This window comes from Rhizobium sp. 3T7, assembly GCF_020166565.1.
In the GTDB taxonomy this organism is placed as follows: domain Bacteria; phylum Pseudomonadota; class Alphaproteobacteria; order Rhizobiales; family Rhizobiaceae; genus Rhizobium.
Window position 1 is genome coordinate 1 of the sequence record NZ_JAIQXS010000020.1, and the last position, 57671, is coordinate 57671.

Genomic DNA, 57671 nt, shown 5'->3' on the forward strand with positions numbered 1-57671 from the left:
GGCCTATAATATCGGCCTCTCGACCAAGCGAAAATGCCTTCGCCGGACGCTCACCGTCATCCGGCAAAAACCGATGGCTTTACACGCCCGCCGTTCGCTCATCCGATGTTGGTCCATCAGATGCGCGACAGCTTTCCGCTTTGCTGCGGGCGTCACCACTTCTTTCCCAAAAGGTCTTTCAAAGCAGCATTGTCGAGCATGGCATCCGCCAGAAGCCGCTTCAGCTTCGTGTTCTCGTCCTCCAGCGTCTTCAGCCGCTTGGCTTCCGACACCTCCATGCCGCCGAACTTGGCTTTCCATTTATAGATGCTGGCATCGCTGACGCCGTGCTTGCGGCAAAGCTCCGAGACCGGCATGCCCGCCTCGTGCTCCTTCAGAATGCCGATAATCTGTTCGTCTGTGAAACGGCTGCGCTTCATTCCCTGGTCCTCTCAATGGGCCAGAGCTTACTTCAAAATGGATTATTTCAACGGGGCAAGGTCACATCGCCATAGCGAACTGCCGATCACATTAAATTAGTTTTCCTCACCGGAGCCCGTCTTCCAAAACTTGAAAGTCGGTGACTCCGGCAACGTCCGAAAACTGCGATGCCTTCATCGTCTTCCGTTCCTTTCCTAGCCAGGAAAATGCGCCGAAAGGCTCCAACCAAAAATGGTCCAGTTTGAAGGGTTCAGATCAGATCAACAGCTGTATTTGAAACTTTCATTGTCGCCTGGCAAGAATGCCTGCGGACAAGCTAATCGCAGACGAATCTTGAATGGCGGATCGGCCTCGACTCACTCGTCATGTTGATTCTGCAACCAATCTGCAAACTTTCTGAGCCCGTCATCAAATGGCACCCGTGGTGACCAGCCTAAAAGCTGTTGCGCTCTCTCTATGCTCAGGACATTTTTGGGGACATCGAATGGCCGCCCCGGCAAGTAGCGACGATCTGCTGAGCGTCCTGTTAGAGTTTCTATTGAATCCAGCACCTCATTCAAGCTATGCCCGCGCCCTGAACCGATGTTAAAGACATGCTCGTTCGTTGCATGTTCAAGCGCGGACAATAGTGCATCCACTACATCAGCTATATATATGTAGTCACGCACAACGGATCCGTCGCCCCAAATCTCTACAGGCTCTCCTCGCATAACTTTGCTTAAGAAGACTGCGACAGCGCCCTGACTCGCATGCACGCGCTGCCCTTCGCCGAAAGGGTTTGCGAGACGCAAGACCGTATAATCTAGACCGTGCAGGCTATGGAACAGATGTAGGTATTTCTCGATCGAGAGTTTGGTTATTCCGTAGGAGCTTAATGGATCGGTTGAGTGTGTCTCAGGAATCGGTATCTGACTTGGAACGCCGTATACAGTACCTCCTGAAGAGACAAAAACGACCTTCTTCAGCCCGAGTTGGACTGCGTGATTAAGCAATCGAATGGTGCCGAGAACATTGCTCTCGATGTCAAACACCGGGTCTGCGTTCGACGACTTCGGCAAGGTGGTCGAAACTAAATGAAAACAGATGTCGCAACCTTCTAAGGCGCTGGCGACTTCGGTTTCACTAATAAAATCCCCCTCGTAACTTTCAAAATTAACGTGGCTCAGAGGAGAACCGCTGAGCGATGGCACATGCGGACGATCGAAGCAGCGTACGTGGTATCCATGGTTGAGCAGGGCATCAATCAGATGAGACCCTATGAATCCCCTCCCTCCCAAAACAAGGCATCGCTTTGGCATAGTTTGACTTGCATCTAGCGAAAACTGCAACTTGGCTCTCCGGTCACTTATCATTGTAATGTCCGAGGCATCGTTTCTGATGCGGTCAGGACATCGCGGTATACTTCCTCATATTTTTCAAGCATCGTGGATACTTCAAATTTTGCAGCAGCCAACGGAACCCGTTTTAGTAATTCCTCATAGAGCATTGGATCATTGGCGATAGCCACTATTAGATCGCCCAAAGCGGGAACATCTACTTCCCATTCGCTAAGGTCAAACAAGGCGCCGGCAACTCCCTCTGGGGTATCCAACATATCCCGGATCTCCCCAACGTTACTGGCTAGCACCGGTTTGCCGGAAAGCAAGCAGTCAATCAGCACTAGGGGTGCGCTTTCACCCTTGAACCGAGAAGGAAGGAAGCCGATATCCGATGCAGCGAAATAATCCCGGATGTTCGGTTGAAACCCAAGAAAGTGTACAAACTCGTGTTTGCATTCGGACTTTAAACGATCGAATTCCGGCCCCTCACCGATCAGGAGCAGACGAATCCTGCAGTCCGATCGCTCATTGGCCCAGACCACGGCCCCGATGGCTTCCTCCCATCCCTTATCCGGAATGGCACGAGCCACAAGACATAGCACGAAGTCCTCAGCGGCAATTCTCAAATCAGCGCGCGACGCAGGATTTATGTCATTCGCTGGCAAGGCATTGTCAATTTTCCTAAAGCCCTTTTGCCGAATGATCTCTGGTGGAAAAGCCTTCAAGTTCTTGTCAGCGGTGTAAACAAAGCGGTCAACGCGCCGCCAAAGGAGAGGCAGTAACCCATCCAATTGCCCCGGCTCCATCATTTCATACATCCCGTGCATACTGATAATCTGCTTGATCCCAGGACGGCTCAGCAGCAGCATCGCGAGCGATACATCCACCCAAGCGTGATGGGAGTGTACCAATTCAATTCCCATATCAGCGAACACAGCCGGTGCAAGCTCAAGTCGTTCCAATTCCAACAAAGGGATCGATTGCGACAACATTGTCCGAACACCCGGTTCAGTGGCCTCTTCCTGGCAATTTAGGAGCGTGACGGCATATCCCCGGCGCTCAAGAAGGTTGGCCAGTAATATGGGGAATGTTTCGCCACCACCGGCCGCGAGAGCATAGACGGCCATAACCACATTGGGACGCCTGTCTGCCGCCCGCGGCCAAACCCTATCCAGATCGTAAAGCTGCTTAAATTCGCTACGTCGACTAGCGCCACGCTGGCTACACCAGTGAACGTAAAGATGCCGCTGCTGTTTGTCGAGATCCGAGCGATCAACGCGATACATTGTCGCGACATATCGGGCCACTACCTCGTGCTCCCGATAGTAGATATCCTCTTTCTGGGCACCAACAGAGGTATTGGAAGCGTGCTGGCGATAGTAATTGATAGCACGAGGGTTGTAAGCGACCAGACCGCCACGTACAATCGAAAGATAGAAAATCCAATCTCCGCAGAGACGCAAGCTTAACCACTGTGGATCTTCGAATAGCGGCAATTTTCCAGGATGCCGAAACACCGCTCCGCTCACGTTCGGCACAATGTTCTTGACCGCCCAGCCAAACTTGACCAGCGAATGCGCCGACCTGATGAATGGACGACTCCAAGCGCCCTCGCCAAGGTCCTGCAAGTACTCCTGTGAGGTCCAGACCTTCTCAGGAGGATTGCCACGTACAAACTCCGTTTGGGCAAATGCCAGCTTCACCGCCTTATTCTGAAAGCACCGCACCAGTTCCTCGAGAAAATTATCAGAACAATAATCATCACTTTCGGCGATCCAAACTAGCTCCCCCGTCGCCAGCTCCAGGCCCTTCTTCCACTGATTAAAAACTCCCCCAGAATTAATCTCGTTAAAATGGCAAATGGTTTTGTCGGGATAGCGAGTCGCGTAGTCTTTCAAAATTGCCACGCTCTCATCATTGGAGCAGTCGTCGAGTAGAATCACCTCCACATTGGAGTAGGTCTGGCTGTAGATCGACTCAAGGCGCTTCCGCAGATATCCGGCATGATTGAAATTAGGCACGATAATCGAAACGCGGGGAGTGAACTCCGACGAGAGGGACCGCACCTCCCCATATAACGTCCCGGGGGAAGAAACGCCTTCATCTCCCGCGATCGACCTCCCAGTCAGAATATGGGCTCGGCGGATTACGCCGCCTATACCCTCCCGCCGGAATACTCCTGCGACACGACGTCCAGCTAGACGCCATGATCCTCGATAAAATTCGACTGCAGGCCTTACGGCATGAAACATAGACACGACATGCGTAAATCTTCGGCGCAATTGCCTGAGCGGCAGCACGAGGCGCGATGACTGGCTACGATGCACTACACGCGCGATTCCGCGCAGGGGCTTGGTGATGCGCCAAGATCTCGAACGCAACATCTGATCTCGCTCCTGGCGGAGAGCACCAAGTACCCGATCCTTCTCGTCCGCGACAGCTGCTAGCGCTCGATCTTTCTCGTCCGCGACAGCTGCCAGCGCTCGATCTTTCTCTTTTACGATCTCCGCAACTCGAGCTTCCTGTCGGCTCACATCCCGGTTGAGGTTCGCGACCTGAACTGCTCGCTCACCCAGCCGTTGATGACGAGCACGAATGAGTTTGACGGCTTTCAGAGCCACATCCAACTGCTCATCCGAGAAACCTTCAGGAGTTGAGGGCGGATGCCTTTCATACCCAAAAGCATCAAAGTCTTCGGCGTACAATGCCCGGATAATTTCAACGCTTCGCTCCGTCACAAGAGCTGGCGAATATGGAATCAAGCTTTCGTTTGCTCGCCGAACGGAAAAAGGATCGGGCGCCTTCTCGCCAAGCCACTCCATCAACGCCTTACGCAGTTCCCCAGTTTCTTCGATCTTAGTCAGTTTGGTGTAGTCAATCAGATCCGGGCGAAGCAGAGTTGCCTGAGGTGCCCAGTGATGATCTAAATAGGAAGGGGCCTCGCTGTTCGCCAAGTGTTCCAGAAAGCCCTCGAACCCAGCGGCGATGTCCCGCGCAGACTCTATCGGCAGCTGGTAAAACGCGTATTTGGTATAGGGACCGATTTGAAGAGGCTCACGCAACAATAACTTCGATTGCCATGCCGAAAAAATCCGTTTGTAGGGATTGCGAACTACGGCAAATCGAAAATATCCGTCCGATGTCAGAGCTTCCGCCAATTGCCCAAACGCCAGGTTTGTGACCTGCGGCGCTACCTTGTGTGCTTCGTGGGCAACAAGATCGGGGTCAGTCTCTTCACTGTCGGTGATTGAGTACAGCGCTTCGGAATAGCCTTCAAGAGACGCAAACCACCATTTGAGTGAGGTACACGCGACCTTAGGAGTGCTAATATATAGCAGCTTATGGCGGCGCGAGAGGTAGCTATTCCAACGAAGGTGGTCCGACAATTTTTGTTTGTCGATAAGCGGCCAGTCTTGGATATTCAAGTCGAGTTCCTACTGTCAATTTTCAGTTCAGGGCAGCTTATTTAGCGAGATGTCGGCATAATCCCCGGTAACATCGAGAAACGAGAAGTTCGCCCCTCTTTCCTTTTTGATGAGGAACTGATTATGAGGCAATGCAATAATCGGCAGATCCATCGCTTCGGAAAAATAGACGCTATATGGGCATACGAGAGTAGGCTCGTAGCGAGTATCATGTTGCCAAGGCGTCGTGGTAAAATCATCTCCCCCAATAATCCCACCCTCCCTTATTTTTGGTAGAATTTTTATGAGATCAATCGTTATACCTCTAAGTGTATGATCTCCGTCTATGTACGCAAAATCAAGACTTCCGTCGGGGATGTCATTGACAACATCTTTAGTCCTCCCTCGTAGGATCGTCCTTCTTTCAGAAGCAAAATCGGTCTTAGCAAGCATCTCCTGATAGATTTCATCAAACATTGCGGGCGCCACATTGAAGGGCTTATTCCAATCTGGCAAACTCGCCCAAGGATCTATCATATAGTATTGCTCTACTTGAGAGCATCCCATGAGTATACGCTCAGCGAAATCGCCTTTCCAAACTCCGATCTCGGCCATATTTCTAGCCTTATGAAGATCCAGCAATCGGATCCATAAATCGAAGCGAGAATCACATTCAGACAGCAGTTTTGCTATCTTTTGGCTATCGAGATCCAAATTGCTATCCCTCAACAAGTTTGATAGTAGGCTCGTTCGACATCAAATCCACATAGCCAAACGATTTTGGCCTTTCGATGTTAGAGACACGAAACATGATTGCATCAAGAACGCGATGCGGGCAGTCGACACCGTCTACGGACCAGATGCCACCGCCAACAAAGTAAACTCCGGCCAACAGGCTCATACGAAACGAGAAACTTATCCGAAAATCAGAGTCTGCCCTTATCTTTTCGAGATAGAGTCCTTCCTCCGGGTACCTTTGGCCGGTGATGACAGTTCCGGAGATATTCCTGATGTGGAGACCAAAGAAGATCCCGGAAAATTCCCTGAGGAAGTGGCCCGCCATCACGAATTGATAGGTTTTGTCCGCTTGTAAGACATTCACTGGCTGATCATTCTCATCCAGTATGGATATTGATGTAATTTCCGCCCCTTGTATTGGGTAGACCGTGGTTGTTTCTGGCACCAGCCCCGGATCAAATAAGACCGATGGAGCCGCCGGCGGTTGCTGAACTAGATTTGCTGTGTCAGTCAGCCCGATTGTTTCAGCAGATTGATCGGCAGCACGATACTCCCGAACAAGCTTTTGATATTCAGCTGAAGGAGCGTAGATCATCTTCTGATAGGCGCGTATTGCCTCCTGCGGCCGACTATACATGACCCGAATGCCGCCATCGAGCACGAGAGCCCTGTCGCATAATTCGATTATGCTGGCGGCTGAGTGAGAAACAAAGAGGATCGACGTTCCACTTTGCTTTAACTCATCCAACCGCGCGAAACACTTGCGCTGAAATTTCTCATCCCCCACGGCAAGAGCTTCGTCCACGACGAAAATATCCGGATCAATCATCGCTTGCACAGCAAACGCCAGTCGCACGCCCATACCGCTTGAGTAATTTTTCACAGGCTGATCGAGGAAGTGACCGATATCGGCGAACGCAGCAATTTGGTCGAAACGACTGTCGATTTCATCCTGGCTCAAGCCCAATACGGCAGCGTTCATATAAACGTTCTCGCGGCCCGTAAATTCCGGATTGAATCCAGAGCCAAGTTCCAACAGTGCCGAAATCCTTCCGCTCGCTTGAACGCTGCCACTCGTCGGGTTGAGTGTACCGCAAATCAATTGCAGTAAGGTCGACTTGCCGCTTCCGTTCCGGCCAATAATGCCTACCGTTTCGCCTCTTTTAACTTCCAGCGAGACATCCTTAAGAGCCCAGAATTCATTGAAGTACTGCCTTGCCTCGCGTCCAACCAACCGCTGCAAGCGCGGTGATATGAACTGCCTGAGCCGATCACGAGGATGATCGTAAATCTGATAGCACTTGCTAAGATTCTCCACCTTGATGGCGATATCAGAGGACATCAGCAAAACCTTTGCGCGTCTTCTGGAACCAGACAAAGCCCAGCCACGTGACCAATGAGGCAGCCAACAGGTAGATTCCTAACAACTTGAAATCCGGCTGCTTACCCCAGTAGAGCACGTCGCGTGAGAGCTCTATTACGGGCGTCAAGGGATTTAAGTAGAGTAAAGGCCGATAGCCTTCCGGCAGGGCACTCGCTGGATAGAATATCGGCGAGAGGAACATTAGCGCCGTGATGACGATTCCGATAAATTGTGAAACATCGCGCAAAAAGACGCCAAGGGACGCGAGAATCCAGCTCGCTCCCAAGATAAAAATCGAGAACGGCAACAACACTAGAGGAAAATAGAGTACGGTCGCATGTGGCACGCCATAAAATACGACATAAGCCAAGAGCCAGACGCAGAGGCTAACACAGAAATGAAAAAGCGCGGACCCAAGTACTACCCAAGGTAAAATCTCTAATGGAAAGACGACCTTCTTAACATAATTAGGGTTATTAGTAATCAGAGCAGGAGCTCGATTAATACATTCTGCGAATAAATTAAACGACATCAGGCCCGCGAACAGAACAAGCGCAAATTCCACTTTCGAACTACTTCCAACGCTCCAGCGCGCCTTAAGCACCTCACTGAATACAAAGGTGTAAACACCCAGCGTGAACAGCGGATTGAAAAATGACCATAGTATACCTAGGAAAGATCCCCGATAACGCCCAAAGACTTCGCGTTTTACGGATGCTCTAATAAGGGTGAAATTCCGGGAGAAGCTAGCAACCATTTCAATCGGATGGACGGAATAGTCTTGCATCAGACAAACACCTCGGCCTCGCTCAAGGGAACGGCTGCGGCATCCTTTGGCGCAAGGTTGGGAACTCCTGAAAGCGGCCAATCGATACCTATTGCCGGATCGTTCCATAAGAGGCTGCGCTCAAACTCCGGCGCATAATAGTCGGTCGTTTTGTAGAGGAATTCAGCGGTTTGACTGAGGACGAGGAATCCGTGGGCGAACCCTTCTGGCACCCACAATTGTTTCTTGTTTTCGGCACTCAGATGGACCCCGACCCATTTCCCGAAAGTGGACGAGGCCTGACGCAGGTCGACAGCTACGTCGAACACTTCGCCCTCTACGACGCGCACCAATTTTCCCTGTGCGCGCTTGATCTGATAATGCAAACCACGCAGTACGTTCTTAAATGATCTAGAATGGTTATCCTGAACAAAATCGCGTTTGATCCCAACGGCGTGCTCGAAGGCTGCGGCGTTGAAGCTCTCGAAGAAAAACCCACGATCGTCACCAAAAACCTTCGGCTCAAGCACGACGACCTCGGGAATGGCAGTTGGCGTGGAGAACATCAAAAGACCTTTTCCTTAAGGAGGTTAAGCAGGTATTTTCCGTAGCCATTCTTCACTAGTGGATGTGCTAGCGACTCCAATTTGCCGTCGTCAATCCACCCCGATCTATAGGCGACCTCTTCTGGACAGGCTACCTTCAGGCCCTGTCGCTTTTCAATTGTCGCGATGTAGTGTCCAGCTTCCAACAGTGAATCATGCGTCCCGGTGTCCAGCCAGGCGTAACCCCGGCCCATAATCTCGACGTCAAGTTGCCCTTGGACGAGATAGCGACGGTTGACATCCGTAATTTCAAGTTCGCCACGGGGTGACGGTTTGATGTCGGCCGCGATATCGCAGACCTGCGCATCGTAGAAATACAGTCCGGTCACCGCGTAGTTAGACTTCGGCTGCCTCGGCTTCTCTTCTATCGAGAGCGCCTTCCTGGCCTTGTCGAATTCCACGACGCCGTAACGTTCCGGATCGGTTACATGGTACGCAAATACAGAAGCACCACTTGCCTGACCAGTCGCTCGATTCAGCAGGCTCTGGAAGTCGTGTCCGTAGAAGATGTTGTCACCAAGCACCAAAGCGCTCGGATTGTTTCCAACAAAGCTTCGGCCAAGAATAAAAGCTTGCGCCAGTCCGTCGGGACTCGGCTGGACACAATAACTGACATTGAGCCCCCACTGGTGGCCATCGCCCAGCAGCGCCTCAAAGCGAGGCGTGTCATCAGGCGTCGAAATGACGAGAATGTCACGAATTCCCGCCAGCATGAGAGTGGTCAGCGGGTAGTAAATCATTGGCTTGTCGTAGATCGGCAGCAGCTGCTTACTGACCGCTAGCGTCGCCGGGTATAGGCGCGTCCCAGATCCACCAGCAAGAATAATTCCTTTACGTGCCATAGCCATTTTTAAAACCCTATTTCGGAATTCTCGTTCCGGCTGCTTGCGCTTAGCATTACGATTTCAACGCGCCGACAAGTCGATCGCGCCTAGTTTGTCGCCGCAAGCAGGCCAATGACCTCTTCGACGCCGTCCTGCCACGGTGACAGTGGCAAGTCAAAGCAATCCATCAAGTTGGCACAATTTAGCCGTGAGTTGAGCGGACGCTTTGCAGGCGTAGGATAATCGTTCGTCGAAATAGGTTCGATTTTGTCCGTCGGCAGCAATCCCCCAAAACCGCGCGCGGTCGCTCTATCAATGATGTAGCAGGCATAGTCGTACCAGGAAGTGCTGCCTTGGGCGGTGAGGTGATAAACTCCGGAGCCAGCGCTTTCCGTCAGAATTTTGTCCGCGATGCGCGCGGTCGTCTTGGCGATCAGAGCCGCAGATGTCGGCGCCCCCACCTGATCAGCAACAATTCGAAGCGTTTCGCGCTCCGAAGCCAATCTGAGAATCGTCTTTAAAAAATTGTGACCATGATGGCCGTAAACCCAGCTGGTGCGAAGAATAAGATGCTGCCCCCCTGCCGCGCGCACCGCCTCCTCGCCCTGCAGCTTGCTTTTCCCGTAAACGGACTGTGGGTTGGTGCTATCGGTTTCGACATAGGGAGAATCTTTTTCCCCATCAAAAACGTAGTCGGTCGAGTAATGGATCATCACGCAGTCATTATCCGCTGCCCAGCGCGCCATCACGCCCGGCGCAGTTCCGTTGACGGCGCCCGCGCGCGCGGCCTCGCTTTCGGCGCGGTCAACCGCCGTATAGGCCGCCGCATTGAATATGATCGCTGGTCTCGTCGCTCCCAGCGCGACGAGGATATTCGCCTCGTTCTCAAGGTCAAATTCGGCTCGGCCGTAAGCAACAACATCGCCACGTGATGCAAGAGCACGCCGCAGTTCGAAGCCGACCTGCCCATCAGCACCTGTGATCAGCAAGGGACGCATTGTCAATTCTCGTACTGCTGAGTGAGCCAATCCCGATAGGCGCCGGATGTCACATTGGTCACCCAGTCCTGATTGTTGAGATACCAGGAAATAGTCTTTTGTATGCCGCTTTCGAAGGTCTCTTCAGGTTTCCAGCCCAGATCCCGCTCGATCTTGCGTGCGTCGATCGCATATCGCCGATCATGTCCCGGGCGATCCTTCACGAAGGTAATTTGATCGCGATATGATCCGGCGCCTTGCCGCGGCTTCAGCGCGTCGAGCGTGTCGCAGATCGTGTGCACCACCGCCAAATTGGGCTTCTCGTTCCAGCCGCCGACATTATAGACCTCGCCAACTCGGCCATTGGCCAACACTGTTCGGATCGCGCTGCAATGATCCTTCACATAGAGCCAGTCTCGTACCTGCTGGCCATCGCCGTAGATCGGGAGAGGCTTGCCGGCGAGCGCGTTCAATATCACCAGCGGAATCAGCTTCTCTGGGAAGTGATACGGCCCGTAATTGTTGCTGCAATTAGTGGTGAGCACCGGGAGGCCATAAGTATGATGCCATGCTCTCACCAAATGGTCCGACGCCGCCTTGCTTGCAGAATAAGGGCTGTTGGGCTCGTAACGATTGTTTTCACTAAAGGGAGCGTCGGTAGTGCCGAGACTACCATAGACTTCGTCCGTGGAGACATGAAGAAAGCGGAAGGCGGATTTTTCGTCGTCGTTCAACTCCTGCCAGAATGCGCGAGCCGCTTCGAGCAGGTTAAACGTGCCGACAACATTCGTCTCGATGAACGCGGCAGGGCCGTGAATCGACCGGTCAACATGACTCTCAGCGGCAAAATTTATGATCGCGCGCGGCTGGTGAGTCCGCAGCAAGCTTTCAATGAACTCTCTATCGCCGATGTCACCATGCGCTAAGACATGCCTATCGTCTCCCCGCAGCGATTTCAGCGTATCGAGGTTGCCGGCATAGGTCAGCTTGTCAACGTTTATGATCCGTTCGCCCGACTGAGCAATCCAATCGAGAACGAAATTGCCGCCAATGAACCCTGCCCCACCCGACACAAGTACCGTCATTGCCTACACCTATTGTCTAAATCTGTTTCAGGATTACAGCTACAAGCAAACCAAAGTTGCCTGCCAATGTCTGCCGATGCAGCCCCGACCTGTAGAGTATCCGGAGTCGCATAGGAAGTGCTTCTGTCCTCATCCTACGAAAGTCTGCAAGGAGAGCTTGATTTCCCGGCGTCAGAAGATGCTCGACCCTTCTCAGCGCTCCGACGTGCTGGCCATTCCATTTCAAAAATCGGCTTTGCGTCAGCATATGCGCGCGTTTAAGCCGAGCTCGCCAACCGGAATTGGACCCGACAATATTGCTCGCATGCTGCCGATAGTCGATGCGCGGCTCAGCATCATATCGAACGCGCCCTCCGGCTCCCGATACCAGAATATAGGCCCACCAGTCGTGGCTTGGAATATCTGCTTCGGCACCGCCCTCAATCAGAAGCGCGCGCGCCGCGCGGTTCATGACCATCGTATTGCCGCCGCCGATGCTTTGTACCAGCGCGTTCGAGAAGGACGGGGCGCGCGTGAAAAGCGGAGAATTGCCGGTCGACACACCCTTTTCATCCACCGTGTGCGTTCGCGAACAATAAAGAGCCGGAAGACTGGATGGCTGCTCCTTCAACCAGGCGACTGCGCGTTCCAGCTTATCGGCATGCCAGATGTCATCCTGATCAGAAAAAGCGTAATAGGCTGCATCAATGGCCGGATTGCAGATTAACGTCAGAAAATTGCGGATGAAACCCCGACGAGGCCCGTTCACAACGTGAACGGGCGACCGAACACTTTTTTCAAACGACCGCACGAGATCGAGCGTTGTATCGGTGGACCCGTCATCCGAAACCCATAGCGACCAGCTGCTGTAGGTTTGGCCGCGAATGGATTCCAACTGCTCGGGAAGAAATCGCGCTCCCTGAAAAGTGCCCATCAAGATGGCAACGTCGTCTCTCATGCCCATTCGAAGCCGAATTTGTTAATCAACTCGTCGCCTTTACTGGATGGCGTTTTGAAACACAACATCATCAACATCTCGGGAGCGCATCCGCTCTGCTTCAGTTGCGGTCGGGGGAGTCGAGGATTGCGAGGAGATACTTGACGGTATCGTCGATATCACGCGTGGAACCATCCACCTTCACCTCCGCCTGCTCGGGCGGCTCATACGGACTGTTTACGCCCGTCATGTTCGGAATCTGTCCGCTCCGGGCCTTTCGGTACAAGCCCTTGGGGTCTCGGTCTTCGCAAACCTGCAGCGGCGTATCAACATAAACCTCGATGAAATTCTCTTCGCCTATCAATTCCTTCGCCATTTGGCGTTCACGTTTGAAAGGCGAGATAAACGCCGTCAGGACTAGAATTCCGGCGTCCATCATCAGCTTCGCCACTTCCGCGATCCGGCGTATGTTCTCGACGCGGTCGGCGTCGGTGAAGCCGAGATCCTTGTTCAATCCTTGTCTCACATTGTCGCCATCGAGAATATAGGTTCTCCGGCCGGATCTATGGAGTTCGCGCTCGAGGGCGTTGGCGATCGTCGACTTTCCCGATCCCGATAGGCCGGTAAACCAGATCACCTTGCCGGCGTGGCCGTTCAGCCGCTCGCGATCGGCCCTGGTGATGGACAAGGCCTGGCGATGCACGTTCTGAGCGCGCCTGAGATTGTGCCGAATCATCCCGGCGGCGACGGTCGCGTTGCTGAAACGATCAATTAGGATAAAACTTCCAAGCGCTTTCGACCGGGAATAGGTATCGAAAACGAGCGGGCGGCTGACGGAAACATTGCAGACCCCGATGTCGTTCAATGCTAGCTGCCGTGCAGCCTCATGCCCAAGCGTATTGATGTCGACACGATATTTGATGCCGGAAATCGAAGCGGTCGCGGACTGAGTGGACAGCTTGATATCATAACTCCGTCCGACAAGGCCCGGATCCAGATCCATCCAGACAATCGTCGCTTCGAAATGATCGGTCATCTCCAGCGGGTTGTCGGCCAACGAAAGCACATCTCCTCGGGACACGTCGATATCGCGTTCGAGGCAGAGCGTAATCGCGCTTCTTTCAGCAGCCTCCGCCTGGCGTCCATCCATGGTGACTATCTCGGCGATTTCCGAGACTTCGCCAGACGCGGTGTTTCTTATTGTGCTACCTACGCGCGCCATGCCCTCCAAGAGCGTTCCACAGATGCCTCTGAAGCCGGCGTCGGGCCGATTGATCCACTGAACGGGGAAGATCAAACGGTCTGAGGGTGCCTGCTGCACGTGGACCGTCTCCAGATACCCCAGCAACGTTGGGCCGTCATACCATGCCATTTTCGATGATCGGTGCGTTATGTTCTCACCCTTTAAGGCACTGATCGGAATGGGCATAAATGTTTCGAAATTCAGAGTCGCTGCAAAGTCAGCCATGGCCTCCGACAGCTGCGATGAAATTTGGCGGTCGTATTCGACAGTGTCCATCTTGTTGATCGCCAGCACCAGATGACGAACACCGAGCAAGGATGCAAGGTAAGCGTGCCGTTTGGTTTGCGTAAGCAATCCTTTTCGGACGTCCATCAGCAAAATCGCCAAATCCGCTGTCGAGGCGGCGGTCACCATGTTGCGCGTGTACTGCTCGTGACCAGGCGCATCCGCGACGATAAATTTCCGTCGTGATGTCGAGAAAAATCGGTACGCAACATCGATGGTGATGCCTTGTTCGCGCTCGGCCGACAGGCCGTCGACAAGCAGTGCGAAGTCGATGTTTTCGCCTTGAGTTCCGTATCGCTTCGAATCCGCCTTCAACGCGTCAAGCTGATCGTCCGCCAAGACCTGCGATTCCCAAAGCAGACGCCCGAGAAGCGTACTCTTGCCATCATCCACGCTACCACAGGTAATAAAGCGCAATAGATCCTGCGAACGCTGTTGAGAGTTGAAGGCTTCTAGTACTTCTTGGGTCGTTCTAGCCGGCGCGGCTGGATTTCGGATTGCGCGTCGCATCAAAAATATCCCTCGGCCTTCTTTTTTTCCATGCTCGAACTGGAGCTCGTATCAATCAGGCGTCCTTGTCTTTCGCTCGAGCGAGATTGCAACAACTCCGCTATTATCTCGGGAACAGTCGATGCGTCCGACTCGATCGCCCCGGTCAGCGGGTAGCAACCAAGCGTTCGAAAGCGCACTTTACGGGCGGAAATTTGTTCGTTGGGCAAGAGCTGCATGCGATCGTCGTCGACGACCAAAAGCATGCCGTTTCGGTCCACGACCGGTCGCTCTTTAGCGAAGTAGAGCGGCACGATGGGAATGGCCTGTTCATGGATGTATTGCCATATGTCGAGCTCGGTCCAGTTTGAAAGCGGGAACACGCGAATGCTTTCGTCCGGTCCCTTTCGGGTATTGTAGAGGTTCCAGACTTCCGGCCGCTGGTTCTTCGGATCCCAGGCGTGATTGCGAGCACGGAAGGAGAATACACGCTCCTTTGCCCTCGATTTCTCTTCGTCGCGGCGCGCGCCGCCGAAAACGATATCGAACCTATGAAGATCGAGGGCCTGCTTCAGCCCTTCGGTTTTCGTGATGGCTGTGTGGAGTTCCACCCCATGATCGAATGGATTAATATCTTTTTCGATCGCCTCGGGGTTGACATGGACGATAAGCTCTGCGCCGCCTTTCGCCCGGACACTGTCCCTGAATTGGTACATTTCACGAAACTTCCACCGCGTGTCCACGTGCAGGAGTGGAAATGGAAGCGGCGCTGGAAAGAAAGCCTTGCGCACCAGATGAAGGAGTACCGAGCTGTCTTTTCCCAATGAGTATAGTAAGACGGGATTGCGCGCCTCAGCATAGGCTTCTCGGATGATGAAGATGCTCTCGGACTCAAGCCGTTTTAGGTGATCGGACATTGATGACGCAGCGTGAATAGGCGCAGCGGCCGATAGGGGCGACGAATAGCTCAGCAGCTGGACACCTATATCTTCGTTGGAAGGGATTTCGCGGCAGAACCTTGTCACAGCTGCATGCGGAAAGACCGCAATCGGCTTGCCGACATGCTTCCGCAGTTTTCTCAATGCAGTCTCAACTTCGGTTGAGCTAACCGGCGTTGCCATGGGCACCCAGATACGCGATCCTCGGGCGTCGTTGGCATGCAGGCACGCGGACTGCGCTCGCTCGAAAATCTGCACGAATAGAACAAGTGTTCGCTTGGAGCGCTGCCGTTCTAAATCGGAATTCAAAACACTCTGTATGAGTTTCTCTCCGAATTCATCCCGCAAATCCTCGGCTATCAGAGCTGCCGGCAGAATGCCCAGCTCATGCAACCGTCGCTCGGCAGTGCGCTTTGTGTCGGCCATGCCGACAGCCTTGAGGTATTGGAAGGCCAGCTCGGTATTCCAGACTCGATCGCCAATCAAATTGAGAACAGCTTCCTCATCATTTATTTGTCGCATTTTGCGCGTTCCAAATTTGCTTACGTTCCAAATTAGAGGCGCTTGAATACCATGAGGCAATTCAATCCACCAGATACATATTGCGACAATCGAAATGAAGCCCTCAGATTGTAAAACACGCGTTCAACGTCTAGATTGAAGAACTGCCCCTCGTGTCACAACGAGGAGAAGGAGGACGAATGCGATAGCGGCGCATCCCGCATTGTCACGCACAATCTAGAGCATCCGTTTTAATCAAGCGGATTTTTCTGTCCATTTTCTGTTGTCGCGCAGGAGTGCGTTTGCAAGGACAACAAGCTTTCGCATGATGGCTGTGATGGCGACCTTGGGCGGTTTTCCGTTGGCGATGAGCGAGCGGTATTTGGCTTTGAGGTCCGGGTTGAAACGAGCGGCGACGAGGGCCGGCATGTAGAGGGCTTACCGGACGATGGCCCTTCCGCCGGCAATGAAAGCGCGTCCGGTCCATCGTCCGGACTGCCGGCTGATCGGTGCGAGGCCGCACAAGGCGGCGGCCGGCTTTTCCTCAAGCGCGCCCAGTTCCGGCATTTCGATGATGAGTGTGAAGGCGGCGATGGTCGAGAGGCCAGGAATGGAGACGAGGATGTCGAAGCGCGCCTTGAGAGCGTCGTCGGCCTGGATGAGGGCCATGAGCGCCTGATTGACCTGCCTGAGCTGCGTTTCGACCTGCTTGAGACGGGCGGCATTGTGCCGTTTGAGCAGTGGTTGCGTCAGATTTTTCGCCCGGTTCTTGATGGCGGTCCTGTCCTTCACCGGCGCCAGGCGGGCAGCGTATAGCTCCTTTAAATCGCCGAGACCTGCTGGGTTTGCCGTCAGCAGGCGCGGTTGCAGCAACTGGCCGTAGCGGGTCAGGATTTCGGCATCGATCCGGTCCGTCTTTGCCAACCTGCCGGTGGCCTCCGCAAACCTTCGGGCCAGCGGCGGATTGACCTTGGAAAGCGGCAGGCCCTGAGCCGTCATGACTCGTTCGAAGGCTTTGTGATAGGCGACGGTCGGCTCATAGACGATGCGTGCGACGGATGCGCCGCCGATCCATTTGAGGCTTGCGGCAAATCCTTGCGATCGTTGGAAACGCGCAGTCGCTTGCCATCCGGCAGACGATACAGGTCGATATGATCTTTCGAGATGTCGGCACCGATGGTAATCTGGGTCATCTTTTCCGCCTCCTCTGCTTGTCATCCAGGGCTTGTTCCCTGGGCATCCGTTCAGGACGATTGGAAAAGATGGGGGCGATCACACTCTAGCCCGGCCCCCTAAACGGCCCGCGGGATTTCGATCCGTCCCCCATCGCTGGACGAGGGTGGCCGCCCTCGCCGGCGCTTCTTTCTCTCACAAGAAGCAGGAAACTCATAAGACAAGCGAAGTTATGCTTTAGGCCGGCATGCAGGTCGCGGATGCGAACGTTGTCACCGTGATAGGAAAGGTTGACGTTGAATGGACCGTCGCTATCGAGCGCGCCGACGGCCTCACGGTGCTGAGATCCTCACATATCGTCTCGAAGGTTCCTCATTGCCAACTGCCTGTGCAAGGAAAACTGGCGTTCGCACTCTGCTTCTGCCAAGAAGCGGCGACTATACAGACATCTGTACCGTCAATTACCGCGTATCGCATTTGTTGCGCCAGCTAACCTAGCGAGAACTAGGCATCGGGCAAGCTGAAAAATCAACTTTCCAGCGAGTGACTACGCTATGCACACTACTGCCAAACGTAAAGATATTATTCTAGAGGCGGTCTCTTCGGGGTGATCTTAATCATCTGTTGAGCGAGAAAGTTCTGCCCGCACGATTGAATAATAAAGTCGGAGAGAAGGAATGGCTGTTTCCAATCTGTCGAAAATATTATCCAGAGCGCCCAAAGTTTTATTGTATTTGCCCCAGAGAAAATCCGTGTGCACGTCGAGGTCCTCGGGCCGAGCATCTTCAACGATCGTATAGACAGGCGACCGTACCGTTCTGCCCTTTACGACAATACGGTCAAGCTCGACGACGGTGTAACGCCCGCTGACAAGCCGCGCGGTCTCCTCCCCGAGCAGAATAGCCACCCCGTAGTTCTTCGATGCTCCTTCAAGCCGTGAGGCGAGATTGACCGAGTCGCCGAGGCAGGAGTAGTCGAAGCGCCGGTTCGACCCCATGTTGCCGACGACACATTCACCCGTGTTGATGCCGACGCCCATCTTCAGCACATGCAGAGGTGCGCCGCTTGCTTTGGCTTCTGCTTCAAGCTCCTTGTTAAGCTTTCCAATGGCGGTCTGCATTGCAAGCGATGCTTGAACAGCATGGAGCGCGTGCTTGGGGTCATCGAGCGGAGCGTTCCAAAATGCCATGATGCAGTCGCCCATGTATTTGTCGATCGTACCTCCGTGATCCATGACGATATCGGAGAGCGGCGTCAGCAGCCGGTTGATCAAGCCGGTCAGCCTTTCCGGATCGTCCTTCATCGTTTCGGCAATCGTCGTGAAGCCACGGACGTCGGAGAAGAGGACCGACAGCGTTCGTCTTTCTCCGCCGAGCTTCAGTTGCGACGGATCGTCAGAGAGCTTTTTGACGAGATCGGGCGAAATATACTGCGAGAACGCTCGGGTAATGCGTTGCTTGTTCCTGCGCTCCTCCGCAAAATCGAAAGCCGCTTGTCCGAAGGCGACGGACACAAAGGCGACGGTCGGCCCTAACGGTGATACGAAAAAATGGCCGAAGCGTAGACCGGCATAGGAGAGCAGCGCGAATGCGCAGATCGCGACGACGGTTGCTAATAGTGTTAGCCAACCGGTGGATTTCCAAACAGTTGCTGCAGCGAGCGCGGCCGCAAGCAGGACGAAGCCGACAAACGGCACGCTGCCCATGCGAGTGATAGACATCCGCTGGCGAAGATTATCGTAGATCGTTGCCTGGATTTCGACGCCAGCAGTAAGCTTACCCGTATGCATCGTGTACGGTGTGGCAAAGGCGTCAGCGCCTCCCTTATCGATCTCCGGTGCGTTCTGCAGGCTAAGGCCGACCAGGACTACGCGATCCTTGAAAGTGTCCTCAGGAAGGAAGTTCTTCGGGTCGAGGGCCTGATAATAGGAGACGGTTGGATAGCTACGCGCCGGGCCGAATGACTGGATCATTGAGTTCGACGGGATCGTGTCAACATCATTGCCGGCAGCCCGCAGAAGCGTGACGGCAAAGCCGTCTTCGTAAGGGGGGACCGTCCGGAAGACGCCGTCCCCACCAAGCTCGATCGAGGCTATGCCCGTGCGAGCACCGGCTGCCGTCAGTTGAGGCAGTGGGGTCGCTCTCACCAGCTGATCGGCTTGCGGGGTCTGGATGAGCGTCTCGTCGCCGGCAAGCACGATATCCGGGCCGACCGTGGCGACAATCGCCGCATCGTTTTCGACTGACGAGGGCTCCGCCATGATGATATCGAGGCCGATCGCCTTTGCGCCGGCTGCTCGTAGTTGTCGGATCAATTCGGCATGCAGGCTGCGCGGCCAAGGCCACTGCGCATTGATCGCCGCAAGGGAAGGCTCGTCGATTGCGACAATGACCGGCCCATCCTGCGGCGGCGGCAGGCCGTCCACCGTCGACAAGTAGTCGAAGGACTTAAGCTCCAGCAGCGGCCACGCCGGCAGGCGCGAAAGCAAGGAGATTCCGATGAGGGTCACCAGAATGAGGACAAGCAGTCGCAGGCTGCGGCTGCTGAACGGCCAGCCGAGAGATTCTGTAGATTGACCAGGAGTCGGGGCCTTGTTCATCAGAACCGAACTTTGAAAGTGCCCTTTACGGCACGACCCCAACCAGGAACGCCCGGGGTTATTTCAAAATCCTCGTCAAGCAGGTTGAATGCTGCCACCTCAAGAGCAAAGCGCTTGTCGAACGGCTCCCAAATCATGTTGGCATCAAGCGTCCAAAAGTCATCAAGCTGTGTCCCGATGTCGTCGCCGTCTCGTCTGCCGATATAATTGGCGGCGATCGTCGCTTTCACCTTTGCTTCATTGACCCAGGTGAGCGCCACTTGGCCTGAGTTGCGCGGGATGAACGGAAGTGCCCCGCCAAAGTTTGCGCTTGCTTCATCCTCGTTTTCCGATTCCATGCGGGCGTATGTCGCTGAGAGACCGAACCCATTCCCCAGCGCAAAATTTGCTGTGATGCTTGCCCGATCAATACTGCCTCTTTCCAGAGGCAGGCTATCAATCGCGGGCAGTGCCGTCAGCGGTAATCCAATCGTAAGATCATGCAATTCTTGGTGCTGATAGCTCATGGACGTGAAGAACTTATCGGTCCATTGCGAATCCCATTGCAAGGCCACAGTATCGATATAGCCATCGATCCCGACAGCAATCTGATTTGGCTGCAGTCCGACAATGCCGATTGGGGCGAGTGTCGGTACGCCTGTTTCGACGCTCTGGCGCATGAACGCGGCGCGCAGCCACTGATCCTCGACCGGAGTCCAAGCCACGCCCAATCGTGGCTCCAGGCGACTGACGTCAACACCATCTCCATCCAGTCTCGTTGCATGCAGGGCGTATTCTGCCGTCAGGTTTGGCGTAATCTCGTGCAGCAGGTCTACGTAAGCACGGGCCAGATTTGTTCGACTGGACGCTTCGTTCGGGCCGTCCGTGATATCGGGCACAAAGAGGGGGAACAGCTCAAAAAGCTTGGCGAAGCTACTGCGATGGGCATCAATCCATCCACCCTCGATACCGTATCGCCAAGTCAGGCCATCATCAGCGCCCAGGCTGTGGCTGATGGCCGCGACATAACTCTTGGACGATAGGCTCTCCCGGGTTTGCCCGAAGGGGACTAGGTCCGGCGGTGGCCCTCCAAGAAATGGCACGGCTGATTGGTCGAACACGAAGTCGTTCGTACTCTCCGACTTCACCTCTGAATAGAGAAGCGCGGCGTTCACGATATTTCGGTATCCGAAGGTGTGGCTCCAGCCTATGCCGCTGTTGAGATTATCCAGACTGTTGTGCTGAGTGCGATAGAGCGGCAATTCCGGCGGTGCGACTGGCACCAGAAAAAAAGGAATGAAGAGCTCAGCGTTAAGCCGGATCGACGGCGATGGATCGAGCGTCAGCGAATTCAGGTCAAAATCGCTCCGGCCCTGATTGACGAACGCGACCACGCGATCCTCTGGGGTGAGAGTGGCCGTTATATAGCCATTGGCGCTCAGCAATTTGTTCTCGGTGGAAAAATTGCCAAAGTCCGCATAGCTTCCTTCAGCTGGTATCTCCTCCCACTCGAAATTGCCGAAGAAGCTGATGGGTATCGTCTGGTTGGCAAAGCCTTGGATCTCGGCTTCACCGACCCGTCCAGTGTGACCGCCGACGCTATTTATGCCGCCGCCAACAGAGCCTTCAATAAACGGCGTGCGCAGCAACGTGGCCGATCTCGACCGGCCTGACAGCATGTGCGGGTCGAGCAGCAATCCTTGAAACAGAGACGAAAAGCTTGTTGCGTTACTCGTATTTTCAATCACGCTATCTCCGAAGGTGATCGCATTCTTGAAAGGGTTGATACTGCCTTTGAGTGCTTGATCCGCAAAGCCGCTGCCTTCGAACGGGTCAAAAACCGCATCGCCATAGTACCGCCCCCAGGCATCGAGCCCCTGCAGACGAAAGGCGTTGTTGAGCGTGGAGCCGGCATCCTGGTTGGCTCCCAGTGCGCTGAAATCTCCCCCGCGAGCGCGAGCGCGCCTTAAAAACTCTTGGGCGTTTGCGATCGCTCCATCAGCGTCGTAGTCATCAATGGCAACTGCGGTTCGAAACGCAGAGATGGCCGGGTCATTCTTATCCAGTCGATCGGCATTTTCGAGAGCCTGATTTGAAGGATCCCGCTCGCCTCTTTCATAGTGGCCTGCCGCGAGCATTAGCTGCGCCTGCGAATAGCTCGGATTGGCCGTCGATGCCGCGAGAAGGTCCTCGATCGCCTTTTCTCGTTCTCCTGACTGGAGATAGTAGCGTCCGCGCGCAAGAAGTGCCACGTCGAAGGCTGGATCGGCGGCCAATGCCAGGTCGATCTCCCGCTTGGCTTCCTTCATACGCGATTGATCGAGATAAAGGACAGCGAGATTGGCATGGCTGACCGGATCGTCCGGATCGAGTTCGATCGCCTTCTTGAACGCAGCCTCCGCTTCGCGGCTGGCGCCCCGGGCATCCTGCAAAAGACCGAGATCATTCCAAACCATCGACGAGCCTGGAGCGACTCTCAGCGCGTTGTTCAGGTCTTCGAGCGCGGCCTCAAGATTCCCCTCGAAGTCGGCGCGCATGCGAGCGCGGGCCTGTAAACCATCAGGGTCCATGGGATCGATCGAAAGCGAACGCTCGATCGCCTCGCGCATCTGGACCTGATCGTTGATCAAGATGGCAAGCTGTGCGCGCAGAGCCGGCAGCCGCGAATCCGTCGGGTAACGGGCTTCCGCCTCCTTCATCGTTTTGATGGCGGCGGGAATGTCTTCGAGGAAGCCGGCCGTATACGCCTTCATCACCGCAGCATAGGGACCGGTGATCGTCGCTGGCGGCTTCTCCACATGATCGGGGTCGCGTAGCGAGCGCGAATAGTAGCCTCCGTAGGCAGCGATGCTGCGACGCTGCGGATCAAGCGCCGACTCAGCCTGCGAAAACAGTTTTGCCGCATCGTCGTAGCGTTTCTCTGCACCCGCGATCAGGGCTTCGATCAAATCGGCGCGGGCGCGCTGGCTGACTGAAAGTTTGAGTGTCCGAGCTCTCGCCAACGACTTGAGCGCCGGCTGACGCCCATCGAACGACATCTGTACTTCGGCAAGTGTCAGCCAGTCCTCTGACGTTCTTGCTTCCGGCGCCTTGGCTTCGATGCGGCTGCGTTCGGATCGCATCTTTTGCATCGGCAGCGGCGAAGCGGGCATGAACGTAAAGCCGCTGCGCAGTGTCAGATAAAACAGCATCTGCTGGCGATCGTCAGGGGCAACGATGACCAGCTTGCGGGGTGCCTGCCCGATCGTCGCGACCGCCCCTTCCCCCTGTGCGACCTCGACACTGCCGTGCTCGTTCTTGAGCTCGACCCGCCCCTCGAGCACAATCAACGAGGTCTGGTCGCCCTTGACCGTCAACGTCCAGTCGGTCCCGCGAATGGCGGCGGCTGCTGCCGGTGTCTCCACTGTCAGTCCCTGACCACCGCGCTGCGCGCGTGCCCACATCGTGCCAGATTGCAGATTGAGAACCGTGTCGCCATCGGCAGCCATCTGTTTGACCTGCAGGGCGGAATTGCGGCCCAGACGAACCTGCGTGTGGTCTGCAAACAAGATCGCCAGCTGACCATTGGCATTGGTGCGAAGCACGTCGCCGCCGAGCAGGTCTTGATGAAGGGCGACGTTCTGCCAGCTGGAAAGATCGATGAAGCGGACTTCTTCGCCCGTCTTGCGGTCAATGACCGAGCCTGCAGCCCGCGCCGCGCGCCGAAGAGGCTCCGCCACGGCCGGCTGCGCCAGGCACAACGCGGCCACCATGATCGCCGTGCCCCCGCACGCGTATCTCGCAAATCTACCCCTCATATTGCAAGGATTTGTCTACCTATACTTGAAAAGTCAAGTGGACATCAGAAGGCAGACTTGCTTTGCATGGCAGGTGTAATATCAAGGAAACACTTTAGCGCGGGGGTGCGGTGTGAGTGATTTTGAGAATGCCTCGGATTATTTGATCAGCCCACCTTCGGCCGATGATGTGAGTTCGGAATATCTTGACCACATCAAGAAGATAAATGACATATTTTACGACCAAATCAAAATTTCTGATCAGAAGGCCGCCTATATCTTTACTTTTATGCTCGCCTTTTTAGTAACTTCCAGCGAGGGACGTGAGGTCTTTACCTGGGGTCGCTATGCCCAAGGCTCGCCACAGGGCATACTTCTCTCTGGCGCTTTGGCACTGGCATCAATCGTTTCCATCCTCTCAGCGATTCTGGTGGTTTTGCCGCGTCACGTGAACTCCTCGACTTCCCTGTTCTGGGGAGCTTGGTCCAAGCATCGTGGTCATTTTCGCGAGGCGGCAACGAAGCGCGATAAGGGCTATCTGTTCGAGCAATACGTCGAGAATGCGGATATCCTTTCGACCATAGCGCGTGGAAAATACCGCTGTGTGAGCTACGCGTTCCGGGCATTGATGGTCACTGTGATCGCCTACATCCTCCTACTGGTGAGCACTTAGTCGCCGAAAGCCGTCGCTTAGCCCCGCCGATAACGGCCTCTTATTGGGAAGCAACCGCGATCAGGGCGGCCTCTCCCTCGATCATCTTCAGGTCTGCTGCGAAGTAGGTCATGTCTGGGCCGACTTCGTTCATGAACAACAAGGTCATCAATTGCGACTTCCGCTATCTTCCTGTTGACGAAAACATCGTGGATATCACTGGCGTCACGAATCCGGCGAGCGGCGTGATCACTATGCCAGGGCACCAATTCGCGGTCGAAGATGAGGCTGTCTTCGCGAACGTCGGCGGAAATTGCTACAATCACTGCAACCGCCGTTACAATTAACGTGGACACGACTTCGTTGGGAACGTATACGAGTGGCATCCGCCGTCAGACGAAAAACCTCGTATATCTATCACGTACGCAGCAGTTCAACTTCGATTGCTCGTACATCGTGGGCTACGGTCAGCCGCAGTTGGAGATTGCATTCCCTGACAGCTCGCGTCTTGGCATGGAGCAGATCGAGCTGGATTTGCTTATGGAAGGGTCCGGCAATCATTCCAACGTCCTTTTCAGCCTCCTCTCTACGGCCTGCAACATTCAAGGTTTTCGCTTCAAAACCCACAATGGAAATGCTGTCTCTGCTTTGTTAGGTTGACGACTGGGACGCTTTCCCTGTTCCAAGCAGAACTGCAGTACCTCACGCCACTCTATGGTTCAGGCATCCCCATCACAGGGGGTGGCCAATAGGCGAGTCTTGCTGTCTACGGCGGCAACGTCGCGGCGACGGTTCCGGCCGCGCTCCCGTATGCAAGCATGGCGGCTTACCAAGGCTTCATCACTGAAATCGGGACGGGAACTGTTTACAGCCGCAACGTCACAGCGCTCTAGTCGGCGGCGGCGGAACAGGCTGCGCGAGCCGCCCATCACGCATCGGCGCTAAGGGGCTGGGCGTCGAAAGGTACGTCGCCTGTCGCCTAGGCGTATCGTTCTACAAAAAGAACTGACATCCAAATGAAACCGCGGCAATGGCCAATGGCATTGTCAGCACCATGGCGATGCTGTGCCAGTCGCATTGATGCACATAGTCGTGCGCTTCAGAGTTCATTTCGGCTACTCCCCACATGGACAGCAGCCTATATGACTTGATTGCGATGTCGTCTCAAAAAAAGTATCTGATTGTAACGCTCCGCAAGCCTGCCAAAAGATCTATTCGACGGAACGAGCGACCGAGTTTGAAGCCGTAGACCACTGCATCGTAAGCTTAGAGAAGTTGATACGGTCTGTTCCGGCGATTGGCGGTTTCAAATACACCTGTCACAGCTTCATTCGATCGTCTGACTTTCAGCATGTGCGCTGAGATGACCACGTCTTCTATGGTCCGTTTCAGCGCCATTTCCTCCATGAGGTCGATCGCCAAGTTGGCAAGGGAATGATGCTCCGCCCACGGGTGGTCTTGCCGTTGGTAGTCGTTCAAAAAGCTCCAGCTCCAATCTTCAACGATATAGAGTCCACCGGGCCGCAGTTTCGGGAATGCTACCTTGAAGCTTGCTTTGGTCTGGTCATAGAAATGTGACGCGTCATCAACTACGAGGTCCAGCTCGCCGCCGAAGTCCTGCGCTATAATTTCCCCAAGGCGTTGCACATTGTCTTGAGAGGTGCCGTAGTGGACTTTCGCCTTTCCATTCCGCGAAGCCACATATGTGTCCAGCGCGGGTATTGGGACATCTGAGAGTTCGACAGCAGAGATCCGCTCTGGGTTGAAGACTTGATCGAGAAAAACGAACGAGCCGCCTTGGTAGACGCCAAGTTCCAATATTCGCCTGAAATCCTCTCCCTTATGCTGCAAGTAGTTATCAAGAAAACCGCGAGACTTCATCATCGTGAAATCGGAACGAGCGGACTTTCGTTTGCTGCCACCATATTCGTAATCAAGGGTTATATTCTGGCCACCAATTTGGAAGGTGGCTTTATCTAGCCACACCAGATCTTGGTCATGCCGAGGCGCAGGCCTCCTGAACTTGTCCATCCATCCCATCGCTCCCTCCTATTCCATAAACGCTTCTTGATACAAGTATCGGCAGCAGAGACATTTAGCAACAATCGGCGGTTCGTAAAATTGACGCAAAAAGCGCGGACCAGCTGCGCTCCAACGCGCAGTTATCTTAATCGCCGAGTACGGCAATGGCAGCGTCGCAAGTACGGTGTACCGGCGCGCAATGGCGGCCAGGTCCCTTACGGCCGTGGTTTCGTGCAGACGACCTCGGATGCCAACTATGAGCGCACCGATCGTGAGCTCGGGCTCGGTGGACGGCTGATCGCCAACTACAACCTGCTACTGACGGATACTGGCTTTGCAGAGATGGGATTCACGGAAGAGCAGATCTGCTCTAGGAGATCGCGTGGCGGATCATTTCGACTGCTGGTACCGGAAGGATGACCATGGCGAGTAGGGCGACGATAGCGATCAGGCTAACTCGTGTCGTTGCTGATCCGACACCAAGAAGGCCGATGACGAACGCCAGGAAAAACGCGTGATCTACCCCATAGGTGTTCATGGAGATCAGAGTCAGGGCAACCAGGAAATACATAATGCCGCGGGCTACACCAAGGCCCCATAAGATTGCGGTGTTGACTAATTTTACTTCAGATTCGGTCAGTCCGTCGAACATGCGAATGCAACGCCCTTGAGTAATAAAAACCGAGGGCGTTAAAGAGCATTTTCTGCCGCAATGCAACTATCGCTTTTGGCTATTTGCTACACAAGGAAGTGAAATGTTCTGGAAAGTCATACGGGTAGTCCCGTTCTCGGTGGCGGGACGTCAAAATGGATGTTCGGTGGGGTCCGATACCGGTAAAGGATCTAGGCCGCATAGACATCTATGGTTGTCTCCGGTAGACACGGTGCCTGTGGGTTTTTGTGCCTTCCCAACCTTTCTGTGAACGCGACATGGCTGAACTAGACCCGAACGACGCGCAACAGCGACTGAAGTCCTTCGACTTGCTGAAGAGGATGCTATCGACCTACGATTTCTCGAAGGTTGACGCGACGATGTCTCCGACAGAGACGATGGTCGGCCACAATTACTTTTGGGTCGGCGCCTCCGCTATGGAAGCCATCATAGAGTCGGTACAGGCCAGCCAGCTTACAGAAGTCAAGACTATCCTCGATATGCCGTGTGGCCACGGCCGCGTGCTTCGTCACCTCGCGGCGATGTTCCCGGACGCGACGATCGATGCCTGCGACCTTGATAAGGAAGGCGTTGAGTTTTGCGCCAAGGCATTCGGAGCTCGGCCCATTGTCTCGCATGAAGATCTGACGGCTGTCGAATTTGATACCAAGTATGATCTGATCTGGATCGGCAGCCTGTTTACCCACACATCTCGCGAGATCACCGAGCAGTGGCTGACCTTCCTGTCACGGCAATTGACAGGCGAAGGCATTATCGTCGCGACATTCCACGGGCGGTTTGCCCCAAAGCTGCACTACCACACGCCCTACATCGACGATGGTAAGTGGGCGGTGATTATGGATGGGTACCTCAGGACGGGATACGGCTACGCCGACTATCAGAGCGGACAGTCGCATGATTTCATTGAGGGTAGCTATGGCCTGTCTGTAACCAGACCGAGCACGCTCCTCGAGATCGTCTTCAAAATCCCCGGCGTTCGCGTGCACCATTATAAGGAGCGTGGGTGGGGCAATAACCATGACATCATCGCGTTTGGTCCGCCAAACTGGGATGACTCTACCTGGCCATCGGAAGAGCCGAAGCTAATCCCGCCGCCACCGGAACCGCCCGGCACCTGAGAAAAAATTACCGGAACGGCTTCGTGGAGCTGCCAAGTTGTGCTGCTCCAGGACTTGGCGCACCGATCCCTCAGACTAATAGACGCAAGACTCGCTTCGGCGCGCCTTTCCCTTTTCCAACAATCTGGAGCCCTTCATGAAACTCAGGCTGAATGGCGACGGGTGCTTCTGTGCGCCTGGAGCATTCGTCTCCTCTTGCTGGCTGGCGCCTTGTCCGGTCTCGAGACAATGGCAAATAGGAGAGCAAAAGCTGCCCTGCATCGGGGCTTGGTCTCGTAGCTTTGACGGCGACCTATCTCACCGAACCGTGGGAGGATACCAAGAACCTTGCCTACTATGACCGCCTTGGGAAGGTCTGGACCGTCTGCACAGGCGAGACAAAGCGGCCCGACGCGACAAGCTCTTATTGGGATTGCGCTTTATGACTGACCGTCGCAATTGATTGTGTGATTTGATTCGGAATTTTGAGAGTGGAAATGCGCGGTCTTCTGAATATCCTTCTTTTTGTCCTTATGCTCTTTGCCCTCGCTATCCTAGCTGTCAGCTCGTTCGTCGCCGGCCTCCTCATTCCGCTCTACTTCATCTTGGTATTCGTCGGCGCCGCGAAGCGTGAAGCCAAGGTCAAGACGAAGATCGAAGCGATGTTGATGCCTGACGAGAGCGTCGTGGCGAGCATCATCGAATACCGTGCGATGGCACTCTTTCGGCGCCGTGTGTCCATCGTGATAACCACCAGCCGCATGATTTCTGTTCGCCGGAAAATTCTGGGTGGCTACCGCATGCTGGACAAGCAGTGGAAAGACCTCAGCAACGCTCAGATGGACGAGAACATCTTTCCCGCACTCTTCGGCACGTCGCTTTCCTTCTCGTTCCTGGAGCCTGAAGGTAGCAGCCTGGGGGTTGGCGGTGGAAGCCCAGAAGACGCGGCGAAGGTCTACAAATACGCTCAATCTCAAGAGCAGGCCTGGGCAGAGAAACGTCGTATCCGTGGCATTGAAGAGAATCGATCGTTCGCAGGCGCTATCAACCTCGGCGGCCTGTTCCAGGCGGCAGGCGGCTCCTCAGAGGTGTCGCCGACGGATGCCATCGCAAACGAGATCAACAGCGCGAAATCCCTGCTTGCCTCGGGCGTTATATCGGACTCCGAGTTCCAGGAGATCAAATCGAAGATTTTGAGCCGTCGGTTCTGAGAGGGGGCGTGGGTACATCTCGCCTTTAGTGGACGACATCCCGCCAGTCCGTCCTCGCTGACAATCATGGCCGTCCAAGTACCATCAGAATACCGGAAAGCGAGGAATGCGGGTTCAGTGCGGTTCATAACTGTCTCTCCTTGTCAGGAGCAGTCCGCCCGACGAACGTCCACTCGCAAAAGTGCGGGTTGGCAACACAGGGAAACCCTGCAGTCGTGGCTGCGGGGGTCGATAGTTGGCTCTGAGCGGCTTCAATTTCAAAGCGTGGTGGAAACTATCCGTATGGGCCTTTGGTTCCCGCGGGAAACCGTATAGCGTCGCCCACCAATTGGCTTTCTAGCCTCATCAGCCAGAGTTTTAATGAGAATGGTGGCGACAGCCTTTGCCGCAATTTGGCGCCGGGTAGCGGTGCGGTTCGCCGCGATCGGCATCATGCTTTGCGTGGCAGCATGGCTATTCGTGTTATGGATTTGTCTCTGCCTGATGCCGTTCTGGATCAGACGGCCAGCCAGTCGCGCCGAGCGTCCCAGCGTCCGCCCGCAATCCACGTGATACGACTCTGCCACAAAAAGAGCCCCGCATGGGCATCAGCGGGGCGAGGAAGAGTAACGTTGAAAGGGAACGGCAGGGATGTCAGAACCCCTACCGTCTATTCGCACAACGCGGCCCGCCGCATTTCGTTCCGACCGACGGGGCTAGCGCATGGCGAGCGCGATCGACAGGCTCTCACGCGTCCGGAAACCGGCCTCCATCAGGTCAAAAGCCGTCGCGATTGCCGCCCGAGTGCACTCGCTTTCCGGGTCTATTTGATTTGTTTGGCGCCATGCGTTGAGGACTTCAATCTCGTCGTCGTCCAGTGTGAATATAGGGAATTGTGTGGTGGCGTTCCCCATAATGGCAAGAGCGAACAGACTCTCTTAATCGGACCGTGCCGTGCTTGGTCTAACGCCACACTATGCGGCTTATTCGCACGACGGTCGCTGAAAAGAAAAAGGCCGGAACGGGGCCGGCCTTCCTCGATGCATCTCTGCAACAGCTGCCAGTACCTCCGTGGTCAGTGTTGGAAATGCCGTGGGTCCAATCTAACGCGCACCGGACTTGATTCAAGTTCAGCTTTTCGAGGAGCGATCCAGTCGCACGGGAACTCACCGCTTCGGCAGCAGTTCTACCTCAAGAAGGAGAACAGCTATGTCGTCTGAAACCCAGCGTATGCTTCATCTGCATTTCGAATACCTGGAGAGGACGCACGAGGTTATCTTCTAACCGACGAACACAGTCAGATGCTGGAAGCGATCCGGGACAGAACCGTTGATTTGGCCGACGAGCTGGCGCACGCTCATACGCGCCAGTTCCAGGATAACTTCATCAACCTTATGCGCGAGAACTACAAAACTGACGTGATGCTCGGGCCGCGGGGCGCAGTAATTGCGAGCAATGAACCCGCGCCCCAGCTACTGGGCGCGAAGCCGAAGTGGCCGATAGGGTGCTATCGGCCCAAAGCGGCCATGCAATGCTTGAGTGTTGAGCGCAGATCGAACGCGACGCCTCCCTAGTGGTGAAAACCCAACGCTTGATACCCAAGGCGGAATACCGCTTCCGGTGTCTACCTCTCGGCTTTTGGTATAGATTAGAAAGTAGACCTAAAATTGTGTCGCTATCAAACAAAGGAGAAGCCTGAATGGTCTCCGTCCGATATATCGTCGTCGACGTTGACGAGGCGGTCGCGTTCTATCGAGACAACCTCAATTTCAAGCCCGACAAGCACAATCCGGGCAAATTTGCTGCGCTCGTGCGCGACGAACTGACGCTTTATCTCAGCGCCCCAGGTGCAGGAAGCGGTGGTCAGGCGGGCGGCAATCCGAAGCCGGGCGGGTGGAACCGGTTTATGATCATCACGAGCGAACTCGATGCGCTGATTGAGCGGTTGCGCCGGGCGCGTGCAAGTTTCCGCGGCGATGTAAGTGCCAGCGGTGCTGGCCGTGCCATCCTGCTCGAAGATCCGTCGGGCAACATCGTCGAGCTGTTCGAGTTCAAGAAGGACTGAGTCCGGCCTCCGCAGCGGTTTCGTCCACACATAAGCTGCCGAGGGATCGGCAGCTATCGGCCCATTGCAGTCATCCTCTCGATCACCTAATTTCTCCTTGCACTACCATGAGTGGCGGACTTCTAAACGGAACTCCATCGACGATGCACAGCGGCAAAATTAGTCGAAAAAATACGTTAATAGCCAGCTTTAAAAGGAGAATTTCAATTTCAAAGATCGGCAGATATGGCTTTAGTGGAAGTCAGAGACTACCGAACGAAAGAAATTCCTAGGGGAGATTGCCCGGCATCGGTTTCGAACGGAAGATTTGGGCCTATGATCGCCAGCAGCTTTATCGGCATGGCCTTTTGGAGCCCGGGCCTCGGCGTATCCCACCGCTCAATCCTCTAGCCCATGCCACCGCGCATAAGACGCTCGGCCCTCTGCCTCAGCAAGATCGAGATTCGCATACAGGCCAGCGGCAGTAAGTGTATGCCAGCCTTCCGAGATTACTTCGCCATCATATTTGGAGACAAAATAGTATTGCTCCGCGTAACTATACCGCCCATCGTCACGTTGAATGACGACAATGCGACGCCGCGGATGGCGTGCTGCCACCACCTCGACAGTGCCCAACTCCTTCACTACCTGCACGTCAACGCTCCAACCGACACCGGATTAGAGGATGTCGAAACGCAGATCAACGCAAGAGGTTCCCGCTGTATGGCAGAAGACAAGGCGGTACACGGCATCACTGCCGTGGGCGTCGTTCTCGCATCTCGATGCTGGAGCTGGCCAATTGGGCCCCTTCGACGCCGAGCGCAGAAATATCGAGATGGATGCCATTCGGATAACCGTCCCGATGCCCAGTTCCCGATACCGCATAACCAGTAGACGTGGAGGTTTGCATCCGCGCCTATGTCGGCGCGGCCTTTCAACTGCTCCTCCTCGCCGACACGATCGTGGATGCTGTCAACAATGTAACGGCCTTTTTCTGTCGCGCACTTTGACTTATCGCATCGACATCAACTTCGCGGCCAGACGTGCATCGATCTCGAATCTGGGACGATCGGCGTCCGGGTGACCGATGTCTCGCAGTTGATCTATCGTCAGATCGGCCAATGCCTTCCGCCTCGCGACGCTACGCCGCCACCGCCTCAGGAAGGCGATGATCCCTACCGAGATATAGGGTTCGAGAAGGCGCTTTTCTGGACCGCCGATGACAGCGTATGTTTCCGAATGTGCCATTTTTGTCTCCCGTTCGTGATTTCATGATCGGGAGCCTGCCATGTCGCCGTTTCGCTGCCGTTCGTCCGGGCGTGAAAAAACCGAGAGCTTCGGTCAGACCGCCGCTAAATCCGTGTTAAATCACTCCGTGGAAATGCTATTCTCTTTGGAACGGTGGAAATCGGGAGGCGATCTGTGCGCATCAGGTTGTTAGGCGGACTCGAAGTTACTTCGCCCGATCACCGGCAAGTCCGCTTCGCCACTCGCAAGACCGCGCTTGTTTTCGCCGCATTGGTACTCGGCGGCCAGCGTGGCTATCGCCGCGAACGGTTGTGCGAAGCTTTTTGGCCGGGACGCGGCGTTGAGCAAGCCCGCAACAGCCTGCGGCAATCGCTAGTCGACATCAGGCGTTTGTTTCCGGCTGACGGAGGTGTTCCCCATATCGAGGGGGACCAGGAAACCGTCGCGTTGATTGTTGGTCCCGATGACGCTGATATCTCGGTCTTTGACCGAAAGATAGAGGCCGACCGGACAACTGACCTCGCATCGGCGGCTGAGATTTATCGCGGTGAATTGCTGGCAGGAGAGGCCATCTCAGACGGGCTGGACGAGTGGTTCGGGCCCTATCGAAGCAGATACCTGCGGAAAGCACTCCAGTTGGTGGAGCGTTTGAGCCTCACGCTCACGGGGTCGGAGTCCGCAGAGGCAATCGCCTGCGAAGCGCTAGCGGAGAGACTGCTTGCCTCCGAGCCAACGGAGGAGTCCGCCCATCGGGCATTGATGCGCATTCATGCTGGCAGAGGGCATCAGAACTCCGCGCTGCGCCAATTCGAGGTGTGTCGAGCGCTCTTGAAGAAGCATCTCGGCGCAGAACCCGAGGTGGCGACATCGTCGCTGGCAGCCACGCTGCAGTCGCAGGAGTGTTCCGATCGCAATGGGATAGCATCCGGGCTTGAAATCGTGTCGGAACCGCAACGAGTCGCAGTCTTATCGAGCCATGGCGATCGGCCATCGGTGGCCGTCCTGCCGTTTCAGAACTTCAGCGGAGACGCAGAGCAGGATTACTTTGCCGACGGCATCGTCGAGGAGATCACCATCGCTCTCACGCAATTCCGGCACCTCGACGTCATCGCCCGAAACTCGAGCTTCACCTACAAGGGTCAGGCCGTGGACATTAAGAAGGTCGGGCGCGAACTGAACGTGCGATATGTCGTTGAGGGCAGCGTGCGGCGAACTGGTGAGCAACTTCGGATAACCGGACAACTTATCGATACTGCGACCGGGGCTCATCTATGGGCAGATCGTTTCGATGGGACTTTGGCGAATGTCTTCGACCTTCAGGATCAGGTCGCCTCGAGTATCGTGGGTGCCGTGACACCGAAGGTAGAGGAGGCTGAGATCGAGCGGTCCAAGCGCAAGACAACGGAGAGCCTGGACGCTTACGACTACTACCTCCGCGGACTTGCAGCCTTCGACCGGACGATCACGAACAGAGCGGTGATTGATGAGGCCTTGCGGCTATTCAAAAGGGCGATCGAGTGCGACCACGGGTTTGCGATAGCATATGCGCGGGCTGCGCGGTGCTACGCCACCAAAAAAAGCCACGGCTGGATGGCCAATGCCGTCGACGAGACTGCTGAAGCGAGCAGTCTCGCCAGAAGAGCAGTCGAATTGGGCTGGGACGATGCGGTGGCGCTTACCTACGGCGGATACGTGCTCGGCTATGTCGGCGGCGACCTTGACCAGTGCTCGGCTTGCATTGATCGCGCACTCTTTCTCAATCCGAATCTGGCCGCTGCGTTGGGCGTCAGTAGCTGGGTGAAAGCTTGCCTTGGCGAACCGGACAAGGCGGTCGAGGACGCAGCGCTGGCCATGCGTCTGAGCCCTCTGGACCCCCGTCTGTTTGCCTGGCAGTTTAACACCGGACTGGCGCACTTTTGTGCCGGCCGCTATGGTGACGCCGCGGCCTGGGCGGGAAGATCGTTACGCCATCAACCGAACTACCCAAGCGCGATCCGGGTGTTGGCCGCAGGTCATGTCATGTCCGGGCGAAGGGCGGAAGCCCACGAGGCGATGGCAAGATTGCGCCGTTTAGACCCTGCGCTGCGCCTTTCGAATCTTGCCGCTGTACTGCCGCCCTTCCGGCGACCCGACGATCTCGAGCGATATGTCGAGGCTCTTCGGATGGCGGGGTTGCCAGAGTAAAAGCCGCAGACGGCAGCTCTGGAGCATGTTCAGGTTTCCAGCCGATACGCCGGACATGGGCGGACAAACCCGTCGCAGAAACGGACGAAGGCAGCCAGCGCTCTATTCGCATACAACTCCCATGGCTCTTTCAAGCCGCATATGACAAACAAATTCGCTATCGGCGAACCTCGAATACGCGAGGTTCCCCCTCTCCCTGGTGGCTTGGATCGGCGGACATGGCACGTCACCATAAGAACAGAAGACACAACAGTCTCCGGCCTTTGGCCGAAGCTTTGCGCCGCATCCCATGCAATCGTAGAAGACCTGGCAAGCGTCGGTGGGCATCGTTTCCGTTACCTGACAGCCACAGTGTGGACAGGTAAGTACTGATCATAGCTGTACCGTCGTTCTTTGATAATCCTGCCATATCGTTTGTCCACCGCCGCATGTTTTACGGCTTGTCTTAACAGGATAATGGCGTGGCCTGGTGGCAGCAAACACTAGGCATTGCGCCCAACAATGACAGGCCCCAACCCAAAAGCTGGCCGTCACCGAAAGCCTGCACAGCCCGCCGGACTAAGACGCCGCCAACCTGGAATAGCGGGTGCCGCTGCTATCGATCTGGGGGCACATTCCCGGCGTCCATAGCGGTCGCGCGGCCACTCACGGTCTGGATTGCGGCCGACATTCACCCTCGAAGTTTACAACGACAAATCGAACGCTGGTTAGACTTCTAATATGCCCCAAGATACAACTTGCGCTTCCAGAATTCAGGCGCAGACTCCGCCTTCACGATTGTACTGGGGGGAGAAGAGCCATGGACATGACAAAACGTGAGTTCACCAAAGGCTTGGTTCTTGCTGCGGGGTTTGCGGGGTTTGCCCCGGTGATGGCCAGGGCCGCGGAAGTCACTCCTGCAGATGCGCGCGCCATCGCGAAGGAGGCTTACGTCTACGGCTTCCCAATGGTGGACAGCTACCGCATTCAGCACGCGTATTTCGTCGACACTAAAAATCCCGAGTATAAGGGACCGTGGAATGAGATCATCAACACTCCACGGGTCTACACCCCGGCGGACACGGCGATCCAAACGCCAAACTCGGACACGCCCTACTCGTGGCTGGGCTTGGACCTGCGCACGGAACCCATGGTGCTCACCGTTCCACCGATTGAAAAGGATCGCTATTTCAGCGTCCAGTTGATTGACGCCTACACCTTCAACTTCGCTTATATTGGTAGCCGGGCGACCGGCAACGATGGTGGCAGCTTCATCGTCGCCGGGCCAAACTGGAAAGGCAAGACGCCCAAGGGCGTGAAGAAGGTTATGCGCTCCGAGACCGACTTTGTATGGGCCGCCTACCGCACGCAACTTTTCAATCCAGACGATCTCGATAACGTCAAGAAAGTCCAGGCCGGATACCAGGCAGAGCCGCTGTCCAAATTCCTCGGCAAGCCCGCGCCAAAAGCCGCACCAGCCGTTGATTTCGTCAAGCCGCTTTCGCCAGACGAGGAGAAGACGTCGCCCGAGTTTTTCGACATCCTCAACTTCATCTTGCAATACTGTCCGACCGATCCTTCGGAAACCAAACTGATGAAGCGCTTTGCCAAGATCGGGGTTGGCGCCGGGGAGACTTTCGACGCGAGCAAGCTCTCGCCCGACATGAAAGCCGCTATCGAGCAGGGAATGGCGGACGCCTGGACTGAACTCGAGAAGCTTGAGAAGCAGAAAATCGATACTGGGGAAGTCACCTCGGGCGACCTCTTCGGTACGCGGAAGTATCTAAAGAACAATTACCTCTACCGAATGGCTGGTGCAGTGCTCGGCATAGGGGGCAATTCGAAACAGGAGGCGATGTATCCAGTCTATGCGGTCGATGCTGATGGACACCAGTTGGAAGGTTCCAACCGCTACACCATCCACTTCGCGCCGGGGCAACTGCCACCTGTCAACGCGTTCTGGTCACTGACTATGTATGAGTTGCCACGGAGCCTGCTCGTCGCCAATCCCATCAACCGCTACTTAATCAATTCACCAATGCTGCCGCAGTTGGAAAAAGACGCGGATGGAGGCGTGAATCTTTATATCCAGAACGAGTCGCCGGGCAAGGACAACGAACCGAATTGGCTGCCTGCCCCGAAGGGTCCCTTCATTGCTTTCATGCGGCTTTATTGGCCAAAGGAAGCAGCGCTTGACGGGACATGGAAGCATCCGCCGATGAAGCTGGCAACATAGGAAAGCAGATCGCGGAACCCAACGCCTTCCCGACGACCGCTAGTGGCGGATCGTGTTGAAAAACTCAGCATTGCCGGTGCTTGAGACACGTGATTCAATCCTCTGAGTGATTTGCAGGGGATCAGGCGAATGATGGGATGTCAGGCGGCTCCGGCGCAGCTCTTCTACGACTTCTGCCTCGGGTGATCACGTCCCTACAGACCATCTGCTGCGCGGGATTGACCGCCATCTCGACCTCGACAGCGTCCGAGTACAGTTGAAGCCGTTCTACAGCAGCCTTGAAAGTGGAGTGGATGCCCGCTGCCGGTTCAGCGGACGTGATATCTCCTTACTGCGGTCTCAATTTTAATCGGCGATTTGGGAAGCTGCCGACAGCAATTCTTCGGGATTGAGCGCCTGACACACATTTCGCCCTTCGTCTTCGACCTCCGTGAAGCTCCAGCGCACCACACCTTCTCGATCGAGCAAGAAGTGACCGACAAGCTGCATATGTCCGGCCAGGCTTACTTGCCGATCGGCTTCTGTAATTTCGTACCCGTCCTTCTTGTTGAGAAGATCACCTGCTGTGGGCGGGGGCATCGGTTCAGGCAACTCTCCCGGTCGATCGACCCGCATTGCCATCACTACGTCCATTCCAACCTTGTATGGCCAGTCGGTCTCATTGTGGGTGAACTCGAGGACGGGCAAGCCGAAGGCGCGATGCAAAGCCCGTTCCGGGTCGGATGCGGCAAGAAGATTGGGTATCGGCTGGTAACGGAAATAGAGCCGTGCGCGTTCGACCGGGGTGCTTACAACGACGAGGGATTCGATGCCCTTCTCGCGCAGGGCCGGGTTGAGCTGTGCCATCGCCGCGACATGGCGGCGGCAGAACGGACAGTGCAGGCCCCGAAATAGACCGATCAATAACGGGCTGCGGCCGCGAAAGTCCTCAAGTGCGATCTTCCCTTGGCGCGAAATCGCATCCAGCACAAAATTCGGAGCTTGGTCGCCCGGTTGCAACAAATGTTCGACATGGCACGCAGACATGGAAAACCTCCTCACCGCGGCGATCCGTCAAGAAAAGGCACCACGACAAGTGCTTTTGAAGTCGAGCCCGCGTTGGGCGCTGCCGAGGCTAAGATCAAGCGTTACGGGCCTAGACCCCTCGCTTCGGCGTACCGCCAGGATCCCCCCTGAGAATGGCCCCACATTGGCCCGCGAGCAAGCGTTAAGCAGCAAAGCGTGATCCAGAGCCGCGGAGCGACCGTTTGGATGGCGGCAGCCAACCGCACCGGCCAAGATCGGGGCGAGAACCGACCTTACTGATCTGCGAAAATGACAACGATCATTGTCCACTGGTGATTGAAAGGAAACGAAGGCTTGCATCCCGCTGGTGGCGGCCCAAGGCGGCCACCCAGATTGCTAACCCTGCCGTCGCAAAGCGATAGATGACGTCATCCTCCAAATTGATGCGCTCAATCGCTATAACACCCGCTGTCGTGATCGTGCGTCGCCAGAATTCACTTGCAGCCGAATTCCTCGACATCCTCCACGATGTTTCCAGAGACGTTTTAGGAAAGCTTGCCGACCTCGACGCCGCATATTTCCTTTGAATCCCGATATCAGTGGCCCATAGTGGCTTTGCCGGTTGGACGCATCAGGGAGGAGGCGTGCATGTCAGCGAATCTCGACGATATCCGTGACCAGCAACGAGAGACCTGGGACAAGTTTTCGGCCGGCTGGAAAAAGTGGGACAGCTTGGTTCTGGGTTGGCTCGCGCCGTTTGGTGACACCATGCTTCGGAGCGCGAATCTCTCAAACAGCTTTAGCGTACTTGACGTAGCCGCTGGCACCGGCGAGCCCGGCCTGACGGCGGCGGCGGCAATCCCCGACGGTCATGTGACCGTAACCGATCTCTCGGAAAATATGCTGGCCGCAGCCGCCGAAAACGCAGCCAAACGTGGCCTCAAAAACTTCGAAACGCGGTTGTGCGATGCGGGAGCGTTGCCTTTTGCCAATGCCAGTTTCGACGCAGTCCTATGCCGGTTTGGGTTTATGTTCTTCCCGGATATCGCTACTGCCGCAAAGGAAATGGCACGCGTTGCAAAGCCCGGTGCGCGAGTCTGCGCCGCAGTATGGAGCACCCCTGCCAAAAATCCATGGGCGACCACGATCATGAACACTATAGCCCGTCACGTGGAAATGCCCCCGCCGCCACCCGGCTCTCCGGGTTTGTTCCGCTGCGCGGCGGAAGGCATGATGGTCGAGACCTTTAGAGAGGCGGGCCTTCTCGACGTCGCCGAGGAAGAGGTTTCGACGATGATGGTCCACGATACCCCGGAGCGCTACTGGGACTTCATGACTGAGATCGCCGCACCGGTCGTCGCTGGACTATCCAGGGCCGATACGGCAACACGGGAGAAGATTCGTCGCGAGGTCCTGGAGCTAGCGCTGCAATTCGTCAGCGATGGCAAGGTTCACCTTCGCTCAACTGCAACAGTAATCGTAGGCACACGATAGCCTAGGGTGCCTTTGCGACATCTTATTGCTGAAAGGAACGAGTTTCAGCATCCAACAGAAGGTGTAAAGAGGCTACATCACATTTTCCCAACCCGGCCTTGAACGCAAACAGTGAACCGTGGCGTTCCCGCTCCTGACGACGACTGGGACGCGGTCCGGGCTTCAGCTGGGCGGCCGTTCGGGCCGTGAGCCGCGACGGCACGATCGAGAAGGGCTCGAAGGGCGATGTCACGCTCGTGGAAGAAGACGGCACGCTTGAGCTTGTGGGCCGCTTCTTGTCCAACGCCGGCGCGATGCCGGGCTCGAATACCGTTCGATCATGAACAGAGTGCGCTCGAACCGGCCGAGTTCATCAGCCTCGACACCTGCTTCGCCATCATGAACGTGCTCCATGCAGGGCTCGCGGACCCCAAGTACCGCCCCCTGCTGCTGGTCAAATTTCTCGAAGCGAAGTGGCTGGGGCTGGAGGTCGGCAAGAGTTTTTACGACTACCATAGCGCCGAGCCCGTTCCTTCTTGCTTGAGATCGGTCGTGACCTGCGAAGTCGACGGCGGTCTGCGAAGATCGGCGAGGCACTCACATTGAAGTCAGTCGTAAGCCCAAGCGCCTTGGGCATGATGACGAAATCGGAAAATGAAGCGCTGAAATGTCTGCGCGAACCGTTTCTCCATGAGAGCTATCCTGACCCCGCGCATTAACTTTGGGTTAACCATAATCGTCGTTTACCATGGGTGGCGGCCTCAAGGGTCGTTGATTCGGAAGTCCACCGCGAAACCTGCGCATGGATGTGAGGAAAGACGATTGCGGCGACCCGAAACATTCAGCTCACTGAAGGTGTCATGCTTGGCATTGCTTTCCGGGCTCGTGGTCGCATGCCAATCGTCGGGAAACGTCAGGACCCCAAATATTCCCGAAACGGTGCCTGCCGAGCAGGCGCTGGCCTTGCCTCCGCCCGGCGGCCCTTCGATCGTCAGCGTCGTCCAGCACAAGCGCGGCAACGGCACCGAGCAGATGATTTCGCTCTACACGTCGTCTTCCGTATCCGGGCAGAATTTTCTCAAGGTGCAATTCCTTGGGGCATCAGGTGCCAATCCAGGTACCGGAAACGCTTCGTATCAAATGATCAGCGAAAACGGGATAATCCGCGAGGCTTTCGCGGCCGTTCCCGGCGTGCAAATGACGCGATCGGCGACCTATCTGCAAAACAGCTATGGACCGTTCGGCTATGCCTCTGGCCAGAGCGGTTTAGGCGATACCTGTCTTTATGGCTGGCAGCAGATCCGCTCGAGCAGATCCGCTCATACGCAAGCGCGCAACTTCGGAATGATCCAGGTACGGTTGCGCCTCTGCGATGCGCGGGCAACCGAAAGACAGTTGCTCGGAATAATGTACGGCTACACGATCGTCGGGATGCTGGACGGAGAAATCTGGAATCCATTTGGATCTGCGCAGGGTATTGATCCGACGCTCGGGCGCCCTGGCAATCCGATCTATCCGGACCAGGGCGGCTACAGGAGCATGCCGATGGCCTTTGGTTATGAACCTGCCCGCCCGGAAATCCAATCTCGTGTCGTTCGCGTACGCAGCGTTCAGCCGAAAGCTGAGGAGGCGCCTGCGCAGTTACCGCAGCCGACAGGTCCTCGCGTCCCGCTGCCGGACACGACAAGCGATTTGCCGCAACCAGGCATGTCAGCCGTGCCTTCGAACCAACAGCCGCAACCGAAAACCGCGACGGCGAGCGGCCGATCGGTGCCGTCGCCAGATTGCATAGGGGATTCGGCCATGACGGCCGCGTGCCGACGATAGACGTGAGAAGGCTGCAGTGTTCCCAAGCACGCGGGTCTGCATTGTCAAAGGGATGTTGATGCATAAAGCCCGAAGCATCGTTACGTGGGCCATCGTTTCTCTGTGTGTGATCGCGCTGATCACACTGCCAGTGAACCTTCAGACCCAGCTGATTGCGAGCATTGTCGTTGTCGCTGTCATGGCGATCATCAAGGGGCTGAAGGCCGAAGGCACCTGGAGGCTGATTGCGCTTGCCTTCGGCACCTCCATTGTTCTTCGCTATGTCTACTGGCGCACGACCAGCACGCTGCCGCCGATCAATCAGCCAGAAAACTTCATCCCCGGCCTGCTGCTCTATCTGGCGGAAATGTACAGCGTGGCGATGCTGGCGCTCAGCCTGTTCATTGTCGCCACGCCCTTACCTTCGCGCCCTTCGCGCGCGAGCAAGGAAGAACGCTTTCCCCATGTCGACGTGTTCGTTCCCACCTACAATGAGGACTCGCACCTCCTGGCCAACACGCTGGCCGCCGCAAAGGCGATGGATTATCCCGCTGAAAGGCTTCATGTCTGGCTCTTGGACGATGGCGGCACGTTGCAGAAGCGCAATTCCAACAAGCTTCTCGAAGCCCAGGCAGCAGTGGCGCGCCACAACGAGCTCAAGAAGCTCTGCGAGGATCTCGACGTACGCTACCTCACGCGCGACCGAAACGAGCATGCCAAGGCTGGCAACCTCAACAACGCAATGAAGCATTCGCGCGGCGAGCTGATCGCCGTATTCGATGCCGACCACGCACCGGCCCGCGACTTCCTGCTCGAAACCGTCGGCTACTTCGACGACGATCCGAAGCTGTTCCTTGTCCAGACACCGCATTTCTTCATCAACCCGGATCCCCTGGAACGAAATCTTCGAACCTTCGAGAGAATGCCGAGCGAGAACGAGATGTTTTACGGCATCATCCAGCGCGGTCTCGACAAATGGAACGCAGCATTCTTCTGCGGCTCGGCCGCCGTCCTCAGCCGAAGGGCGCTGGAATCCCAGGGGGGCTTCAGCGGCATCAGCATCACCGAGGACTGCGAAACTGCCCTTGCGCTTCACGGCAACGGATGGAACAGCATCTATGTGGACAAGCCCCTGATTGCCGGGCTGCAGCCAGCGACCTTTGCAAGCTTCATCGGCCAGCGCAGCCGATGGGCACAGGGAATGATGCAAATTCTGCGCTTCCGCTTCCCCTTGCTGAAGCGGGGTCTGACACTGCCGCAACGGCTCTGCTACATGTCGTCGACGCTCTTCTGGCTCTTCCCGTTTCCCCGCACGATCTTTCTGTTCGCGCCGCTTTTCTACCTCTTCTTCGATCTGGAGATCTTCACCGCATCGGGCGGCGAGTTCCTTGCCTATACGCTGGCATACATGCTCGTGAACCTGATGATGCAGAACTACCTCTACGGCTCTTTTCGCTGGCCGTGGATATCGGAACTCTACGAGTATGTTCAGACGGTTCACCTGCTCCCGGCAGTGGTCTCGGTCATGCTCAATCCGCAAAAGCCAACGTTCAAGGTTACGGCGAAGGACGAGTCGATCGCGCTCAGCCGTCTTTCGGAAATCAGCCGGCCGTTCTTCGTCATCTTTGCCGTACTGCTGATTGCTCTGGCAGTGACCATCTATCGTATCTATGCCGAGCCCTATAAGGCCGACGTGACCTTGGTTGTCGGCGGCTGGAACATCATCAACCTGATCATGGCCGGCTGCGCCCTAGGCGTCGTTTCCGAACGTGGCGAGCGGGCCGCGTCTCGCCGCGTGCGCGTGAACCGCCGCTGCGAATTCGGGGTCAACGGCAAGTGGCACACGGCATCCGTCGAGGATGTCTCAGTACACGGCGCACGGCTGCATGTGTTCAATAAGCAGCTGGATCCGATGGTGATTGGCGCCGTGGGCGAGATACGCTTCCAGCCTCACAGCGGCGCAAGCATCGAAACGCTGCCGCTTATCGTCCGCAATATCCAGCCTTCCGGCGAGATTTTGGCCGTTGGCTGCCAATATAGTCCGAAGAGCGCCCTCGATCACCGGCTGATCGCCGACCTGATGTTTGCGAATTCCGATCAGTGGACGCAGTTCCAGCAGGCGCGTCGCCACAACCCAGGCCTTATTCGCGGGACGATCTGGTTTCTCGGTCTATCGCTCTACCAGACAAGCCGTGGTCTCGTGTACCTTTTCCGCAGCATGCGGCCCGAACGCGAGCGGCAGCATCAGGTCGCGAAGGCAGGCAACTGATGAAGAAGATCACATCGATCTTTGCGTTTTTCCTCGCCGCTTGCGCGGTTGCCTATGCGCAAACGGCGCCTTTCGACATGTCGGGTGAGCGTGAGCAGGGCAGTACGCCGATGGTGCCGAGACTGACATTGCCGGCCACGCCAGCGCCGGCAGCGACACCGGTGGCCCCCGCGACGCCTGCCGCGCCCACGCCCCCTTTCTCCATGCCCCCCGCTTCACCGTCAGCCTCGCCAACACCACCATCGCAACCGCAGGCCCCGGCCGACGTCGCTCGACCGCAGCCTGCCCCACCAGTTGCCCCGGCACAGGCGCAACGCCCTGCGCAACCGGCCATCCAGCGAGCCAGTCAAAGCTCAGTCTTAAGGTATGTCATCCCTTTCGCGAAGTTTGGTCTCGATGGCGAGTATGATCGCAAGTCGTGGTCGATCTACATCACGCCAGAGCAGGCTGCCGCGCCAGCAAAGTTCAACTTCTCCTATCAAAATGCTGTCGTCGTTGCCCCGGAGGCGTCGCAACTAACGGTTCTTCTGAACAACCGGATCGTCGGCCAACAGCCGATCGCCTCATCGGACGCGCCATCGAACGTCTCCTTCGACGTGCCCGCAGGACTGCTGCAACCGGGCGCGAATCTCCTGACATTCGAAGCCAGCCAACGCCACCGCACCGACTGCACCGTGCAATCGACCTATGAACTTTGGACGGACATCGACCCGGCAAAGACCTATCTGAGCTTTAGTGGGCAAGAGGCCGCGAGGTTTTCCAGTACAGACGCCATTCGCGCGATCGGCGTGGATGAAACCGGCAAGACGCAGTTCAATTTCGTCGTGCCGGCGCTCGAGCAGCCGGGCACGACAAAGCCTCTCTTACGCCTTGCCCAGGGCCTTGCGGTCCTGAGCGGCATGCCGAACCAGACCTTCTCATTCACGCCTGACACTTTGCCGCAAGCGGGTGCGGGTCGTATGACTGTCGTCGTTGGAACGCCGGCCGAGCTTCAATCAGTCATTGCGACGCCGCCGGCCGCGCAAGCGGCGCCGCTGGCCTCGTTCGTGACGGATCCGAAGTCTGGGACACCCGTGCTATTGATCAGCGGCCCGTCCTGGCCAGCAATCTCGTCTGCTATCGACACAATCGTTTCGACAACCGATCGCCCAGCGACGGCCGGTCGCGACACGCTGGTAACCGAGCGTTGGAGCGCCCCGGATGCGCCGCTCATTCTGTCGGCCGCGAACCTGACGTTTGCGCAGCTGGGCGTGGCGACGGCGGAGTTTTCGGGACGACGCTTCCGTACCAGTTTCAATATCGCCGTGCCGTCCGATTTTTACGCGAACGCCTATGGCGAAGCCACCGTCCTGCTCGACGCAGCCTTTACGCAGAACGTCCTGCCCGGCAGCCATATCGACATCTATGTCAACGGCAATATCGCTTCAACGGTGCCGATTTCGTCAACGGGCGGAGGCATCTTCCGGCATTTGCCCATTCGCGTCACGATGCGGCATTTCAGGCCGGGTTTGAACACGCTGTCGCTCGAATCCATCCTGATGACGAAGGAGGACGAGGTCTGCGTGCCCGGCACGACGGCTGGCGCAGCACCGCGCTTTGCGCTGTTCGACACCAGCGAGCTTCACATTCCCGACTTTGCCAGGATCGGGCAGCGGCCGAACCTGGCCGGCCTATCTGGAACCGGCTATCCCTATAATCGCGCGACGCAGCCAACGCCCCTCTTCATCGACCGGATCGATAGCGATACGCTGTCGGCAACTGCTACGCTGCTCGGACAAATGGCGATCGTTGCCGGCCGCCCGATCGACGTTGAGCCGGCTGCGACACCGGGCGCCATCGGCGAGCGAGACGCCATTTTCATTGGATCGATCTCGCAGATGCCGCCGGCGGTGCTGACTCAGCTGAACATAGCGACGAGCAGTCAGGCCTCCTGGCGCCCCCCCGCCGCGGCCCAATCAGACCAGACCGAACGCTCCGTGACCTTTGACGATTGGCGCTCGAGAGTTGGCGGCGGAGTATGGCGCGGGCAGATCACGTCATTTCAGGAGTGGCTTCGCCGCAACTTCGACATTTCGCTAAGTTCGCTGCAGTTCGTGCCCGGATCGGAAGAAGCCTTCACGCCCTCGAACGACGACAGCTTCTTGGTCGCTCAGGGCAAAAGCGCCGCCGGGGGATCGTCCTGGACCATCGTCACGGCTCCTTCCGCCAAGGACTTGCGCGAGGGCGCCGAGGCAGTTACCGCACAAGTCAACTGGCCGCAGGTCGCGGGTCATATCGCCAGCTATTCCAGCAAGACCGGCAAGGTCGAAAGCATCCCGGTCGGTCGCTTCGATTTCGTTGCCTCTCAGCCGTGGTCAATCTCAAATTATCGCCTGATCGCTGCGAACTGGTTGTCTACGAACATCTTGTCCTACGCCTTCCTTCTGGTCGTCCTTTCGCTTCTGATCGGTGTTGCCACGGCAGCCATGCTTTCCAGGCTGGGCAGGCGCGAATGAAGAGACTGTTGAAACTGATCTGCGCCGCAAGCTTCGCGGTCGCCGCCGCCTGCCAGTCCGCACAGGCGCAAGGTCCGGGGATCAACCCGCAGGCATGGAGCGCCTATAAGGCGAAGTTCTTGGATGCCAGCGGCCGCATCGTCGATGATGCAAACGGCAATATCAGCCACAGCGAGGGCCAAGGGTATGGTCTGCTGCTTGCCTACCTTGCCAACAACCCCGCAGACTTCGAGCAGATATGGTACTTCACGCGCACTGAACTGTTGCTGCGCGACGATGGCCTGGCGGCCTGGAAATGGGATCCCGCCGTTACGCCGCATGTCACCGATATCAACAACGCGTCGGATGGCGATCTGTTGATTGCCTATGCGCTGGCCCTTGCTGGGTCTGCCTGGAACAGAAGTGACTATATCGAGTCCGCCGCGAAGATGGCCCAGGCGCTTCTTTCGCATGTCGTGGTCAGTTCAGGCGGACGCACGCTGCTGCTGCCTGGCGCCAGCGGTTTTGATTATCCCGATCGCAAGGACGGCCCGATCATCAATCCCTCCTATTGGGTCTACGAGGCGATCCCGATCATGGCGCTCCTGGCACCATCCAACGCCTGGCAGAAACTGTCGGATGACGGCCTGTCACTGTTGCGGTCGATGAAATTCGGACCACGAAAGCTGCCCGGCGATTGGGTGAGCCTCAATCGCATGCCGGAGCCCGCCAAGGGCTTCGATGCCGAATTCGGATACAACAGCCTGCGCATACCGCTCTACCTCGTTCGCGCGGGAATTTCGGACAAGGCTCTGCTGTCAAGATTGCGCCAGGGAATGACCGCCGAGGACGGCACTTTGGCGACGATCAGCCTCGCCTCCGGTAAGCCAAAGACGCGGCTGTCGGACCAGGGTTATCGAATTGTTAACGATGTCGTGGCCTGTGTGACAGACGGAACGAAGCTGCCTGAGTCGTCGCAGCAGTTCGAGCCATCGCTCTACTATCCATCGACCCTTCATCTTCTTGGGTTGGCATTTGTCGGGGAGAAGCATCCGGAGTGTCTGTGAGATCCTCATCCGTTGCAATTGTTGTCGCGGTGGCGGTGGCCGGTCTGGTGACCGCCCTGAAGGATCGTGTGGCACTTCAGGAGATGCTCGGCTTCGGCGGATCGGGTCATGCACCCGCGCCACAGTTCATGCTGATGGGTCGTGTCACGGGGCCAGAGATCAGCCCCAAGCCTCAGATCGACGTGCAGGCGATTGCCGATCGGCTGCAAGCCGCAGCGACAGTCCCGCCGGTGCCTCAGGAGAGCGAGACCGCAGGTGACGAGATCGAAGAATCCGTAACGGTCGCACAGGCACCGCAAGTGCCGCCTCCCGCTTCTCAGCCAGCCAAGCCGGCTCAGCCGAAAGTCGATGAGAGTGCATTGCGCTATTTCGCCAGCCGCGGCGACAAGGCACGACTGCAGGCCGAGATCGCGCGCCTCCAGGCGCTTTACCCGAACTGGGTGCCGCCCGCCGACCCTCTGGCGGTTCCGCAGAGCGGCGACAGGCAACTGGAACAGATGTGGCAATTGTATTCGGAGGGACGCTATGCGGAGCTTCGCAAGGCCATTGCCGATCGGCAGGCCTCCGAACCGGGATGGCAGCCGCCACCCGACTTGCTTGACCGACTGGATGTCGCGGAAGCCCGTGCACGCCTCGTCAATGCGTCCGACCTGAAGCAATACGCAACTGTCGTCCAGATCGGCGCCAACACGCCGAGCCTTTTGACATGCAGCGACATCGATGTGCTCTGGCGCGTTGCCGAAGCCTTCGCGAGGACGGATCGCGCGCCTCGCGCCCGGGATGCCTATGTCTATATCTTGAAGAATTGCACGAATCCGCAGGAGCGTCTGGCGACCATTCAAAAAGCGTCCGCTTTGCTGTCTTACGCAACGATGCAGGATCTCCTGGCGCTCGAACGCCCCGATGGCAACGGCGGTCGCGAGTTCGACAGCATCCGCAATGACCTTGCCCGTCGCTTTGTCGCAGCTGGCAACGACGACCCCGATCTTAACGTGGCGCCAGCTTACCTTTCGATTGTTCAACGACTTGCCGAAACCGAGGGCCTGGCATCCGACGCGCTTCTTCTCGGCTGGTACCAGCTTCGCCGGAAAAACTATGCGGATGCCGAAAAATGGTTCCGGGCAGCGCATAACAAGGAAGACACGGCAATTGCTTCCCAGGGGCTGGCCCTGGTGTTGATCGCCGGGAAGAAGCCCCAGGAGGCGGAGGACGTCATGTACAAGTGGCGCGGTACCTCCAAGGACGCGACCGCGACCTATCTTGCAGCGACGGCAAACCTGATGGCCCTACAGCCACCGGCGAACCTTAGTGAAGAGGTGCTTTCGCGTATCGCCGCCGAGGTCATTGCGCAAAAATATGTGCCGACGGCGCAGCAATTCGGCTGGTTCGCCCGGACTCTGAACCAACCACAGACGGCGGCTCGCTGGTTCGAGACGGCGTTGCGCTGGAAACCGGATGACGAACCATCCGCCTACGGATTGGCCATCACGCGCGAGCAGTTGCACGACCGCGCGGGCGTGGCCGAGATCCAACGGCTATGGGCGGGCAAGTCCGAGCGCATCGCGCAGTTGGGTGAAACTACCGACCGGCAAGCCACACAACCTCCCCTGCCCGCTCCTGGGCAGGCGGTGCCGCAAGGCGCAGTGGCCCCGCCCCCTGAAACCGTTAGGGCACCGGCGGAGCGTATTGAGAGCGTACGCCCACCGGCCCGCGTCGAGGCCTCGCGTCAGCCTGCGATGCAAACGGTGACGGTTCCCCGCAGTGCACGGCAGGTGCGCGGGTGCACGACCACGATCAATGCCCAATTGCTCGATCCGGAAACGGCATTATCACGCGGCTGGTGCCTGATGGACCTCAATCGCCCGATGGAGGCGGTAAAGGCGTTCGAGGCAGCGCTGGCCAGTCCAAAACGCAAGACGCGCGAAGATGCAGCCTATGGCCAGAGCCTCGCCTATCTGCGCGCCGGCCTATCCAACAATGCCGCCGTTGCAGCAACGAGGGCACCGCAGACACAACAACGCGCAGCCGAACTGCAGGTCGCGATCTTGGCCGACAGGGCCTTGGCCGCCTTCGGCGCCAAGCGTTATCGAGAGGCCTTGATATTCCTTGATCAGCGCGCGCAGCTCCAGCAGGAACCGATCGACTTGATGGTGCTTCGCGGATACGCCTACTTGAGCATGAAGATGTACGGAGACGCGGAGCGGATTTTCACGGCCGCCGCGGCGACCGGCAGCAAGGATGCAAACCGCGGCCTGGCCGATCTGAAGGCATCGACACATCCTGATAGTGTCTACTAACGATGGCGGGTAGACTCTGTAAGGCGCGGGCCGCCAGATAGATTGTCTGGCGTTGCGGGCGGTCGGCGACGTCGGGAGCGACTGGAGTGCCTGGATCAGCTCCTCCGGCCCGGCCAAGCGACGCGCTCGGTGCTCGTCCCCCGCCATTGCGCCTGTCATAAGCAGCGCCAGATCGATGAACTCTTACCCTGGAGATATCCGGTTTTATATCGCCATTCCCACCAATGGCCGCAGTCGGCCGAACGAGACATCGAACCTTCTCGCCAACGAATGTGGATGACGAGCCTCGATAAGTGATGCGCTTTTTCGCATCGCTTCGTTCAAGGTTCTCGTCATCCCCGCTCAGATCAGACTGCGTTGCTCGACACCGGCGTGTTGAGCAGCTGCTGCTCCCACAGATAGGCGATGCCGCTGCCGCCGGCGTGCTGCTTGAGAACTTCCGTCAACTCTCCGGAGTGCTGCGTCCTGGCCCAGTCACGTTGCCACTCCGAGGCCACCGCCAACCAAGTCATCATGTTCGCGCCCGCGCGGATCATGCGCTGGATCGCGACCTCGTGGGCCTCAACCGAAGTGCCGCCCGACGCATCCGTGACCACCGTCACATCCCAGCCCTCGCCCAGCGCCTGGATCGTCGGCATCGCGACACAGACCTCGGTCCACAGGCCGGCGATGATCAGTTGCTTGCGGCCCGTCGCCTTGACCGCATCGACGACCTTCCGGTCCTCCCAGGTGTTGATGAAGGTCCGGTCGATTACCTCCTGGCCGGGGAACACGTCAGTGATGTGCGGAAAGATCAGACCGCCTCGCGCCGCGATCACGCTGGTCAGGATGGTGGGGACGCCGAAGGCCTTGGCGGACTTCGCCAAGGCGGTCGTGTTGTTCACCACGGCCTGCGGGTCGTGGCTGTTCAGATTGGCGAGCTGGTAGGGCTGGTGGTCGATAAGAACGAGTACCGAATCTTCGGGACGAAGAAGCGAAGCAAGGCCATTACGAAAGGTCATTATTGCATCCTTTGCTGCCGTTGTGAGCGGCATTGGTTTTGCGGGAGACATGCGCCAGTGGCGACGTTGCCTGGAACCATTATTGTCGTTCCTATTCGAGATGCGGTAGCATCCTTTTATGGCAAGCTGTGTCGCGGAAAGGGGAACGCTAAATGGACATCGAAGAGCTGCAGACCTTCGTAGAAGTGGCTGATGCTGGGGGAGTTTCGCCTGCTGCGCTCCGGCTCGGCGTCTCCAAGTCAATCGTCAGTCGGCGGCTCTTCCGGCTTGAAGCGGAACTTGGTGTCCAGCTTCTTGCACGAACCACCCGGGGCGCCGCTCTCACGGAAGCAGGGGCCACGTTCCGAGATTATGCAGCCAGGGTCTGCGCCGAGATCGACGTGGCCAGGGAAACGATCCTACCCGCCGGTGACCTTCGCGGCCGCTTGCGAGTTGCCGTGCCGCTTTCTTTCGGCCCGACTCACTTCGCTCCCATCCTCGCGGAAATGGCGCGCCGCCACCCCCAGCTCCAAATCCACACGTGCTACAGTGATCGCTTCGTCGATCTCATCAACGAGGGTTATGATTGTGCGATACGGGTTGGCTATCTTCAGGACTCCAACTTGATCGCAAGACGCGTCGGACCAATCCATGGGAAGTTCGTCGCGAGCCCGGACTACATCAAGGCGCATGGGTCGCCCGAGACGCCGGAGGAACTCGTCGCTCATGAGGCTCTCATGCAAGGCACCGAAGCCTGGCAACTCATGGATGGCGACAAGATCATCACGGTTCGTCCGCAGGGGCGCTTCAAGGCCGACAACGGCACAGCTCTTGTCGCCGCCGCAACAGCAGGACTCGGGATCGCCTATCTCCCCGACGGCCTCACCGATGAATATGTAGCCTCCGGAGCGCTTGTGCCGGTCATGACACATTATCCCCCACCTCCGGCGGGTGCATATGTCATCCGTCCACCAGGCCAGCATCCCGCACGGAAGATACGGGTCCTCACCGAATTGCTGATTGAGTATTGCGAACCGGCTCCGCACCTCGCGGGTGTCGATCGCTAAAGTATCCTGATCAAGCCGGTTTTTGGCACCATTTTCGCTGATCTCTGATGAGAGCGTTGGCGAGAATAATGAGTTTTCGCATGATTGCGGTGATGGCGGCCTTTGGTGGTTTCCTGGCTGCGATGAGGGCGTCGCTGCCGCCAAGTCTCGCCATCTCTCTCCCAGCTCGGGGGGCGCAAATCCGATCATCGACATTATTCGGCTGTCGACAACCTCTTCAAGGAGAGGCGCTATGCGCATGGCCTTATCCGTCCGACTTCATCGGTCACGAACTCCGCTATTCGTATGAGAAATGCCAACGCAGCGGATGAATGCAGGCTGCGGATGCGCTCGCTCGATACGGCAACAAGTCGATGCAAGAGCTGCGCTACGACTTCGCCAAGGAGTTTGACTGCTACCGGGGGCACGATGCGCCATTCAACGACAAGTGCTCTGCCGATGAGATGCTGGACATCAATATGCCGCCGCGGACGCCGGATCACGAAAGGACCCTTGGCTGGCGCTTGCACCATCGCTTGCATGCCATTGTTCAGCTGTACGCCGATGTCTCTTTACTTACCACTTCATCTTCAGTCCGACCTTTCCGCCGATGGCATGACCAAGGTCGTTGAGCGAAATGCGATAATTCAAGCTGCCGTAGAGCGAGATATTGCTGGTAACGGAGCCATCGACGCCGGCGTCGAAAATCAGTGAAGCGCCGGAATAGTCGCCGGTAAATGGCACCGGGCCGGTGCCCGACGAGAACGACGTGGTCGGGTCCGCGAGGAACTCATAGGCATAGCTGGCGCGCAGCCATCCAGTCATCTGGCGCGGGTCGGCATCCGCGGATTCGAGCTTCCAGGTCTTCGCGACGCGCGCCCCGACCCGGCCGACCAGGCTATCGACATCCGAGTAGCTGACCGTCGCGGCCCCGTCATTGGCGTCACCGATGTTGATGTGCTGATAGCTCAGCTGAGCCTGCGGCTCGATGACCACGTCGTCTGAGACGATGAACGGATAGCCAGCCTCCAGCGATGCGCCGATGCCGAAGCCGTTGGTAGACAGCGAATATGGCCGGCTGGAACTGGCCTCGATGTCGTACCAAGTGCCCTGCAGAAGGGCGTCGATGTACCAGCCCTCCTTGCCGTAATGCGTCCAGTAGCCGCCGACCGTGTAAGCATTGTTGTCGTTAGAGCCGAGATTGACGTCGAACAGGTGAGAGTTGCCTGATGCGGTGCCGATCGCGCCGTAAACGCCCGCCCGGTCTTTTCCGCCGTCGCGACCCTCGCCATAGTAAAGGTCGATTCCGCCCTGTGTCGCGAACACGTCGTAGGATACATCCTTCTCACGGTTGATGGAGCAGCGCTGTAGGCCATGTTGTCCCACGACACGGCCCCAGATCTGCTGCTCGCCGAGCTCGTTTCTCCAGTCATCGCCCTTTCGCTCGTGCAACGTATCGAGAAGCATTGAACCGTACAGCAAGGTGAGAACTGGGCTATTCGAGTATAGCGGCACCTCAGGCCGCAGTGATCCCCCGCCTTCGCCGCCGCCACCGTTGCCGCCACCGTTGCCGCCACCGTTGCCGTTGCCGTTGCCGCCGCCCGGGGGCGGTTCAGGATCGCAAGGATCTGTGAACCCGCCTCCAGTACGCAAGTACCAGTTTTGCGGGTCGGTGCCGTCGACACCGCCGCGCAAAAGCTCGTATTCGTACGGCCCCGCGGCAACCAGATTGTCGATGAAGAAAGCGTTCTGGGCCGTCGTGGCCCCATTGATCGCATTCACCAGGAGGATGCCGTTGCCCTCGGTCGGGACAGCATTTTCGGGGTCAATGGGCTTGATGTCGATCTGGGTTGTGCCGGTGGCCTGCCCTCCGTCCAACTGGAGGACATCTGATTTTTGATCGCTCGTGGTGGGACCGAACCTGGTATTGAGCCCCAGCGTGCCGCCCTGACCACCATAGTTCACCGTCGTCAGTGTCTTGAATCCGCCTTGAAGTGCGAAATCAATCAGGCTGTCGTTGTTCGTGAGATTGGTGACGTTGGAGTTCCCGGTCACAGTCCAGACAGTGTCGTCCTTCAATATGAGGTTCGATGTACTGCCGCTGTCGGTGATGGCAGTGCCGGTCAACTCCGAGCCTGAAGCCGTGATGGTAGCGGCACCGGCGCCGGTGACGTATAACCATCGTCCGTCATCGCCCGCCAAGACACTAGCATCAGTCAAGTTGACGGCTTTGTTGTTCCCGCCCTGGATCCGAATTGCCGGGCCGCCAGCGCTCTGCAGGGTGCCGTTTGTAAAATTCGCCGTTGATCCTCCACCGCTGATCAGGGCAAGCGCGCTGGCGCCTGCCCCTGTGGTGGTCACCGTTACATCTGTCGCGTTGATGATGTTGTTCGGATTTTCGATCCGTATTCCGTCCGAATTCGCGCCCGAGGTGGTAATGAGCACGTTGTTCAGCGACTCGGTGTGCTGACCCGACGTCACGTTGATGCCGTAAGCATTGTTGCCCGTGGTGGTGATAGTAGTCGGAAAGGCGCTACCGCTCGGATTGATCACCAGTTGGCCGCTACCTGAAACAATGATGGCGCTTGCGTTGACGGTATTCACCGCAATCGGTCCAGGCTGGCTGCCCGCGGCCGGATTGAAGGTGACGGTGCCGGGACCACCAATCGCGGCTGCCTGGGAGCCCGTGGGGGGTGACAATTGTGTCGAGCCGACGACCGTCGCGGCTTGGCCTCTGCTGATGGTCTGATTTATCGTGCCGGGGCCGAATTCCTGCGATCGGGCGACTTCCGATGCCAGCAAGGTCGAGGCCAACACTGTCAGGAAAAACCAAGGAAGCCAAGTTCTGGTAAGCCAATCGATGAGCCCACTGGCGTCCGGATGCTCGCTAGAGGCGCTTCGCACGATTTCCACGTTGGAAGAAGGCATTGGCAGCATCTCCTCGGCAGGCGACATCTGTCGCCCATCCCCTTTACCGCAATACCGGACAGATCACCGACCGGCGGCAACCTCCCCTCCTCGAAGCGATATCGCAGCCGTAGCGATATCGCAGCCCGATTTTTTGCCGTGAATCGCGCGCGTGCAACCGCAATGTGTATGGCAGGCAAATTGTCGCCAATGTGTTGCCAAAATACTATAAGACGCGCGCTCGTCGTTGACGCTGAAAGACGCAGAATCAGAGATGGAAGGCGCCGGGCGCTCGATGAGCGGAAACGGAAGCCTGGTGCATCATGTGATCGACTTAGCTGTGCAGCCGATAAGCGGGCCGAGCAGCTATCGAATTGAACTGAATGACATGCACTTAACCCCGGGTTCCGGGGTTTTGCTTGCCTGCCTTGACAACGAGCAAGGGAGTTATAATGTTTTTGCAAACACATTATAACCGAGGCCGTCGATGACGATGAAAGATGTTGGCCTTGTATTCCGCACGATGTTCGCGGAACTCGCCCAGCAGACATTGGACGCGCAATGGCAATCGGACTTCCCGCTCGAGGGTCGCTTTGTAACCGTACCGGTGAAGGGCAAAGACTATTTCTATTTCGACATCCCTACTCCCAAGGGCAAGGACAAGCGGAGCTATGTTGGCCCCGCAGCTGATCTCGAGATCGCAGAGCGCGTCAGGCGACATCGCGAGATCAAGGACAACATCAAGGAGCGGCGACGCTTGGTCTCCACGCTCCTCCGCTCGGGTGGCATGTCGGCTCCCGATCGGTTCGCCGGCGATATCACGAAGGCGCTCGCGGATGCGGGGTTCTTTCGCCTGCATGGCGTCCTCGTCGGCTCGGTGGCCTATGGCTGCTACTCGGGCGTCCTTGGCGTTCGGCTTCCGACGACGGCAATGCAGACAGGCGATCCCGACCTGGCTATGGATTTCGCGATCTCTCAGGAGGTGGATGACAGCCTGCCGCCGATCTTGAGTATCTTGGCGGCCGTCGATCCGACGTTCCGGGCCGTACCGCATCAGGCCGACAAAGCACGGGTAACGGCTTTCGTGAACCGGACCAATTACAGGGTCGAATTCCTGACGGGCAACCGGGGATCGGATGAATACACGGGAAAGCCGTCACCTATGCCCGCCCTCGGTGGTACGTCGGCGGAAAACCTCCGGTTCTTGGATTATCTGATCTACGAGCCCGTGAGGACCGTTCTGCTGCACCGGGAAGGCGTGAGCGTCAATGTCCCGGCTCCCGAGAGGTATGCCGTCCATAAGTGCATCGTGGCCTCCAGGCGGCCAACGGATGCACTTGGGAGGGCGAAGCGGGACAAGGACCTCCTGCAAGCCGCGACGCTCTTCGAGGCCATGCTTCAAACCCGGCAGGGCGACGTCTTGGCAGACGCGTACCAGGAGGCATGGGAGCGCGGACCGTCGTGGCGGGAGGGGATCGCTTCAGGTCTGGCGATGATGCCTTACAACAACGGCAAGGCCGCGCTGGCTGATGCCCTCGGTGTCCAGGTGGAGGAACTCGCAAAAGGATAGGGCGGTGACCGACGAAATCGTGTCATCTTTCGACGCACGCGCCATAGCCGACTTTGGGCAGATTATCGCACCCGCATGCTTCCTCGCGGGAACCGCTCCCCCAAACCTGCGCCTAGTGTCACCTGCTGCGATGACGGTACGGATGGTCCTATTCGCACGCCCGTTCCACCTTTTGCGCAGCCCATAAAGTCGGCGCGGACATTAATCGTTGCAGGGCGCGTATTAACACTGCCGCGGCCGTGCAAGGATCCTCGTCTGAAGCCTCAGTGCTTCCTGCGGGCAAGGACGAAGTCGTGCTTTACCTCCCAGAAATCGCCCGCAAACTGATACTGTCGCGACCGTTCGGGATCGCTCGTGCGGCGGAATTTTGCAAGCAGGCTCTCCTTCACCCCGAAAACCGCATCGGAATCGATGTAGGGATCATCGGGATCGAAGATGTGGGTTGTCAGAGTTTCGAAACCGTCGGCCTTGATGATGTAATGGAGATGGGCCGGCCGGTAGGGATGGCGGCCAAGGGCCTTCAGCAATTGTCCAACCGGACCGTCATCGGGGATCGGATAATATTTCGGCTTCACGGCCCGGAACCAATAGCGCCCATCAGGACCAGTGCGAAACACGCCCCGCAAATTGAAATCCGGCTGAATGCCCTTCTGCTGGACGTCGTAGAAACCCTCATCATTCGCCTGCCAGATATCGATCAGTGCATCGGCAATAGGCTCGCCATCGGTGTCGAGGATCCGTCCCTCGATGAACATATCCTCGCCCTTCTGATCCAGGCAGATGTTTGCACCCATTGGCAGTTCCGGCGCGTCGGCAACATGAAACGGCCCAAGCACGGTGCTTTCCGAGGCACCCGAGGGTTTGCGGTTGTTGATTGCATCGACCAGCATCGACACGCCAAGGACATCGGAGAGGAGAATGAACTCCTGCCGCCACTCATTGCAGATTTGGCCCGTGTGCGTCAGGAAGAAGATAGCCTGCATCCACTCATCCTGTGTGGGCTCGATCTCCTTTACCGCTTCGTGGAGCTTTCGGGTGATGACTTCCATCACCTGTTTCAGGCGTTCGTCCTTGGCACTCTTGTTGCGGCCAGTCACCACCGCGACCGAATCTTCTTCCGTGAAGAAGCCCTTTTCATGTGCTTGCATGATGCTCTCACTTATCAAGAATGGATGTCAGGACGCGGCGCAGTTCGGCTTCCGGATTGGAGACCATTGAATCTGCGCGCCAGGCAACGTGATGGTCCGGCCGCACAAGAACGGCTCCGGAATCCCGAACCTCGCGCGCGTTGGCCCAGTCGCCAACCAGATCCTGCCATTCCTGGCGCGGTCCGATCGTGTGCGTGGTGATCCGGATGTTGAACTCCTTTGCTAGCGCCTGGGCCGCCGCCACCCAACCGTCGCCGCCGATGCCGGTTAAGACAGTGAAGACGCCGTGGCCGGTGAGGTCGAGGGTCGAGACTTTGTCGCCGCTGTGATTGAAGAGCCAAGCGTGCGGCAGGCGCGCGCCGGGCCACGTTGTCGCGTGGTAGTGAAGTTCCGGATCCTTTGCGAAGGCGGGCTCCGGCTGAGCGTCGTTGATGATCGCATCCGATTTGTAGCGCTGATTCATTTCGACGCCATGGGCATCGAACTCATAGACCTTGTAGGCGATCGCATCCCGGATCGCCCTGCGCTGCCTTTCCGCCTCCGGCGTATCGTTGCAACGGGCGTCCATGTTTTCCTGCATCTTGACCGGATCAACAGAATCCAGAAGGCCTAGCGCCTTGAAGATCGGACCGAACTCTTCGATCGACTTGTTCGCGCGGGTAACGATCTGCTTCGCAATTGGCGCGCGCTCCGCATTGTAGCTGTCGAGCAGGCCTTGTCCGGCCTGACCTTTCAGCACCATGGACAGCTTCCAGGCGAGGTTGAAGGCATCCTGGATCGAGGTGTTTGAGCCCAGTCCGTTCGACGGCGGATGACGATGCGTTGCATCGCCCATGCAGAAGACACGGCCGTTGGACATCTGTGTCGCATACATGTTGTTCACGGTCCAGGTCGATACCGATTT

39 protein-coding genes and 5 pseudogenes (1 of these 44 running past the window's edge) are annotated in these 57671 nt (G+C 56.9%); 18 read left to right on the plus strand and 26 right to left on the minus strand.

Going from position 1 to position 57671, the window contains the following annotated elements; all coding sequences use genetic code 11:
- Positions 1 to 42 precede the first annotated feature (42 nt).
- The 16 genes and pseudogenes from K9B32_RS22740 to K9B32_RS22815 form a co-directional block, all read right to left on the minus strand.
- A pseudogene (locus K9B32_RS22740) lies at positions 43 to 419 on the minus strand (transposase); the annotation flags it as partial.
- 357 nt (positions 420 to 776) lie between these two features.
- Positions 777 to 1748, minus strand: coding sequence for an NAD-dependent epimerase/dehydratase family protein (locus K9B32_RS22745; RefSeq protein WP_224566243.1), 972 nt, complete (start codon positions 1746 to 1748; stop codon positions 777 to 779).
- A gap of 20 nt (positions 1749 to 1768) precedes the next feature.
- Positions 1769 to 5164 carry a glycosyltransferase gene (locus tag K9B32_RS22750; RefSeq protein WP_224566246.1) on the minus strand — a complete coding sequence of 1132 codons (3396 nt, stop codon included), beginning with the start codon at positions 5162 to 5164 and terminating at the stop codon, positions 1769 to 1771.
- A gap of 27 nt (positions 5165 to 5191) precedes the next feature.
- Positions 5192 to 5857, minus strand: a complete 666-nt coding sequence (locus tag K9B32_RS22755) for a class I SAM-dependent methyltransferase (RefSeq protein ID WP_224566248.1) — start codon at positions 5855 to 5857, stop codon at positions 5192 to 5194.
- 4 nt (positions 5858 to 5861) lie between these two features.
- Positions 5862 to 7223: an ABC transporter ATP-binding protein gene (locus K9B32_RS22760; RefSeq protein ID WP_224566250.1), complete on the minus strand. Its 1362-nt coding sequence runs from the start codon at positions 7221 to 7223 to the stop codon at positions 5862 to 5864.
- The gene (locus K9B32_RS22765; protein WP_224566252.1) at positions 7213 to 8031 is read right to left on the minus strand and encodes an ABC transporter permease; all 819 of its coding nucleotides are present in this window, start codon (positions 8029 to 8031) and stop codon (positions 7213 to 7215) included. The genes K9B32_RS22760 and K9B32_RS22765 overlap by 11 nt, the downstream gene beginning before the upstream one ends.
- Positions 8031 to 8576, minus strand: coding sequence for a dTDP-4-dehydrorhamnose 3,5-epimerase (gene rfbC / locus K9B32_RS22770; protein ID WP_224566254.1), 546 nt, complete (start codon positions 8574 to 8576; stop codon positions 8031 to 8033). Before rfbC ends, K9B32_RS22765 begins: the two co-directional genes overlap by 1 nt.
- On the minus strand, positions 8576 to 9457 hold the full coding sequence (gene rfbA, locus K9B32_RS22775) for a glucose-1-phosphate thymidylyltransferase RfbA (RefSeq protein ID WP_224566437.1): 882 nt from the start codon (positions 9455 to 9457) through the stop codon (positions 8576 to 8578). Before rfbA ends, rfbC begins: the two co-directional genes overlap by 1 nt.
- Before the next feature lie 89 nt (positions 9458 to 9546).
- Positions 9547 to 10437, minus strand: a complete 891-nt coding sequence (rfbD, locus tag K9B32_RS22780) for a dTDP-4-dehydrorhamnose reductase (protein WP_224566256.1) — start codon at positions 10435 to 10437, stop codon at positions 9547 to 9549.
- A 2-nt stretch (positions 10438 to 10439) separates the two neighbouring features.
- The gene (gene rfbB, locus K9B32_RS22785; RefSeq protein ID WP_224566258.1) at positions 10440 to 11501 is read right to left on the minus strand and encodes a dTDP-glucose 4,6-dehydratase; all 1062 of its coding nucleotides are present in this window, start codon (positions 11499 to 11501) and stop codon (positions 10440 to 10442) included.
- A gap of 16 nt (positions 11502 to 11517) precedes the next feature.
- Positions 11518 to 12438, minus strand: coding sequence for a glycosyltransferase family 2 protein (locus tag K9B32_RS22790; protein ID WP_202801594.1), 921 nt, complete (start codon positions 12436 to 12438; stop codon positions 11518 to 11520).
- A 100-nt stretch (positions 12439 to 12538) separates the two neighbouring features.
- Positions 12539 to 14455, minus strand: coding sequence for a sulfate adenylyltransferase subunit CysN (gene cysN / locus K9B32_RS22795; protein ID WP_224566261.1), 1917 nt, complete (start codon positions 14453 to 14455; stop codon positions 12539 to 12541).
- Complete coding sequence (cysD, locus tag K9B32_RS29175; protein ID WP_411969741.1) at positions 14455 to 15351, minus strand: sulfate adenylyltransferase subunit CysD; 897 nt, start codon at positions 15349 to 15351, stop codon at positions 14455 to 14457. The genes cysN and cysD overlap by 1 nt, the downstream gene beginning before the upstream one ends.
- 777 nt (positions 15352 to 16128) lie before the next feature.
- Positions 16129 to 17066, minus strand: a pseudogene (locus K9B32_RS22805) (IS110 family transposase).
- 593 nt (positions 17067 to 17659) lie between these two features.
- Positions 17660 to 19645, minus strand: coding sequence for a CHASE2 domain-containing protein (locus K9B32_RS22810; protein WP_224566263.1), 1986 nt, complete (start codon positions 19643 to 19645; stop codon positions 17660 to 17662).
- A complete protein-coding gene (locus K9B32_RS22815) occupies positions 19645 to 23421 on the minus strand; it encodes a TonB-dependent receptor domain-containing protein (protein WP_411969738.1) in 3777 nt (1258 codons plus the stop codon). The genes K9B32_RS22810 and K9B32_RS22815 overlap by 1 nt, the downstream gene beginning before the upstream one ends.
- Before the next feature lie 112 nt (positions 23422 to 23533).
- On the opposite strand from K9B32_RS22815, the gene K9B32_RS22820 reads away from it, so the two are divergent.
- Together K9B32_RS22820 and K9B32_RS22825 are read left to right on the plus strand one after the other, a co-directional pair.
- On the plus strand, positions 23534 to 24073 hold the full coding sequence (locus tag K9B32_RS22820; protein WP_224566267.1) for a Pycsar system effector family protein: 540 nt from the start codon (positions 23534 to 23536) through the stop codon (positions 24071 to 24073).
- A 342-nt stretch (positions 24074 to 24415) separates the two neighbouring features.
- Positions 24416 to 24712, plus strand: a complete 297-nt coding sequence (locus K9B32_RS22825; protein ID WP_224566269.1) for a hypothetical protein — start codon at positions 24416 to 24418, stop codon at positions 24710 to 24712.
- 606 nt (positions 24713 to 25318) lie between these two features.
- On the opposite strand, the gene K9B32_RS22830 is transcribed toward K9B32_RS22825, so the two are convergent.
- Both K9B32_RS22830 and K9B32_RS22835 read right to left on the minus strand, forming a co-directional pair.
- On the minus strand, positions 25319 to 26092 hold the full coding sequence (locus tag K9B32_RS22830) for a class I SAM-dependent methyltransferase (RefSeq protein WP_224566271.1): 774 nt from the start codon (positions 26090 to 26092) through the stop codon (positions 25319 to 25321).
- Between the two features lie 352 nt (positions 26093 to 26444).
- Positions 26445 to 26726: a hypothetical protein gene (locus tag K9B32_RS22835; protein WP_224566273.1), complete on the minus strand. Its 282-nt coding sequence runs from the start codon at positions 26724 to 26726 to the stop codon at positions 26445 to 26447.
- Positions 26727 to 27004: 278 nt separating this feature from the next.
- On the opposite strand from K9B32_RS22835, the gene K9B32_RS22840 reads away from it, so the two are divergent.
- The 4 genes and pseudogenes from K9B32_RS22840 to K9B32_RS22855 all read left to right on the plus strand — a co-directional run bounded on the left by K9B32_RS22840 (position 27005) and on the right by K9B32_RS22855 (position 31099).
- Positions 27005 to 27865: a class I SAM-dependent methyltransferase gene (locus K9B32_RS22840; RefSeq protein ID WP_224566275.1), complete on the plus strand. Its 861-nt coding sequence runs from the start codon at positions 27005 to 27007 to the stop codon at positions 27863 to 27865.
- Between the two features lie 476 nt (positions 27866 to 28341).
- Positions 28342 to 29055 carry an SHOCT domain-containing protein gene (locus K9B32_RS22845; protein WP_224566277.1) on the plus strand — a complete coding sequence of 238 codons (714 nt, stop codon included), beginning with the start codon at positions 28342 to 28344 and terminating at the stop codon, positions 29053 to 29055.
- Positions 29056 to 30249: 1194 nt separating this feature from the next.
- A pseudogene (locus K9B32_RS22850) lies at positions 30250 to 30476 on the plus strand (GntR family transcriptional regulator); the annotation flags it as partial.
- A 257-nt stretch (positions 30477 to 30733) separates the two neighbouring features.
- Complete coding sequence (locus tag K9B32_RS22855) at positions 30734 to 31099, plus strand: VOC family protein (protein WP_224566279.1); 366 nt, start codon at positions 30734 to 30736, stop codon at positions 31097 to 31099.
- 990 nt (positions 31100 to 32089) lie between these two features.
- On the opposite strand, the gene K9B32_RS22860 is transcribed toward K9B32_RS22855, so the two are convergent.
- Positions 32090 to 32326 (minus strand): hypothetical protein, encoded by a 237-nt coding sequence (locus K9B32_RS22860; RefSeq protein ID WP_224566281.1) that lies wholly within the window; start codon positions 32324 to 32326, stop codon positions 32090 to 32092.
- 174 nt (positions 32327 to 32500) lie between these two features.
- On the opposite strand from K9B32_RS22860, the gene K9B32_RS22865 reads away from it, so the two are divergent.
- On the plus strand, positions 32501 to 34510 hold the full coding sequence (locus tag K9B32_RS22865; RefSeq protein WP_224566283.1) for a BTAD domain-containing putative transcriptional regulator: 2010 nt from the start codon (positions 32501 to 32503) through the stop codon (positions 34508 to 34510).
- 102 nt (positions 34511 to 34612) lie between these two features.
- Here the strand turns inward: K9B32_RS22865 and K9B32_RS22870 are convergent.
- A pseudogene (locus K9B32_RS22870) lies at positions 34613 to 34882 on the minus strand (GDCCVxC domain-containing (seleno)protein); the annotation flags it as partial.
- Between the two features lie 427 nt (positions 34883 to 35309).
- Between K9B32_RS22870 and K9B32_RS22875 the strand changes: the two are divergent.
- Positions 35310 to 36725, plus strand: a complete 1416-nt coding sequence (locus K9B32_RS22875) for a DUF1254 domain-containing protein (RefSeq protein ID WP_224566287.1) — start codon at positions 35310 to 35312, stop codon at positions 36723 to 36725.
- A gap of 345 nt (positions 36726 to 37070) precedes the next feature.
- Here the strand turns inward: K9B32_RS22875 and K9B32_RS22885 are convergent, their stop codons facing one another.
- Positions 37071 to 37751 (minus strand): peroxiredoxin-like family protein, encoded by a 681-nt coding sequence (locus tag K9B32_RS22885; RefSeq protein WP_224566289.1) that lies wholly within the window; start codon positions 37749 to 37751, stop codon positions 37071 to 37073.
- A 627-nt stretch (positions 37752 to 38378) separates the two neighbouring features.
- Here K9B32_RS22885 and K9B32_RS22890 point away from each other — a divergent pair.
- The 8 genes from K9B32_RS22890 to K9B32_RS22925 all read left to right on the plus strand — a co-directional run bounded on the left by K9B32_RS22890 (position 38379) and on the right by K9B32_RS22925 (position 49116).
- On the plus strand, positions 38379 to 39224 hold the full coding sequence (locus K9B32_RS22890; RefSeq protein ID WP_224566291.1) for a class I SAM-dependent methyltransferase: 846 nt from the start codon (positions 38379 to 38381) through the stop codon (positions 39222 to 39224).
- Between the two features lie 185 nt (positions 39225 to 39409).
- A complete protein-coding gene (locus K9B32_RS22895; RefSeq protein ID WP_224566449.1) occupies positions 39410 to 39547 on the plus strand; it encodes a hypothetical protein in 138 nt (45 codons plus the stop codon).
- A 55-nt stretch (positions 39548 to 39602) separates the two neighbouring features.
- Positions 39603 to 39809, plus strand: a complete 207-nt coding sequence (locus K9B32_RS22900; RefSeq protein ID WP_411969739.1) for a hypothetical protein — start codon at positions 39603 to 39605, stop codon at positions 39807 to 39809.
- A 216-nt stretch (positions 39810 to 40025) separates the two neighbouring features.
- Positions 40026 to 41030, plus strand: a complete 1005-nt coding sequence (gene bcsN / locus K9B32_RS22905) for a cellulose biosynthesis protein BcsN (RefSeq protein WP_224566441.1) — start codon at positions 40026 to 40028, stop codon at positions 41028 to 41030.
- Between the two features lie 58 nt (positions 41031 to 41088).
- Positions 41089 to 43278, plus strand: a complete 2190-nt coding sequence (gene bcsA / locus K9B32_RS22910) for a UDP-forming cellulose synthase catalytic subunit (protein ID WP_224566293.1) — start codon at positions 41089 to 41091, stop codon at positions 43276 to 43278.
- Positions 43278 to 45773 (plus strand): cellulose biosynthesis cyclic di-GMP-binding regulatory protein BcsB, encoded by a 2496-nt coding sequence (locus tag K9B32_RS22915; protein WP_224566295.1) that lies wholly within the window; start codon positions 43278 to 43280, stop codon positions 45771 to 45773. Before bcsA ends, K9B32_RS22915 begins: the two co-directional genes overlap by 1 nt.
- Positions 45770 to 46819 (plus strand): glycosyl hydrolase family 8, encoded by a 1050-nt coding sequence (locus K9B32_RS22920; protein ID WP_224566297.1) that lies wholly within the window; start codon positions 45770 to 45772, stop codon positions 46817 to 46819. Before K9B32_RS22915 ends, K9B32_RS22920 begins: the two co-directional genes overlap by 4 nt.
- Positions 46816 to 49116, plus strand: coding sequence for a cellulose synthase (locus tag K9B32_RS22925; RefSeq protein WP_224566299.1), 2301 nt, complete (start codon positions 46816 to 46818; stop codon positions 49114 to 49116). The genes K9B32_RS22920 and K9B32_RS22925 overlap by 4 nt, the downstream gene beginning before the upstream one ends.
- A 347-nt stretch (positions 49117 to 49463) precedes the next feature.
- On the opposite strand, the gene K9B32_RS22930 is transcribed toward K9B32_RS22925, so the two are convergent.
- Positions 49464 to 50117, minus strand: a complete 654-nt coding sequence (locus K9B32_RS22930) for a hydrolase (protein ID WP_224566301.1) — start codon at positions 50115 to 50117, stop codon at positions 49464 to 49466.
- 152 nt (positions 50118 to 50269) lie between these two features.
- On the opposite strand from K9B32_RS22930, the gene K9B32_RS22935 reads away from it, so the two are divergent.
- Complete coding sequence (locus K9B32_RS22935) at positions 50270 to 51163, plus strand: LysR family transcriptional regulator (RefSeq protein WP_224566303.1); 894 nt, start codon at positions 50270 to 50272, stop codon at positions 51161 to 51163.
- Between the two features lie 10 nt (positions 51164 to 51173).
- On the opposite strand, the pseudogene K9B32_RS22940 reads toward K9B32_RS22935, so the two are convergent.
- Together K9B32_RS22940 and K9B32_RS22945 are read right to left on the minus strand one after the other, a co-directional pair.
- Positions 51174 to 51275, minus strand: a pseudogene (locus tag K9B32_RS22940) (IS110 family transposase); the annotation flags it as partial.
- Between the two features lie 443 nt (positions 51276 to 51718).
- The gene (locus tag K9B32_RS22945; protein WP_224566305.1) at positions 51719 to 54097 is read right to left on the minus strand and encodes an autotransporter outer membrane beta-barrel domain-containing protein; all 2379 of its coding nucleotides are present in this window, start codon (positions 54095 to 54097) and stop codon (positions 51719 to 51721) included.
- A 445-nt stretch (positions 54098 to 54542) separates the two neighbouring features.
- On the opposite strand from K9B32_RS22945, the gene K9B32_RS22950 reads away from it, so the two are divergent.
- A complete protein-coding gene (locus K9B32_RS22950) occupies positions 54543 to 55619 on the plus strand; it encodes a GSU2403 family nucleotidyltransferase fold protein (RefSeq protein WP_224566443.1) in 1077 nt (358 codons plus the stop codon).
- Positions 55620 to 55882: 263 nt separating this feature from the next.
- Here the strand turns inward: K9B32_RS22950 and K9B32_RS22955 are convergent, their stop codons facing one another.
- Both K9B32_RS22955 and K9B32_RS22960 read right to left on the minus strand, forming a co-directional pair.
- Positions 55883 to 56767 (minus strand): intradiol ring-cleavage dioxygenase, encoded by an 885-nt coding sequence (locus K9B32_RS22955; RefSeq protein WP_224566307.1) that lies wholly within the window; start codon positions 56765 to 56767, stop codon positions 55883 to 55885.
- Positions 56768 to 56774: 7 nt separating this feature from the next.
- Positions 56775 to 57671, minus strand: the 3' portion of a protein-coding gene (locus K9B32_RS22960) for an FAD-dependent oxidoreductase (protein WP_224566309.1). It continues 858 nt past the right edge of the window; only the last 897 of its 1755 coding nucleotides appear in the window; its start codon lies off the right edge, out of view — the gene reads right to left on this strand; the stop codon is at positions 56775 to 56777.

Bases quoted from the DNA above. Each gene is read 5' to 3' on its own strand.
- K9B32_RS22915 (WP_224566295.1), top strand. From the start codon at position 43,278: ATGAAGAAGATCACATCGATCTTTGCGTTTTTCCTCGCCGCTTGCGCG.
- cysD (WP_411969741.1), bottom strand. From the start codon at position 15,351: ATGTCCGATCACCTAAAACGGCTTGAGTCCGAGAGCATCTTCATCATC.
- K9B32_RS22810 (WP_224566263.1), bottom strand. From the start codon at position 19,645: ATGAACAAGGCCCCGACTCCTGGTCAATCTACAGAATCTCTCGGCTGG.
- K9B32_RS22935 (WP_224566303.1), top strand. From the start codon at position 50,270: ATGGACATCGAAGAGCTGCAGACCTTCGTAGAAGTGGCTGATGCTGGG.
- K9B32_RS22885 (WP_224566289.1), bottom strand. From the start codon at position 37,751: ATGTCTGCGTGCCATGTCGAACATTTGTTGCAACCGGGCGACCAAGCT.
- K9B32_RS22955 (WP_224566307.1), bottom strand. From the start codon at position 56,767: ATGCAAGCACATGAAAAGGGCTTCTTCACGGAAGAAGATTCGGTCGCG.
- K9B32_RS22855 (WP_224566279.1), top strand. From the start codon at position 30,734: ATGGTCTCCGTCCGATATATCGTCGTCGACGTTGACGAGGCGGTCGCG.
- K9B32_RS22845 (WP_224566277.1), top strand. From the start codon at position 28,342: ATGCGCGGTCTTCTGAATATCCTTCTTTTTGTCCTTATGCTCTTTGCC.
- rfbB (WP_224566258.1), bottom strand. From the start codon at position 11,501: ATGACGGTACTTGTGTCGGGTGGGGCAGGGTTCATTGGCGGCAATTTC.
- K9B32_RS22950 (WP_224566443.1), top strand. From the start codon at position 54,543: ATGAAAGATGTTGGCCTTGTATTCCGCACGATGTTCGCGGAACTCGCC.
- K9B32_RS22765 (WP_224566252.1), bottom strand. From the start codon at position 8,031: ATGCAAGACTATTCCGTCCATCCGATTGAAATGGTTGCTAGCTTCTCC.
- cysN (WP_224566261.1), bottom strand. From the start codon at position 14,455: ATGCGACGCGCAATCCGAAATCCAGCCGCGCCGGCTAGAACGACCCAA.
- K9B32_RS22860 (WP_224566281.1), bottom strand. From the start codon at position 32,326: ATGGCACATTCGGAAACATACGCTGTCATCGGCGGTCCAGAAAAGCGC.
- K9B32_RS22890 (WP_224566291.1), top strand. From the start codon at position 38,379: ATGTCAGCGAATCTCGACGATATCCGTGACCAGCAACGAGAGACCTGG.
- K9B32_RS22875 (WP_224566287.1), top strand. From the start codon at position 35,310: ATGGACATGACAAAACGTGAGTTCACCAAAGGCTTGGTTCTTGCTGCG.
- K9B32_RS22815 (WP_411969738.1), bottom strand. From the start codon at position 23,421: ATGAGGGGTAGATTTGCGAGATACGCGTGCGGGGGCACGGCGATCATG.
- K9B32_RS22900 (WP_411969739.1), top strand. From the start codon at position 39,603: ATGAACGTGCTCCATGCAGGGCTCGCGGACCCCAAGTACCGCCCCCTG.
- K9B32_RS22835 (WP_224566273.1), bottom strand. From the start codon at position 26,726: ATGTTCGACGGACTGACCGAATCTGAAGTAAAATTAGTCAACACCGCA.
- rfbC (WP_224566254.1), bottom strand. From the start codon at position 8,576: ATGTTCTCCACGCCAACTGCCATTCCCGAGGTCGTCGTGCTTGAGCCG.
- rfbD (WP_224566256.1), bottom strand. From the start codon at position 10,437: ATGCGTCCCTTGCTGATCACAGGTGCTGATGGGCAGGTCGGCTTCGAA.
- rfbA (WP_224566437.1), bottom strand. From the start codon at position 9,457: ATGGCACGTAAAGGAATTATTCTTGCTGGTGGATCTGGGACGCGCCTA.
- K9B32_RS22930 (WP_224566301.1), bottom strand. From the start codon at position 50,117: ATGACCTTTCGTAATGGCCTTGCTTCGCTTCTTCGTCCCGAAGATTCG.
- K9B32_RS22840 (WP_224566275.1), top strand. From the start codon at position 27,005: ATGGCTGAACTAGACCCGAACGACGCGCAACAGCGACTGAAGTCCTTC.
- bcsA (WP_224566293.1), top strand. From the start codon at position 41,089: ATGCATAAAGCCCGAAGCATCGTTACGTGGGCCATCGTTTCTCTGTGT.
- K9B32_RS22945 (WP_224566305.1), bottom strand. From the start codon at position 54,097: ATGTCGCCTGCCGAGGAGATGCTGCCAATGCCTTCTTCCAACGTGGAA.
- K9B32_RS22920 (WP_224566297.1), top strand. From the start codon at position 45,770: ATGAAGAGACTGTTGAAACTGATCTGCGCCGCAAGCTTCGCGGTCGCC.
- K9B32_RS22790 (WP_202801594.1), bottom strand. From the start codon at position 12,438: ATGAGAGACGACGTTGCCATCTTGATGGGCACTTTTCAGGGAGCGCGA.
- K9B32_RS22830 (WP_224566271.1), bottom strand. From the start codon at position 26,092: ATGGGATGGATGGACAAGTTCAGGAGGCCTGCGCCTCGGCATGACCAA.
- K9B32_RS22760 (WP_224566250.1), bottom strand. From the start codon at position 7,223: ATGTCCTCTGATATCGCCATCAAGGTGGAGAATCTTAGCAAGTGCTAT.